Raw genomic sequence first — 55,855 nt, 5'->3', positions numbered from 1 at the left:
GCTCACCGGCCCGCAACAACCCATGGTCGACGAAGACACACGTCAGCCGGTCTCCGATGGCGCGCTGCACCAGCGCCGCGGCCACCGCGGAGTCCACCCCGCCGGACAGCCCGCAGATCGCATGGCCGTCGCCGATCTGGGCCCGCACCTGTTCGGTCAGCGCCTCGGCGATGTTGGCGGCGGTCCACTGCGCTCCGAGACCGGCGAAGTCGTGCAGGAACCGGCTGAGCACCTGCTGCCCGTGCGGGCTGTGCATCACCTCCGGGTGATACTGCACGCCGGCCAGCCGACGGGCTCGGTTCTCGAAGCCGGCGACCGCCGCACCGGAGCTGCTGGCCACCACGTCGAAACCCTCGGGCGCCGCCGTGACCGCGTCACCGTGGCTCATCCAGACCGGCTGCATCTCGGGCAGTCCCGAATGCAGTTCTCCGCCAAGCACTTTCAGCTCCGTGCGGCCGTACTCGCTGGTGCCGGTGTGGGCGACGGTCCCGCCCAGCGCCTGCGCCATCGCCTGAAATCCATAGCAGATGCCGAACACCGGCACACCGAGGTCGAACACCGCGGGATCCAGTTGCGGGGCGCCCTCGGCGTACACGCTGGCCGGTCCGCCGGAGAGCACCAGCGCCACCGGATCCTTGGCTTTGATCTCGTCGATCGAGGCGGTGTGCGGAATGACCTCCGAAAAGACCCGCGCTTCGCGTACGCGACGGGCGATCAACTGTGCATACTGCGCGCCGAAGTCGACCACCAATACGGGTCGGTCCGCGGGTCCGACCTTGAGGTCAGCAGGTTTCGCCACGGCCACGAGTCTAGTGGGGGCCAGCGGCGTGGATGACGGCGTCGACAACGCGACGGATTCGGACCGCGGCTTGATCAGGGTCGGGTTGGCCGGCGTCGAGCCAAGCGATGACGGCATCGACCGTCAGGGTCGGTAGCAATCGCGCCGCCCAGCTCCGCCATCGATCGTCGGAAATGCCGGCAAGGTGGCGGCGGGTGATCTCGGTCGAACTCTCGCTGAGCGTATCGATCATGTCGCGAAACTCCGGTTCGCGAACGGCATAACGGAACAGCAGCCGGAAAGCGTCCGGATCGGCCGCCGCTGCGCGGATGAGTGCGGGGATGCTGGCGTCGTCGAAATCGTCTGTGCCGGTGGCTTCCCGGAGGCGGGTGTGCCCGCTGTCGATGACGGCTCGGTAGAGGTCTGCTTTCGAAGCGAAATGCCGGTACAGAATCACCGGCGTGACACCTGCTTCCGTCGCGATGGCATCGAGCCCCGTGCCGGCAAACCCGCCGCGGGCGAACGCACGAGTGGCGGCATTCACGATCTGTTCACGCCGTTGGGCGCGGGGCATTCGCGGAGTCGACTCTGATCGGACAGCCGTCATCTCAACCTTTCCTTGTACATGTGACAGTGTACAAGTACCTTTGTATAAGTACTCCTATACTTAAGGTGTCGCCGATGCCATCCAAGATACGCACGCCGATCGGCCACGAGGCCTGGCTGGTCACCGACTATGCGCAGGTACGACACCTGCTCGACGACGATCGTCTCGGTCGCTCTCATCGCGAACCCGACACGGCGGCACGCACCGGGGAATCGGCACTGTTCGGTGGCCCGCTGGGCAACTTCGACACCGAAGACGCCGACCACGTCCGGACGCGAAAACTGCTGCAGCCCCATTTCTCACCCGGGCATCTGCGGGCGCTGAAGCCAAGGGTGGAAGCACTCACCACCGAGCTGTTGAACGACCTGGCAGCAGCGGGCCCCCCGGCTGATTTGCACGCGCAACTGGCGTTGCCGTTGCCGATCCTGGTGATCTGCGAACTACTCGGCGTGCCCTATTCCGACCGGGCCCAATTCCGCGCCTGGGCAGAGGATGCGGGCAATGTGCGCGATCACGCCCGCTCCGAGCGCGGGCTGGCCGACCTGTTCGAATACGGCCGCGGATTGGTCGCGCGCAAACGCGCGCATCCCGGCAACGATGTGATATCTCGGCTGTCTGCGACCGACGGCGTCTCCGACGAGGAGGCCGCCACGATGTCTATGTTCCTGCTGTTCGCCGGCCATGAGACCACGGTGGTCCACATCGGCCTCGGGGCATTGCTGTTGCTGACGAATCACGATCAATGGCAGGCGCTGCTGGACAAACCCGCGTTGATCCCCAACGCCGTCGAGGAGCTCCTGCGAGCGGCGACAACAGGGGGTGGCGTGGGTGGCGTTCCCCGCTATGCACGCACCGATTTCGTCATCGATGACACCACCATCCACGCCGGAGACCTGGTACTGCTGGACATCGGCTCGGCCAATCACGACCCCGCGGCGTTCACCCGCCCAGAGGCTATCGACATCGCCCGCAAGGAAGCCGCCCATGTTTCTTTCGGATACGGCGCACGCTACTGCGTCGGAGCCCCGTTGGCGCGTGTCGAGCTGAATACCGTTTTTGCCCAACTGATTCCGCGATTCCCAGCAATGCACCTGACGGTTGACCCCGCAGAACTGACCACGCGTCGCGACGTGCTGGCCGGCGGGCTGGTCGAGCTACCGGTGTCGTGGTGAGGTCGGCGCCGGCCCGCGCCTACAGCGCGAACGCCTCACGCAGCGCGCCGACGGCGCTCGGGTCGCCCGTCACGCCGATGCGCCGCATTGCCGCCTTGCGCTCGGCCGCACTGGAGCCCAAACGGGCGGTCACCAGATCCGCCGCGCGGGCGGTGATCGTCACCGCGGGTTCGCCGTGAGCACCGGCGAGGCGCCCTTGCGTGACCGCGAAGTCGAAACGGCGGCCGTCGATGTCGGCCCGGCACGTCGCCTCTAACCCGGCCGCCTTCCGCGAGTCGAAGCCCAGCAGGATGCCGGCCAGGAACCCGTTCAGCGGCGATACCGGGCCAACGTCGATCGGATCCAGCCGGTCCAGGCCGAACCACGCGAGGCTCTGCAGGATGGGCAGTACCCGCTGCCAGCCCAGGTCGCTGAGGGTGTAAACGGTGCGCCCGATCGGGGCGGGTAAGTCGGTGCGCTCCACCAAGCCGGCGTCGTGCAGCTCGTTGAGTCGCTCGGCGAGCAGATTGGTCGCGATGCCAGGCAGTTCACCGCGCAGGTCCGAATAGCGCCGGGGGCCGCCGACCAGCTCGCGCAGGATCAGCAACGTCCATCGCTCACCCAGGACATCGAGCCCGCGCGCGATCGGGCAGTTCTGGTTGTAGTTGCGAGTCCGCATCACCCCACCCTACCAGCGGCAGACATCTTTTTCTATCTACTACTTGATTTATTTGTCTGTTAGATTTACTGTCTTGTCCATGCGCACCAGCCCAGTGTTCCGAAATCACCCGCTCGCCGCGCTCGCCGTCATTTGCCTCGGCGTCTTCGTCATCAGCGTCGACGCCACCATCGTCAACGTCGCCCTGCCCACGCTGTCGCGCGAACTCGATGCCGACACCTCGCAGCTGCAATGGATCGTCGACGCGTACACCCTGGTCATGTCCGGACTACTGTTGTCGGCCGGCAGCTTCAGCGACCGATTCGGCAGACGAGGCTGGCTCAATGCCGGCCTCGCGCTGTTCGCGATCACGTCAGGCCTTGCAGCGCAGGCGAATTCCGCGGATCAGCTGATCGCGGGGCGGGCCGCTATGGGTGTGGGCGCGGCGGTGATCTTCCCGACCACACTGGGCCTGATCACCAACATTTTCACCGACCCAGTCCCCCGCGCCAAGGCGATCGGGCTGTGGGCGGCGATGGTCGGTGTCGGGGTGGCCGTGGGGCCGATCAGCGGTGGCTGGCTGCTCGAGCATTTCTGGTGGGGCGCCATCTTCATGGTAAACATTCCGATCGCGGTGGTGGCCATCATCGGCGGCGTCTTGTTCGTCCCAACCTCCCGCGACCCCGCCGCACCGCGCGTCGATGTTCCCGGGCTGCTGCTGTCGGCGGCCGGCGTCACCGCGTTGGTCTATACCGTCATCGAGGCGCCGTCGTGGGGTTGGACGAGCGCCCACGCCGCGGTCGGCTTCGCCTTGGCCGCTGCCCTTCTCGTCGGGTTCGCACTCTGGGAGCGGCGCAGCACCCACCCCATGCTCGACGTCACGGTGTTCTCGAACCCCCGGTTCTCCGGCGGCAGTCTCGCGGTGACCGCTGGTTTTCTGACCTTGTTCGGATTCATCTTCGTGATCACCCAGTACTTCCAGTTCATCAAGGACTACACCGCATTTCAGGCCGGCGTGCGATTGCTGCCGGTTGCCATATCCATCGCGGTGGCCAGCATCCTGGGGCCGCGGTTGGTGCAGCGGATCGGCACCACCGCCGTCGTCGCAGGGGGCCTGGCCGTGTTCGCCGCCGGCCTGGCGTGGGCGTCTACCGCCGAAGCCGCGACGAGCTACGTCGAGATCGCCACGCAGATGCTGTTGCTCGGTGGCGGCCTCGGACTGACGACGGCGCCGGCAACCGAATCGATCATGGGATCGCTGTCCGCCGACAAGGCCGGGATCGGCTCGGCCGTCAACGACACCACGCGCGAGCTCGGCGGCACCCTGGGTGTTGCAATCGTGGGCAGCGTCTTCGCCTCGGTCTACTCCGCGCACCTCGGCTCCGCGCCCGCCCTGGCCGCATTGCCGGCCGAGGTTACCTCGGCGATGCGCAGCTCAATGGCAGTGGCGCACAAGGTGATCGAACAGCTCCCCGCGGAGCGCGCCGGTCAGGTGCGCGACGCCGTCAACCACGCGTTCCTGGACGGCCTGCAGGTGGGTTCGCTGGTATGCGCGGGTATCGCACTGGCCGCGGCGATCGTCGTCGCGGGACTGCTGCCGGCCCAGGCGCAACCAAGCAACGCCTCCCAGCCCGACATCACCGACAAGGAAAGGCAGCTGAACCCATGAATACACCAGTAGCGGCAAGCGGAAGCACGTACGTTCTGGGCCACGAGGACGTGGAGGTGCGGCGGCTACTCCTGCAAGGACGGCTGTATAACGACCACACCGAACATGCGCTGCGAATCGCCGGGCTGCGACCGGGCATGCGAGTGCTCGATGTCGGCTGCGGCCCCGGTGACGTGTCATTCGTCGCCGCTCGGCTGGTCGGTCCAACCGGAACCGTACTGGGAGTAGACGCCGCACCCGAGATGATCGCTCTGGCCAGCGCCCGTGCCGCCGAACAAGGCTTTACGACAGTACATTTCAGGCAATCCGGCATTGACTCGCTCACCTTGGACGAACCGGTCGACGCGGTAATCGGCCGGTTGATCCTGATGCACTTGCCGGAGCCGGCCGCCACCCTTCGCCGGCTCAGCACGTTGGTGCGCCCCGGGGGCACGATCGCGTTTTCGGAGAACGACATCACCGCAACGCGCAGCATCCCCGATATCCCGCTGTTTCGGCGGACGGTGGCGGGAATCGTCAGCGCCTTCGAGGCCATGGGGCTCAGCGCAGAGTTCGGCACCACGCTGCACAACGTCTTCGCCGACGCCGGCCTGGGCTCACCGCACCTGACGCAAGGCACACCGATCGGCACCGCCGCCGACCACGACATCCTGGCCTATGCCGCGGAAGTCTGGCGGTTGGTATCCCCCGTCGCGCAACAGAACGGCTTCGCCGTCGATGAGCTCGCCGACATCGACGAGTTTGTCCCGCGGTTGCGCGAGGAGGCGCTGGCGGCCAACGCCGTCATCACCATGCCGCCGCTCATCACCGCATGGGTGCGGCTGCAGCCGGCTCGTGAATCGGAAAGGGAAATGGCATGACTGCGATCGAAACGCAGTATTCGACCGGGCTGTCGCGGCGCAACATCGAGCGGGCATTGCTCGCCGCCGGCAAGGACCTCGAGCACCTGGCCCCTGCCGACCTGGGCCTGCTGGAGGACTTCCACACCATGGGCCGCTTCGCCACGGCGGCGCTGCTGGACTTGGTCGACGTCACAACTGACAGTGCGGTGCTCGATGCCGGAAGTGGCATCGGCGGCACCGCACGATACGTCGCCGCCCGCTTTGGCTGCACGGTCACCGCCGTGGACCTCACCGACGAATACTGCGAAACCCACCGTTGGCTCAATCGGCTCGTCGGGCTGGACCAACGGATATCGGTTCATCAGGGCGATGTCACCGAACTCCCCTTCGCCGACGCCAGCTTCGACATCGTCATCAGCCAACATGTTCAGATGAACGTGGCCGACAAGGCGCGCCTCTACTCCGAAGCCCGCCGCGTGCTGGTCACAGGTGGCCGTCTCGCCATGTGGGACATCGTGGTTGGTGACAGTGGCCAACTCGAATTTCCACTGCCCTGGGCCGATCGGCCCGCACACAGCCATCTGGTCAGCTCCGATGACTTGCGCGCCGTCGTCGAGTCTTCCGGGTTCGCCATCGAACACTGGAATGATCTGTCCGACCAGGCGAGTGCGCTCATGCAAGCCCTGCTGGCTCAGTCCGCCAACCCGCTGGGCCTGCACGCCTTCGTGGCCGACTTCACCCGCAAAGCCGAAAACCTGACGGCCGAGTTGTCGGACGGGCGGCTGCGGGTCATTCAGGGAGTCGCTCGAGCGGCCGCGGAAGGTTAACACCATGCAACACAACGCTATTCCGGACCAGAGCTACACAAAGACATGGAGTGGCGCTCGCGGCGAGGTCAAGTTCCTACGCCGGTCCGATGGGTCCCGGCTGCGCTACTTCACTGCGGGCACGGGGCCACCGCTGGTGCTGCTCCACACGGTTCGCACCCAGCTGGACTACTTCCAGAGAGTCATACCCGGGCTGTGGGACCAATTCACGATCTATGCCCTGGATTTTCCCGGCATGGGATGGTCCGACATCGTCCCGGGCACCCGCTACGGAGAGTCTGAATTACACTGTGCTGTAGTCGAATTCGTCAAGATGCTTGACCTGCACGAGGTGACGCTGGCCGGCGAATCGATGGGGGGCGCGATCGCGCTGTTGGCCGGGGTCGAGCTGAAGGACCGGGTGAGCGGCGTGATCGCTTTCAACCCGTACGACTACCCGAGCGGGCTGGAACGCGGCAACTGGTTCGCCCGGCTGATCGGAACCGGCGTCCGCCTGCCCGGTTCGGGACCGGTCTTCGCCCGGATGGAGAATCGCATGATTCTGCGGGGCGTGCTGTGGGGCGGCCTGGCGAACCGCAAGAGCCTGCCGGAGGACTTCCTCCGCGAGCTACGGCGAAGCGGTCGCCGGCCCGGCTACCCCACGGTGAACCGGGCCATCATGGGCAGCCTCACCGGGTTCATCGACGCGAAAAGCCGCTACACGCAGGTGAAGACACCCGTCACGTTGGTCTACAGCGAACACGACTGGTCGCGTCCGGCGGAGCGGGAGCAGGTTGCTCGCCAACTACAGGTCGAGGCCATCACGCTGCCCGGCGTCGGCCACTTCTCCGCGCTGGAGAGCCCAACCGAGATGGTTCGGATCATCCGGCAAAGCAGCGGAGCATGAACCAAACCCCAACCAGCCGCGCGGCATCCTGGCTGCCGGTGATGATCCGGCTGACCGCGGTCGGCTATTTGCTCTTCTTCGTGCCCGACCTCGTTCTCACGACGACACACCACATCGACTCGCTGCCACCGTTTTTCGCCCGGCTGTTTGACTGGGGATCCGGCGGCGACGCGATCGCCATCATGTTCGCCACCGTCTATATCGTCTGGGCGCTCTTCCTGTTCGGATCGGCCAGGGACCCGCTCGCCAACCGGCTGTTCCTCGATTTCAACCTCACCGCGAACTCGACTCACTTCGCCGCCATGCTCGTCATGGCCGTCGCCATGCGCGACCAGCACCAGCACCTGCCGGGGGTGGTCGCGCTCGGATTGCTCACCACGGTCCCGTTGGCGGCATGCTGGCTGCCGGTCCGACGCCGCCGTCAAGGCGCCGGGCGGTAGTGGGATTCGGTACGCGATCACGCTGTCGCAGTGCTGGCGGCTAGGACGACAATCGCTGGTTCCACAGTCCGTCCGCGGATGCCGAGATCGTGCTTGGACCGAACCGATAGTGCGCTGGGTCAACGGACGGGGTGTGCTCGCTTTGCCACACGGCTGACTCGGCCGAATACCGGGGCTGGGCAGGCTGGGGATGCTGCTGGCGCCTGTCGAAGCGGTCGAGCCGGTGCGCCGGCACCAGCCCCGTCAGCATGAGCTTCCCAATCTCGCGCAGCATATTTCCCGCGGTTCGCCGGGTGTCCGCCGCTTTGACGTAGCGGCGGGCGATGGTGAGAAAGTCTTCGGGTTCGACGCCGGCGACATCACGCACATGAGTGGTCGGGCCGCCCACCTCCCAGCTTCCCAGCGCGGTCTCGGGCAGGTAATGGCGCAAGCCAGACTCGAAGAACATGTCGGCTCCGAGTTGCTTGGCGTTCACGCGCACCGCTCGCATGAACATCCACGGGGGAATTTCCATGAGGCGGACCCGCCGGCCCAACGCCTCACCCACCGCATCGGCGATGTCATTACCGGACAACAGCTTTGGCCCAGTCGGGCGGTAGGCACGGCCGTCATGGCGGTGCGGGTCGAGCAATGCGCCCACCGCGACCCGGGCGATGTCCTCATTGGACGGGGGCGCGTTGAGTCGTCCCCCTGTCCTCGGCGTCGGCAACACCCCGAGTTGGGCGGCAACCGGCAGCACCTGGAAATAGTTGTCCGCGAAGAATCCGGGATCGACCGCGACGTGGGCGGTGTCCGGCAGGAACTGAAACAGCTTGTCGGACAACCAATGCTGGCGCGTCATCAGGGACGGATGCTCCGGACTGGCCAGCCACTGGCCCAGCGCGACCACCGCCTCAACGCCGGCGCTGCGCGCGGCCACGGCAAAGGTGACCGCACTGTCAAGTGCGTGCGGGTGGTACGGGGGGTTGAAGAACAATCGATCCACGCCGTCGACCGCAGCCCGAACCTGTTGAATGTCAAGCATATCCGCCACAACGACCTCGGCCCCTGAGGCCCGCAAACGGGCACTGCGCCCATCGTCGCGACGTACCAATGCTCTCGTGGCCACGCCCTTTTCCAGTAATTGAGCCACCACCGCGCCGCCAATCCTTCCCGTCGCGCCGGTAACCAGCACACGTGTGTTTGTCATTGGAGTTCCCTTCCTTGTTTGGACCACAAAATGTGACCAGTGGTTACTTCCGCAGTATGCGACCATAATGTGACCGTTGTCAACATCTCTTGCGACGTGAGATCGTGATGGCATGAGTTCCGTCCGCGCCGGCCCCGCCGGCCCCGCCGGCCCCGCCGGCCCCGCCGGCCCCGCCGGCAAAAAGGGCTATCACCACGGTGCGTTGCACTCGGCCCTTATCAAGGCGAGCGTCGCGCTGGCCCGCGAGGGCGGACCCGATCGGGTGGTCCTGCGCGAGGCAGCCCGGGCCGCCGGAGTGTCGCACTCGGCCGCCTACCGCCACTTCGCCGACCGCGAGGCACTCCTGGCCGAGGTGTCGAGCTATGCGCGCAATGAGCTTGCCGCGCAAATGCGCCGACGCGTCGATCGCACCAACGACCCTCGAAAGAGGCTGCGCGCGGTCGGCACCGCCTACATCGACTTCGCGATCTCCGAGCCGGGACTGTTTCGCACCGCGTTCACCTCGCATCCCGCGACGTCCGACGGCGCAGAGCACGATCGAGCGACAACGGGCCAAGACCCGTTCGAGGTTCTTGGTCAAGTGCTCGACGAAGCCCAAGCCGCCGGTCTATTGGATGCTCGCCGCAGGCCGGGAGCCGAGGTTGCCGCCTGGTCAGCGGTGCACGGGCTGGCCAGCCTGCTCCTCGACGGACCGCTACCCAGGAGCCCCGCGGCCGTCAAATTCTCGCAAGCCCAAGTGTTCGACCTCATCGAGCGTGGCCTGCTAAACAACACCTAGCTCGGCGGCTCGAGCCGCGCACAGCCGCTGAATCGCTGGCGGCATACAGCCAAGCATGGTGGAGTGGTATCGCCCGACCACTCCTACAGTGAGGATCCTCTGTGCTGGGTCTGCCAGAGAAGGTGCGCGCCTGCTTGTTCGACCTCGACGGTGTGCTCACCGATACCGCGAGCGTGCATACCAAGGCCTGGAAGGCCACGTTCGACGCCTACCTGTCCCAGCGAGCCGAGCGCGACGGGGAGAAGTTCGTCCCCTTCGATGCCGCCACGGACTACCGGACATACGTAGACGGCAAGAAGCGGGAAGACGGGGTTCGGTCGTTTCTGGGGAGCCGGGGAATCGAGCTGCCCGACGGCCATCCCGACGACTCCGGTGCCGCCGAGACCGTTTACGGCCTGGGCAATCGCAAGAATGACATGTTCCAAAAGGTCCTCGAAAAGGACGGCGTCGAGGTGTTCGACGGGTCGCGGCGCTACCTGGAGGCGGTCTCGGCGGCGGGTCTGGGTATCGCCGTAGTGTCGGCCAGCGCCAATACCCCCGAGGTGCTCAAGATCACCGGTCTGGACCGGTTCATCCAGCAGCGGGTGGACGGCAACACGCTGCGCGAAGAGCACATCCCGGGCAAGCCCGCCCCCGACTCGTTCCTGCGGGGGGCACAGCTGCTCGATGTCGCCCCCGACGCGGCCGCCGTGTTCGAGGACGCGCTGTCGGGTGTGGCGGCCGGCCGTGCCGGTCACTTCGGCTACGTGGTTGGTGTCGACAGAGTGGGCCAGGCCGAAGATCTCCGCAAAAACGGCGCCGACGTCGTGGTGACCGACCTCGCAGAATTGTTGGAAGCATGATCACCCAGGAAGCCTTCCCCGTCGAACCGTGGGTGGTCCGCGAGACACGGCTCGATCTGAACCTGATCGCCCAGTCCGAATCGATATTCGCCTTGTCCAACGGGCACATTGGGCTACGCGGCAACCTCGACGAGGGCGAACCGTACGGCCTGCCGGGCACCTACCTGAACTCGTTCTACGAGATCCGGCCGCTGCCCTACGCCGAGGCAGGCTACGGCTACCCCGAGGCCGGCCAGACCGTCGTCGACGTGACCAACGGCAAGATCTTTCGCCTGTTCGTCGAGGACGAGCCGTTCGACGTCCGGTACGGCGAACTCATCTCCCACGAGCGTGTCCTCGACCTGAAGGCGGGGACGCTGACCCGCAACGCGCACTGGCGTTCGCCGGTAGGCAAGGAAGTCAAGGTGACCTCCACCCGGCTGGTGTCCCTGGCCCACCGCAGTGTCGCCGCCATCGAGTACTGCGTCGAGGCGGTCAACGAGTTTGTGCGCGTCACCGTGCAATCCGAGCTGGTCACCAACGAGGACCAGCCGACGACGTCGGCCGACCCGCGGGTGGCGGCCATTCTGGAAAACCCGCTGGAGGCCGTCGATCACGAGGAGACCGAGTGCGGCGCGCTGCTGATGCACCGCACCCGGGCGAGCCAGCTGATGATGGCCGCGGGGATGGATCACCTGGTTGAGGTTCCGGGGCGGGTCGAGGTCACCAACGACGCGCGCGCCGATCTGGCACGGACCACCGTGATCTGCGGACTGCGGCCCGGGCAGAAGCTGCGCATCGTCAAATACCTCGCGTACGGCTGGTCCAGCCAGCGCTCGCGGCCCGCGCTGCGTGACCAGGTCGCCGCCGCGCTGCACAGCGCGCGCTACAGCGGTTGGGACGGGCTGGTGAAGGCCCAGCGGGAGTTCCTCGACGACTTCTGGGACAACGCGGACGTGGAGGTCGAAGGCGACTCGGAATCCCAGCAAGCCGTGCGGTTCGGCCTGTTTCACCTGGTGCAGGCCAGCGCCCGGGCCGAGCGGCGCGCCATCCCCAGCAAGGGGCTGACCGGAACGGGATACGACGGCCACGCCTTCTGGGACACCGAGGGTTTCGTGCTCCCCGTGCTGACCTACACGTTGCCGCACGCCGTCGCCGATTCGCTGCGGTGGCGCGCGTCGACGATGGACATGGCCAGGGACCGGGCACACGAACTCGGCCTCGAGGGTGTGAGTTTCCCGTGGCGAACCATCCGCGGTCAGGAGTGTTCCGGCTATTGGCCGGCCGGCACCGCGGCCTTTCACATCAATGCCGACATCGCGATGGCCTTCGAGCGGTACCGCGTCGTCACCGGCGATCAGTCGCTGGAGGCGGACTGCGGCCTGAAGGTGCTGATCGAGACCGCCCGGCTGTGGATGTCGCTCGGGCATCATGACCGCCACGGTGTCTGGCACCTCGAGGGCGTCACCGGCCCCGACGAGTACACGGCGATCGTGCGCGACAACGTCTTCACCAATCTGATGGCCGCACACAACCTGGTCGTCGCCGCCGATGCCTGCAACCGCCACCCCGAGGCGGCCGAAGCGATGGGCATCACCAACGAGGAGACGGCCGCCTGGCGCGACGCGGCCGGCGCCGTCAACATTCCTTACGACGAGGAGCTGGGTGTCCACCAGCAGTGCGAAGGCTTCACCAAGTTCGCGGAGTGGGATTTCCAGAACAGGCACAAATACCCGCTGCTGCTGCACGAGCCTTATGTGCGGCTCTACCCGGCACAGGTGATCAAGCAGGCCGACCTGGTGCTGGCCATGCAGTGGCAGAGCCATGCGTTCACGCCCGAACAGAAGGCCCGCAACGTCGACTACTACGAGCGGCGCACGGTGCGCGACTCCTCGCTGTCGGCCTGCTGCCAGGCCGTGATGTGCGCGGAGGTCGGGCATCTGGAGCTGGCACACGACTATGCCTACGAGGCCGCGCTGATCGACCTGCGTGATCTGCACTCCAACACCCGCGACGGGTTGCACATGGCATCGCTGGCCGGCGCCTGGATGGCGATCGTTGCGGGCTTCGGCGGCCTGCGCGACGACGACGGCATCCTCGAGATCGATCCCGCCCTGCCCGACGGCATCACCCGGCTGCGGTTCCGGGTGCGGTGGCGCGACTTCCGGCTGATGGTCGACGCCAACCACGCCGACGTCACCTACACCCTGACCGACGGGTCCAGCGGTGAGCTGGCCATCCGGCACGCCGGTGAAGAGGTTGTGCTGAAGACGGAGTCGCCGACGACCTTCGCGGTGCGTCAGCGCAAGGCACTGCTGCCGCCGCCGCCGCAGCCGCCCGGGTGCGAGCCCACGCACCGGCGGACGCAGGCCCACCAGCTCGCGGGTAACTAAGCACGGGTCAGACGGCTGGTTGCCGAAACTGTAGCCATGCGACTACACTCGTGCTTAGTCAACTGACTACACCCGATGTTTTAGCAAGGACGACAGCCATGACAGACCAGATAACCGTCACCAAGCTGGGCAGCCGGATCGGCGCTCGGGTCGACGGGGTGCACCTCGGCGGCGACCTGGACCCAGCCGCCGTCGAGGAGATCCGCCGGGCGCTGCTGACCCAAAAGGTCATCTTCTTCCGCGGCCAGCACCACCTCGATGACCGGCAGCAGCTCGCATTCGGCGGCCTGCTGGGCACGCCCGTCGGGCACCCGGCGGCCGGTGCGCTCGCAGCCAAAGGCGCGCCCGTCATCACGCCGATCAACTCGGAATACGGCAAGGCCAATCGCTGGCACACCGACGTCACCTTCGCCGCGAACTACCCGGCAGCGTCGATCCTGCGGGCCATCACCCTGCCCAGCTACGGCGGATCTACGCTGTGGGCCTCGACGGCTGCGGCCTACGAAGACCTGCCCGAGCCGCTGCGGTGCCTCGTCGAGAATCTGTGGGCGCTGCACAGCAACCGCTACGACTATGTGACCACCGAAGCCGACCTGGCGTTGAGCGACGCGCAGCGGGCGTTCCGGCAGGCGTTCGAGAAGCAGGACTTCCAGACCGAGCACCCCGTGGTGCGCGTGCACCCGGAGACCGGTGAGCGCACGCTGATCGCGGGCAATTTCGTCCGCAACTTCGTCGGCCTCGACAGCCACGAGTCAAGCGCGCTGCTGGAACTGCTGCAACAGCGAATCACCAAGCCCGAGAACACTATTCGCTGGAACTGGGAAGCCGGAGACGTGGCCATCTGGGACAACCGGGCCACCCAGCACCGCGCGGTCGACGACTACGACGACCAGCCGCGGCTGATGCACCGTGTCACGCTGATGGGCGATGTGCCGGTCAACGTGCACGGCGAGCGCAGCCGGGTGGTCAAGGGCGCGCCGCTTGAGGTGATCGCGAGCTAACCCGCGTCGGCGGTGGTGCCGATCGGGTCGGTCGGCGACCAGCGCAGCGCGCCGGGCGCGTCCGCCGGCACCACCGGGTGCTTCGGCGCGATCGGCTCCAGCCGGCGGTAGGCATCACCCTGCAGCGGCCGCTGATCGATCTCGCCCTTGTTCGGCCACAGCGAGGCGGCCCGCTCGGCTTGCGCGGTGATCGACAGCGACGGGTTGACGCCCAGATTCGCCGAGATCGCGGCGCCGTCCACCACCAGCAGCGACGGATAGCCGTAGACGCGGTGATAGGGGTCGATGACGCCTCGGTCGGGGCTGTCGCCGATCACCGCACCGCCGAGGAAGTGCGCGGTCAGCGGAATGTTGAACAGCTCGCCCCAGGTACCGCCGGCGACACCGTCGATCTTTTCGGCGATGCGGCGGGTCACCTCGTTGCCGACCGGAATCCACGACGGGTTCGGCTCGCCGTGCCCCTGCTTGCTGGAGTACCAGCGGATGCCCAGCTTCCCGCGCTTGGTGAACGTGGTGATCGAGTTGTCCAGGTGCTGCATGACCAGCGCGATCACTGTTCGTTCGCTCCACTGGCGGGGATTGAGCAGCCGCAGCATCTTGCGCGGATCCTCGCCGGCGGTGTCGAGCAACTGCCGCCAGCGCGGCACATCCGTGCCTTGTGGGCCCGGGCCGTCGGTCATCAAGGTCTGCAGCAGGCCCATGGCGTTGGAGCCCTTGCCGTAACGGACGGGTTCGATGTGGGTATCCGCCGTCGGGTGAATCGACGACGTGATCGCCACCCCGTGCGTCAGGTCCAGATCCGGGGACACCTTCAACCGTCCGGCGCCGACGATCGATTCCGAGTTTGTTCGGGTCAAGACGCCCAAACGCGTTGAGAGACGGGGCAACCGACCCTTGTCCCGCATCTTGAACAGCAGATGCTGCGTCCCCCAGGTGCCCGCGGCCAGGATCACATGGCTCGCGGTGTACGTGCGCCGATCCCGGCGCAGCCAGCTTCCGGTGCGCACGGTGCGGACCTTCCACAATCCGTCGGAGCCCTGCTCGAAACTCTTCACGGTCGTCATCGGAATAACTTGGGCCCCAGCAGATTCCGCGAGTCCGAGGTAGTTCTTGAGTAGGGTGTTCTTGGCGCCGTAACGGCAGCCGGTCATGCAGCAGCCGCATTCCAGGCAGCCGGTGCGGTCGGGGCCCGCGCCGCCGAAGAAGGGATCTGGCACCGTCTTTCCGGGCGTCTTGGTTCCGTCGGGGCCGAAGAACACCCCGACCGGCGTCGGCACGAAGGTGTCTCCGCATCCCATGTCGTCGGCGACCTGCTTGACGATCCGGTCGGCGTCGGTGAACGTCGGGTTCTCGACCACGCCCAGCATCCGCTGCGCCTGCCGGTAGTGCGGCATCAGCTCGCCGCGCCAATCGGTGATGTGCGACCACTGCTGATCGTTGAAGAACGGATCCGGCGGCACGTACAACGTGTTGGCGTAGTTCAGCGACCCGCCGCCCACCCCGGCTCCGGCCAGAATCATCACGTTCTTCAGCGGGTGAATCCGCTGGATGCCGTAGCAGCCCAGCCTGGGCGCCCAGAGGAACTTGCGCAGATCCCACGACGTTTTCGCGAATTCCGCGTCGGAGTAGCGCCGGCCGGCCTCCAATACGCCTACGCGGTAACCCTTTTCGGTCAACCGCAGCGCACTGACACTGCCGCCGAAACCCGAACCAATGATCAGGACGTCGAAATCTGGCTTCATTCCCACCAGTATGAACTTACCGGCCAGTAACGATCCAGTCCCTAGATGCCGACCGTCAGCCCGACCTTCTGGAATTCCTTGAGGTCGCAGTAGCCGGCCTTGGCCATCGATCGGCGCAGGCCGCCGACCAGGTTGAGGCTGCCGAACGGATCGTCGGACGGCCCGTTGAGCACCTGCTCGAGCGGCGGCCGCTCACCGACGGCGATCTGCAGCAACGCCCCGCGCGGCAACGACGGGTGCGCCGCCGCGGACGGCCAGAACCAGCCGCCGCCGAGCGCCTCGTCGCTCTCAGCCAGCGGCGTGCCCAGCACCACCGCGTCGGCACCGCAGGCGATGGCCTTGGCGAGCTCGCCGGAGGTGTGAATGTCGCCGTCGGCCAGCACATGCACGTAGCGGCCGCCGGTCTCGTCGAGGTATTCGCGGCGCGCGGCCGCGGCGTCGGCGATCGCGGTGGCCATCGGCACGCTGATGCCCAGCACCTCGTCGCTGGTGGTCACGCCCCGGGTGGAGCCGTAGCCGACGATGACGCCGGCGGCACCGGTGCGCATCAGATGCAGCGCGGTGCGGTGATCGAGCACACCGCCGGCGACCACCGGAATGTCGAGCTCGGAGATGAAGGTCTTCAGGTTGAGCGGCTCGCCGTTGGAGGCGACGCGCTCGGCCGAGATGATGGAGCCCTGGATGACCAGCAGGTCGACGCCGGCCTGCAGCAACACCGGGGTCAGCGACTGCGCGTTCTGCGGGCTGATCCGTACCGCGGTGGTCACGCCGGCCTCGCGGATGCGGGCCACCGCTGCGCCCAGCAGGTCCGGGTTCAGCGGCGCCGCGTGCAGTTCCTGCAGCAGCCGGATCGACGCCGAGGGTTCCGGCTCCTTACTGGCGGCCTCGATCAGCTGCGCGATCTTGGCCTCCACGTCGGCGTGCCGGCCGATCAGCCCCTCGCCGTTGAGCACGCCCAGCCCGCCGAGCCGGCCCAGCTCGATCGCGAACTCCGGCGACACCAGCGCGTCCGTCGGGTGCGCCACCACGGGGATGTCGAACCGGTAGGCGTCCAGCTGCCAAGTCGTCGACACGTCCTGCGACGAGCGGGTGCGCCGAGACGGCACGATGCTGACTTCACTGAGCTCGTAGGTGCGACGGGCGACGCGGCCCATCCCGATCTCGACCATGTTCAGTTCGCTGCTCACCGCGCGTAGTAGTTCGGCGCTTCGACGGTCATGGTCACGTCGTGGGGATGGCTCTCCTTGAGACCGGCCGACGTGATCCGGACGAACTGCGCCTGCTGCAGTACCTCGATGGTCGGCGAGCCCGTGTAGCCCATCGCGGCGCGCAGGCCGCCGGTCAGCTGGTGGATCACCGACGCCAGCGGGCCGCGGAACGGCACCCGGCCCTCGATGCCCTCGGGCACCAGCTTGTCCTCGGAGAGCGCGTCGTCGGCGAAGTAGCGGTCCTTGGAGTACGACTTGCCGCCGCTGCGGCCCGCCATCGCGCCCAGCGACCCCATGCCGCGGTAGCTCTTGAACTGCTTGCCGTTGACGAAGATCAGCTCGCCGGGCGCCTCGGCGGTGCCGGCCAGCAGCGAGCCCAGCATGGCCGTCGACGCGCCGGCGGCCAGCGCCTTGGCGATGTCGCCGGAATACTGCAGTCCGCCGTCGGCGATGACCGGCACACCGTGCGGTCCGCAGGCCGCGACGGCTTCCAGGATCGCCGTGATTTGAGGTGCGCCGACCCCGGCCACCACGCGGGTGGTGCAGATCGAACCCGGTCCCACGCCGACCTTCACGGCGTCGGCGCCGGCCTCGACGAGCGCCAAGGCGGCCGAGCGGGTGGCGACGTTGCCGCCGATCACCTCGACCTTCTCGCCGACCTCGGCCTTGAGTTTGCCGACCATGTCGAGCACCAGGCGGTTGTGCGCGTGCGCGGTGTCCACGATCAGCACGTCGACCCCGGCGTCGACCAGCATCATCGCGCGCACCCAGGCGTCACCGCCGACACCGACGGCGGCGCCCACCAGCAGTCGGCCGTCGCTGTCCTTGGTGGCCAGCGGGTGTTGTTCGGTCTTGACGAAGTCTTTGACGGTGATCAGCCCGGTCAGCCGGCCGTGGCCGTCGACGATGGGCAGTTTCTCGATCTTGTTGCGGCGCAACAGGCCCAGCGCCGCGTCGGCGCTGACGCCCTCGCGGGCGGTGATCAGCGGCGCTTTGGTCATCACCTCGGAAACGGGCCTGGTCTGGTCGACCTCGAAGCGCATGTCGCGGTTGGTGATGATCCCGACGAGCGCGCCGGAGTCGTCGACGACGGGCAGGCCGGAGATCCGGAACCGGGCGCACAGCGCGTCGACCTGGGCAAGTGTGTTGTCCGGACGGCAGGTGACCGGGTCGGTGACCATGCCGGCCTCGGACCGCTTGACCATCTCCACCTGGCCGGCCTGTTCGGCGACCGGCAGGTTGCGGTGCAGCACACCCATGCCGCCGGCGCGGGCCATCGCGATGGCCATCCGCGACTCGGTGACGGTGTCCATCGCCGAGCTCACCAGCGGCACTCGCAGCCGGATCTTCTTCGTTAGCTGGCTGGAGGTGTCAGCAGTGGCGGGAACCACATCGGAGGCCGCGGGCAGCAGCAGCACATCGTCGTAGGTCAGGCCCAGCATCGCCACCTTGTTCGGGTTGTCTCCTCCGGTCGGCACCCCCTCGTCGGCCAGACCGCCGACGCGCAGGTAGGGACTTGCGACCAGGTCGGAGCTGTCTTCGAGATGGGACGTGCCACGGGACATCGGTGAAACCCTCCATGCGCGCGCGGAGCGAGAAACCCATCCTATCGGTCCCGGCCGTCGGGGAGTTGCACCTGTTGGCGCGCCGCCCGCCCCAATCGGAGCGCCGGCGACGCACATCTGCCTGCTGGCGTTACCACGGCCCGCTTGCGTAGGCTATGGGGCGTGCGTGACCACCTCCCCCCGGGTTTGCCACCCGACCCGTTCGCGGACGACCCGTGCGACCCGTCGGCGGCGCTGGACGCCGTCGAGCCTGGACAGCCTCTGGATCAGCAAGAGCGGATGGCGGTCGAGGCGGACCTGGCCGATCTGGCCGTTTACGAAGCCCTGTTGGCGCACAAGGGAATTCGCGGACTTGTCGTGTGCTGCGACGAGTGTCAGCAAGACCACTATCACGACTGGGACATGTTGCGGGCCAACCTGCTGCAACTGCTGATCGACGGCACCGTCCGCCCGCACGAGCCTGCTTACGACCCGGAGCCCGACGCCTACGTCACGTGGGATTACTGCCGGGGGTACGCCGACGCCTCGCTCAACGAAGCGACGTCGGACGCCGACGGATTTCACCGGCGCCACTGATTGTTGAGCGGCCCGCTTTCTAGGGCGTACTGCTCGGCTCGACCGATGAGTGGGGCCGGTGACGGCCCGCAGCGGGACTCGGGGGCGTCGCTGGGCTCGGAATCGACGAGATTTGGGACTGCGGAGCCGGCAGCACCGCGGAACTTGGTGGCGGCGCGGCCGGTGGGAGCGTCGCATTCGGGTCGCGCGAATCAACTCTCGCGTTCAACAGATCGATCTCGTCCAGCAATTCTTTTCGGCCGGCGCTGTCGTTCATCGACTGCACGGTGCTGCTGACCTCCGCCAGCTGGTTCTCGGCCTTGGTCCACTGCCCCTTGTCGATCAGTTGCTGGACCTTCGCCAGATCGGCCTTGGCGCTCAACATGATCTGGTTCTGGTTGGCTCGCGGCTCGTCAAAGAACATCGAGTGCAGGCCGTACAGCGTCCCCCCGGGACGGGCCTCGACCACCATCGCGCCGAATCCGCTGAGGGCCAACAATGTCGCCGCCACCGAGCCGATCGCCACCAGACCGCGCCGGCCACGACGCTGCTCGGCCATTCCGGCGCGCAGCGCGCCGACGGCTTCCTCCGGCGAAACCAGGGCGCTGGCCGGTGGCCACCGCAAGTCGTCGCGCCAATCCCCCAGCAGGGTGGCCAACGCATCGTCGTTGGGATCGTCGACGTCGATCGGCTGGCGTTCGGCCAGCGCGTCGAGCAGCAGATCGCTCCGGCTCAACTCGTCTAGCCCCGGCCGGTCTGAGAAACCAAATTCAGGCATAGTCACCTGCTGCAACCATCTCGGATTTGAGCCGCGACAAAGCTCGGTGCTGAGCTACCCGGACGGCCCCTGGCGTTGCGCCGACGGCGGCGGCGGTCTCTTCGGCAGACAAGCCGACGACGACGCGAAGGATCAGAATCTCACGCTGCTTGGCGGGAAGGATGTCGAGTAATTCGTTCATCCGGCTGACCGAATCGGCTTCGAGGGCCCGCTGTTCGGGGCCCGCTTCGGACGACCAGCGCTCGGGAACGGAATCGGAGGGGTAGGCGAGGTCGCGGCCTGCGGCCCGATGGGCGTCGGCCACCTTGTGTGCCGCAATGCCGTACAGGAAGGCCAGAAAGGGGCGTCCTCGATCCCGGTAACGCGGCAGTGCTGTCAATGTCGCCAAGCACACCTCCTGAGCCACATCGTCGGCTGTCAGGCCCCCCCGCTCGACTGTGCCGACTCGCGCCCGGCAATATCGCACCACAATCGGACGGATGGTCTCCAGCACCTCCCGTAGGGCGTTTCCATCTCCCGCCACGGCTTCTGCAACCACAGCGTCGAGACGTTCACCTTGAATTGTCATCGACGGCGGTATCTCCAACGTTACAAACCGGACACATCGCGGGCTAACTCTCGCAATGACCATAACGGCCGCAAGCCGTTTCAAGCGGAAAGCCAGGTTCCACCGGCGCGCCGCACCTGGCCTGCGCAGACATCCCGGATTTCGATCAGCTTTTGTGCCGAAAATGTGACGCTTCGGATATCGATCAGCAAGCAAGCCACCGCCCATCGCAGCGGTATCAGTCCCGAGCGGCCGGTGGCGTCCAGCGCGGCCTCCGCCACCACGCGGGCGCGCTCAGTGTCGCCGGCGCTGCACAGCGCGGCGGCAAGCACCACCTCGCTCTTGACCCGGTGCCGCTCGGAGGCTTGTCCCATGGCCTGCGCGAGCTCGACGGCCTCCTCGGCACGACGGACCGCGACCGCGCCGTCGCCGCTGGCCATCGCCAACTCGGCACCCACCCATCGCCGGCGCACCGGCAGCCGGTCCGGCACCGCTCCCGTGATCGCACAGGCCGCCAACGCCGAGTCCGCGCGTGCCAACAGGGCCGCCGCGGCAGCGAAGCGGCCGACGCCCAACGCGTCGGCCGCCAATCCGATCAGTGCGTCGCCGCGGGCTTCGGGATCGGCGCCGGCGAGAGCCAGGGCACGACCGTCCCAGCCCCGGGCCCGCGCGTGCCATCCGAGTTGGCGCAGAAACGATCCCTGCGTGCTGTGGGCCAACGAAACCAACGGGGTGACGAGCCGGCCGGACGCCGCGCCGCGGCGCAGCACCGCCAGGTCGCGGTAGGCACTGCCGTAGCGGCCCTGCCCGCCGGCCGCGACGGCGCGCAACCAGAGTTGGTTCGGTGTCCTCGCCGTCGGCAGGGGCCAGTGTGCCGGCTGGTCGCCGAACGCGGCAGCGGCCAGCGTCGGCTCAATCATCGAAGTGTGACGAGTTTCAATCACGGTGATAGTAGTAAACAGTTCGTGCTGTTGGTGTTACCGAAATGTTAATCACGATCATCTCTGTACTAAATGGCACTTACCGGCTCTTGGGCTCTGAGCTGGGAAATCTCAGTTTGGTCAAGTACCTGGTAGCACCGTTCTCCTACGCCAAATACGTGGCAGATGAACGCAGAGTTAATTCTGTTCCAACCTCTATATACTTTGTCACACTAAGCGCCTATTGACGGAAATTCATCGACGCCCCTAAGTTCTAGCAATGACGGGTAGTCATCGGTGACGCCACCCTTAAATCAGTTGCACACTCACTTGCGAACCTAACCTCACTAGGCCGCGCCGTGCAGGAGGGAACTAACCATGCCACAGCCGGAGCAGCTACCCGGGCCCAACGCGGACATCTGGAACTGGCAACTGCAGGGACTGTGCCGCGGCGTTGATTCATCGATGTTCTTCCACCCCGACGGCGAGCGTGGCCGTGCCCGCATGCAGCGTGAGCAGCGCGCCAAGGAGATGTGCCGGCAGTGCCCGGTGATCCAGCAGTGCCGGTCGCACGCACTCGACGTCGGTGAGCCCTACGGAGTGTGGGGCGGCCTGTCCGAATCGGAGCGCGACATGCTGCTGAAGGGCGATATCGGCCGCAACCGCGGCATTCGCCGCTCGGCCTAGTCAGCTACGCGCGAAAGACCCCACCGCGACGTATCCGAGCGCCAGGGCGAGAACGGCGAACTTGGTAAGAGCGGCGATTCGCGCACGCCGCGAATACACGCCGACGCGGGTGCCGTCGAGTACCTTCAGCAGCGAGACGCCCTCGAGCGCGTCGCCGGCCACGGCAACAATCACGACGGCGGGCAAGCCGGCTGGGTGGCCACGGCGTCGCCGCACGCGTTCCACGAGCAGGGCCAGGAGGCTGCCATAGGTTGTCATGTAGCCGAAATCCAGCCACATGGATAACCGCGCGGCGCGCTGACCGTCGCTGCCCCAGCGGGCCATGATTGCCTCGGCTCGGGAAGCGTTGCCGGCGAGCTCAAATGGGATGATCCCCGCACCGCCGGCCTGACGCATGCGCCGTTCCAGCACCAGCATCACCGCGGTGTAGGCAACGAAGGCCATCATCGATACCCCGAGCCGGTGGGCTCCTATGCGATTCGTCATCATGCTCGCCTTTGGGTTTTCGCAGGGCAACAGCCGAAAACTGAACAGCAGGTTCTCAGCCGGAGATTCGGTCGAAGTCGATCACGAGATGGGCGGGGCCGCGGAAGATTTGGCTGCGGCGGTACGGCGGCGGGTCGATGACCAGGCGTGGATTCTCGACGCGTCGCAGGAAGGTCTCCAGCGCGACGTTGACCTCCAACCGGGCGAGTGGGCCGCCCATGCAGACGTGTATGCCGCTGCCCCAACCGAGATGCTCATTGTCGGGGCGTTCGGGGTCGAACTGGTTCGGGTTCGTGAATCGTGCCGGGTCGCGGTTTGCCGCGCTGTACATCAGATGCACCGCAGCGCCCTTCGGGATGACGGTCCCGGCGATCTCGATATCGGCCGCTGCGCTGTAGCTGGGAAAGAACTGCACCGCCGACTGCAGGCGCTGCACTTCCTCGATGGCGCCGGGAATCAGCTCCGGCCGGTCACGCAGCCGCTCTAGGGCTCCCGGGTTGCGCAGGAATGTCATCACGCAGTTGGCGATGGTGTTGACCGTCGAGTCATGCCCGGCGACCAGGAGCAGAATCCCGTTGGCGACAGCCTCTTTCGGCGACATCGCCCCGTCGGGACCGTCGCTGTCGTTCACCAGTTTGGACAGCAGGCCTTCGCCCGGTTCTTCCAGGAAGCGGTGGATCAGGTCGGACATGTACTGCGTGAGCGCCGCCGTGCCGTCGGCGCCCTTGCGGGCACGAACCTGACCTTCCGCGGTCGCCGCATCCGGGCCTAAATCCGTGCCCGCCATGAAATCGTGAATCCAGGCGTGGAAGGTCGGTTCATCCTCGAGTGGAACACCCAAAATCTTGCAGATGACTGCCACCGGAACCGGGTACGCATACTCGTCGACAACATCGAACCTGTTCTCGCCCTTAGCTTTAACCGCGTCGAGCAGCCCGGTGCAGAGACGTTGGATCTCAGGCTCCATGTTCGGAATGACATCCGGAGCATGCGGCGGTCCGAAATGCCGCATCAGTTGGCGGCGGGCCCTGTCGTGGTCGGGTGGGTCGGACACGATGATGCTGGCGTCGTGGCCGTAGCCGTCAGGGTCCGCGGTTCCAGGCTGGGCCTCCGCCCCTTGTCCACCGATGGGGCTGCGAGTCAGATCCGAACTGATCCGAGGATCGTGGGCCAACGCCAGCAGTTCCCGGTAACCCGTCACGACATAGGTGTTCTCGGCCACCCGTACCACCGGTGTTTCGCGCAACTGGTCGAAGAACGGGTATGGGTCGTGGCGGTTCTCGTACTTCATCGCCTCCGCCCAGGCGATTTCCGCTCGTGTCATCGTGGCTCCTCGTCCGGCATTGGGTCAACGGTGTCGGGAGATGACTTCCGCGCCGCGCGACGTCGGATCATGGCCGGTCAAGACGACGTCGGGAAATGCGGTCGGCTCCCGCGGGTCTGGGAACCGGGCCGGGCTCGGCTTGCTGTCCGTGGGCCGGTCGAAGCCCGGCGGCGGAGGCGGGAACGGCGCGGATTGCTCGATCAGAGATCCGTAGTACTCCAACCACTTGCCGTGATTGAACGTGACCGCACCCACGATGCGGCCCCGGTACCCGTATGCCGCGGCGAAGCGGCGGTCCGCGACGGAGCCCTGGGTGAACACGATCTGGTCACCGAAGGAACACACGCCGACACCTTTGATGTTCACCCCGAACTGGGCCGACCAGAACGACGGCAGTGGCAGGTGCGGGCACCGGTCTATTTCCAGGCTGATCATGTTTTTCGCCGCGACCTGCGCGCCCGAAACGGCGTTGTCCCAGTGCTCCAGCGAGAGGAACTCGTACCCGTAGAGCACATGGGGCGCACGGGCGACGTCGCCCGCGACGAAGATGGTGTCGGTTACCACGCCGTTGAAGTCGAATGCCCGGCAGCCGGCGTCGCAGGCAACCCCCCAAAATCCGGTGGCGAGTTGGGCACCTTCCAGCCATTCGACGTTGCGGATCGACCCCAACGACGCCACCACGACATCGACGTCGAGGGTGGTCCCGTCAGAGAGGCGGGCTCGCCGCACCCGCCCGTCGGTGTCGCCTTCGAGGGCCTGGACCGCGACGCCGGTGCGCAGGTCGACGCCGGCGTCGCGCTGCATCTCGGCGGCGATCTCAGCGATCACCCCGCCCAGTGCCCCCACCAGCGGGCCGCCACCCCGTTCGGCAACCGTCACCGGCAGGCCGAGTTCGCAACAGACAGAGGCCATTTCGGAGCCGATGAAACCCGAGCCGACGATCAGCACGCGCCGCGGACCCGCGCGCAGGGCCGCCTGCAGCCGGGCGGCGTCATCGCTGGTGCGCAGCGTGAAGACGCCGTCCAGCTTGGCCTCCTCGGCGTTGAACCACGGGCGTGCCCGGGTGCCGGTCGCGATCAGCAGACGGTCGTAGGGGACCCTATCGCCATTGGCCAACAACACTTCCCGGCTGGCGCGGTCCAGGCCCGTGGCGGGCACCCCAAGTCGCCAGTCGGCGTCGATCGCGCGCATCCGGGGCAGCTTGGTGTGATCCGCGGCCACCCATCCCTTCAATACCTGTTTGGACAGGGGCGGGCGGTCGTAGGGTTCGTGCGGCTCGTCCCCGATGAGGGTCAGGGAGCCGGTGAAGCCTTCATCGCGCAACGCCTCGGCGGCGCGTAGCCCGGCCAGCGACGCCCCGACAATGACGATGCGGCCCTGCGCCTTGAATGCCGCGACCAGCTCGGTGACCAATGATGCCGCGGAAGTCATGGTGCCGTGCGGTCCGCGGGTGGGTCGACCTCAAGCTGGATGGCCTGCACCGGACACGACGCCACGGCCCGCAACACCCGTTGGCGCTGGGAATCGTCGGGATTAGGGTCGTAGGCCAGCGCCTCCTCGCCATGCATTTTGAGGACATCCGGAGCCAGCGGGACGCATTGCGCGTATCCCTGGCAGCGATTGAGGTCCACCACAATTCGCATGTTCTGGCACCTTCCGGCAGCCGACGGTGCAGGCTGTCAACGCTGCGGCCGTGGATCAACATCCCGGCAGCGAGAGCAACAGTACGCAGGCGCGCGGGTCAAGCGCCAGATGCTTACGCCGTCGAGCGCTCCAGGACATGCACGCCGCACGCGGAACCGAGTCCGATCACGTGGGCCAGGCCCACTTTGGCGTCGGCGATCTGGCGGTCTCCAGCCTCGCCGCGCAGATGGTGACAGATCTCCCATACGTTGGCGATGCCGGTGGCGGCGATGGGATGGCCCTTGGACTCCAGGCCACCCGACACGTTCACCGGCGTCGAGCCGTCACGCCAGGTGGCACCCGAGTTGAAGAAGTCCGCGGCGCCGCCCTCCTCACACAGCATCAAGTTGTCGTAGTGCACCAACTCGGCGGTGGCGAAGCAATCGTGCAATTCGACGAGATCGAGGTCGGCGGGCCCGATGCCCGCCTGCTCGTAAGCGATGGTTGCGGCCTTTCGGGTGAGGGTGTTGACGTTCGGCAACACCTGGCAACCTTCTTCGTACGGGTCGGTGGTCAGCACCGACGCCGACACCTTCACCGCGCGCCTGCGCTGCTGCAGCGACAACGACTTCAGCGTCTCGCCACTGCATACGACGGCGGCCGCGGCGCCATCGCAGTTCGCCGAGCACATCGGGCGCGTGTTCGGGTACGCGATCATGACGTCGTTCATGATCTGCTCGAGGGTGAACCGCTTTTGGTATGACGCAAGCGGATTCAGGGTGGAGTGGGCGTGGTTCTTCTCGCTGATCTTCGCGAACAACTCGAAGCTGGCGCCACCGTACTTGTGGCCGTACTCGACGCCGATCTGTGCGAAGACGCCCGGCATCGTCTCCGTGCCGATCCTGCCGTCGATTGCCGCCACCGCCCCGTAGCGGCCCGCCGGTGTCCAGGTGTCCGCGTCTTTCTTCTTAGCCCCGCCCGCCAGCAGACCGGCGCCCGCGAGCTTCTCGACACCTACCGCCAGGCCGTAGTCCACCTCGCCGGCCTTGACGGCCATGATCGCGGTGCGCAATGCGGTAGCACCCGTCGCGCAGGCATTCGCGACGTTGTACACCGGGATGCCGGTCTGGCCGATCTGCTTCTGCAGCTGTTGGCCGATCCCGGCACTCGCGTTCATCAGGTTGCCCGCGGCAATCACGCCGATGTCCGCCATCGTGACGCCGGCGTCCGAAAGCGCGCCCATGGCTGCTTCGGCCGCGAGGTCGACGGTGTCGAGTTCGGGGTGCTTGCCGAACTTGGTCATCTGGATGCCGAGGATCCAGACCTCATCGCTTGCGCTCATCCCGACTCCTTCGTCAAATACGTTGCGGATCTTCTGAAGCCGTTCACGAGACGGGCGCGAAGCCGAAGCCGACCGCCTCGGTGCCCGCGGAGTCGGTGCCGATCGATTGGGTGGCGAGGCGCACTTTCATACCGTCGAAAACGTGCTCGGGATCGGGTTCGACGTTGATGAGGTTGGCGCGCACCTGTGTTCCGCCGCAATCGACCACCGCTGCCACGAACGGGGTTGGAATCCCGGGTGCCGCGAACGCGACGATGGTGAACGCGCGCACCGTGCCCTCGGTCGCGATCGGGGCGGTCGTGAATTCGGTGGCAAAGCACTTGGCACACGCGTTGCGTCGGTCGAAGAATCTGGCACCGCAGTTGACGCATTCCTGCGCGACCAGATGCGGATCGCCGTCGTCCAGCACCAGGTAGTCGACCAGCGGGATCTGCCCGGCCATGCGCACCTCCATCGTTGGTGTGTTCGACGGTATCGCTTGGCGGCCGACCTACGTCGGCGGGGTGACTACGCGCCGACGAGCGGCTTGAGCGCGTCGCCCACCTTCGTGATGACACCGGGCGTGTAACCGTGTGTCGGGAGGTTGACGATCACGCCGTCGACGCCGACATCGAGGACCCGGCGTTTGATCTCGTCGGCTACTTGCTCGGGCGTGCCGGCGACAGCCCGGCCACCACGCGCCTCGCCGATGTCGCGGGGCGCATCGTCCAGGATGACAGTCAGCAAGGTGCTGGTCTCCAAAGTTGTTGGGTCCCGGTTGATTTCGTCGCAGCGTTGCCGCAGCACATCCAGCTTGCCGGGCAGCGCGTCGATGTCGGCGATCAGGTTGAGGTGGTCGGCGTACCGAGCGGCCAATCGGAACGTCTTCTTCTCACCGCTGCCGCCGAGCATGATCGGGATGTGGTCCCGATAGCGGGGCTCGTTGATCGCGCTCTCGGTGTGATACCACTTGCCGGAGAAGCTGGGGCGCTCGCCGTGGAACATTCCGACGACGATCTGCAACGCTTCCTCGAGCTTTTCGAACCGTTCGGTGAACGTGTCGAAGTCGAAGCCCAGTTGCCGGTGCTCCAGCTCGAACCAGCCCGCCCCGATACCGAGGATTGCCCGACCCGCGCTGACGACGTCCAACGTCGTCACCGCCTTGGCCAGCAGGGTCGGGTTGCGATAGGTGTTACCGGTCACCAACGTCGACAGCTGCACGCGCTCGGTGGCCGTGGCCAAAGCGCCCAGCGCGGTGTAGGCCTCCAGCATGGGTTCGTCGGGTTCACCTAGCCCCGGCAGTTGATAGAAGTGGTCCATCAGCAGCACCGTGTCGAATCCGGCGGCCTCGGCCTCCTGGGCCTGGGCCTTGACGGCGGGAAACAGCTCGGCGACCGGCGTGCCGTAGGAGAAGTTGGGAATCTGCAATCCGAGTCGAATGGTCACGCTCTAGCGTAACCACGCGAAACGCCGATCACATTCCCGGCCGTGGCCGCGGGGAGCCATGCCGTGCGGGCTACGGTGGACTAGACGGTGTGGACGTTGGGCGTACGCACATGTTCGGGGCGGAAGCCCCGCCCGACGAAAATCGGCGGAATCGCTTGCAGCGGGCCAAAACCCACGATCTTCGGGACAGGGATCGGAGATAGGTCACCGCTGAGATTGGGTGCGATCGCTCTGTCCTGCATCACGACCTGGAAGGCCTGGACTATCCGGGTGGGCAGCTCGCGGCGCCGCTGCACCTTCGCGAGGTCCGCGTCGGTCAGCCGGCCTTCGCGCAGCGGGGCGCACAGGATGTTGGCAGCGGCCACCGCATCGGCGACCGCGAGGTTGATGCCGACCCCGCCGGCCGGCGACATGGCATGCGCGGCATCGCCGATGCACAGCAGGCCCGTACGCCACCAAGTCTTGAGCCGGTCCACCCGCACGTCGAGCTCGCTGGTGTCGTCCCAGGAGGTCAAGTCGTCGACGTGTTCACGCAGCCGCGGTTGCGCGGCGACCATGCGCTCCTTGAACGCCTCCAGCGATCCTTCCCGGGGGTGTGACCCCTTGGGCACCAGGCTCGCGACCTGCCAGTAGTCGCCGCGGTAAATCATGGCCATCATCAGGCCTTTGCGCAGCACCGCGAACAGTTCCTCGGGGTCGCCGGGGCGCCATTTCAGCCGGAACCACAGCACGTCCATCGGGGAATGCGCCGCAGCGATCGGCAGCCCCGCCGCGGCGCGTACCGCGGACTTGCGCCCGTCCGCGCCTATCACCAGCTCGGTGCGCACCTCCAGTTCCGGGGTGCGCACCCCGGCCACCCGAGGGCCATCGAAGATCAGGTCGGTGACCTCCGCATTGCGGATCAGGGTGAATTCCGGGTAGGCAGAAGCTTTTTCGGCAAGGAAGTCGAGGAAGTCCCACTGTGGCATCAACGCGATATAGGGCTGGTTGAAGCCGAGCCGTTTGAGCACGCTGAAGTTGCCGAGGGTGCGAAGTGAGCCGTCGGTGTCGAAGGCGACACGGTCGATCTTGGTGTGCGGTAGACGCAGGAACTCGTCGATGAACCCCAGCTCGTCCATGATCCGCAGGGTGCTCGGATGCACGGTGTCGCCGCGGAAGTCGCGCAGGAAGTCGTTGTGCTTTTCCAGGACGACAACCGGGATCCCGGCACGGGCCAGCAGCAGGGCGTGAACGAGGCCCGCGGGCCCGCCACCGGCAACACAGACCTGGGTCTGCAGAACTCGCGTCATGGCCTGACACTCCCTACGACCGTGGAATCAGCGGACCAGCGTCGTGCATGGAATACAATTGCAGCCTACCTAAAGGAACGTATCACAGCTGTGTAGGAGGCGGTAATGACTGAACCGGTCTTGTCTCCCGAATTGGTGAACGCAGCGCTACGCGCCGCCAAAAAGCTGGGCAAGGATGTCGCCAACGTTCCTGTCGCAACGATCGCGGGTGAGGCTGGCATCTCGAGGAGCACCCTGTTGCGTCGCCTTGGCGGCTCACGCGCCGCCTTGGACGACGCGGTCCGCGCCGCCGGAGTGGACCCCGGCGGCCTACCGCCTGTCCGCGTCCGTGCCGTCGACGCCGCCGCAGCACTGATCAGCGAATCCGGCCTGTCCGCCGGAACACTGGAAGCCGTTGCCGCACGGGCGAATTGCTCCGTCTACAGTCTGCATGCGGTTTTCGGCGGGCGTGACGAGTTGATGCGGGCGGTGTTCGAGCGGCACAGCCCCGTCCTCGATATCGAGGAATACCTCGCGCGCCCCGGCGGCGACCTGACCGACATGGTGCGAGGTTTGTACCGAACCGTCGCGACCGCGCTGGGCCGCGAACCCCGGGTTGCCCCGGCGATTTTCGCCGAGGCCTTCGCACGGCCAACCAGTCCCGCCGTGCAATCCCTGGTGGCCTACAGCGCGCCGCGCATGTTCGGGGTGCTCGGTCGCTGGTTCGACGCCGAGATTCGTGCCGGACGCATCCGCGACCTGCCCTTGCCGCTGCTGGCCCAAGAACTGTTGGGGCCCATCATCTTCCATATGTTCCTGCGGCCGGTTGCACCCAATGTCCCCGCGGTCCGGATGCCCGACGTTGACACCGCCTGCGACGTCTTCGCCGACGCGTTCGTACGCGCCGTCGCGGCGCCGAGTCGCTGACGACCCGGGCAGCGTGGTCTAACGGCACCACGGGAGACGCTCGATGGGGCCCACTATCGCCGGCGGGGGCGGATCAATGCTCTGAGGGGCGGGAGGATTGGGTACGGCGAACACACCACAGCCGTCGCCCTCGTCAGTGCGGGCGTCCGCGTCAAGAAATGGAAGCTTGTCGAACGACCCGACGAATCCGGAGGTGGCCAGCAAGTCGCGTGACACACCGATCGGCAGGTCGTGACGACGACTGACGCAAGACGATGGCCAGCCTGCGATCGAACTTATCCGTTTGTTTCGGTTGTGCTGCTCTGGGCTGTACGTGCGAGTAGTGCCAGTGTCTTGGTGATGGCGGGTTTGTTTCTTCGGGGCCAGCCCAGAGCAACCAGCAGGAGGCGGCCGGCGGGGGGCCAATAGCTGTAGTCGAAGGTTTCGGTGACTCGGGTGCCGGATTCGGTGGGCACCAGTTCGAAGCGCCAGTGCTGCGGTTCGAAGTGGCGCCAGGCGATCAGGCGGTTCTCCTCGAACTCGACGACTCGGTTGCGCACCCGGTAGGGAAAACTCCATAAACGCATCGACATGACGAACTCCGACCCGAGGCCCAAGCGGGCGGGCCCGTCAAGGCAGCGCCGGAGCATGTGCGAACCGTCGATTTCGACGTGTCGCCGCGGAGCGGCGAGGATGTCGAAGATCCGGGACGCGGGTGCGGCGATCTGGATCGACTCGGACACCACCGGTTGGCCAACCATCATGACGCGTCACTCCTGACGTTCGGCCACCAGGACGCCGACGGGAACGCCCCGCGCGGTCACGGCGGTGTCGGTGTGGACCACCCAATACTCGGGGTCCAGTAGGTCCGCCAGCACCACGGGACGACATCCGCCGAGCAGGGCGGGGGCACGTTGCGCGACGATGCTCCAGGCCGAGGAGAAGGCGCGACTGGCCCTTGTGGTGCCCTGGACCAGGCTTGCCAGGCACAACAGGCCTCCGGGCGCGAGGATCCGGTGCGTATCGGCCAGCAGCTGCCGGGCGTACTCAGTGGGTAGCAGATCCAGGACGAACGCTGCAACGACGCGATCAGCACAGGCCGTGGGCAAGGCAAGCGGGAGGGTACCGTCGACGCGCATGACTCGGGCCCGAGCAGACCACCTCGACAGCCTTTTGCTTGCGATCCGGCACATCCGCTGGCTCACGTCGAGACCGTCATAGCGGCACTCTGGACCACACACGTTCGTCAGCAGGTCATGCGCGAACCCGCCCGTCCCGCAACCGACCTCGACTACACGGCGAGCTTCGGAGAGTCGACCATCGGCGGTCAGCCGCGCCAACGCCGGCGCCTCGAAGACCCGCTGGGTGTCTTGAAGTCGGCCGATGCGGTCATAGACGCGGGCCGCCAGATGGGGGGCCAAGCCCTCGGTTCGCGGACCGGGTCCGCCCCGCTGGCTCTCACTCACCGCGCGCCTCTGGGGCTTGGTGAACCGATGCCAGCGAGAGCTGCCCGCGATGGTGACGATAGTGCCTGGGCGCCCACCGCAGCAGGTCAGCGCGGTCCATCCACGGTGTGAAGTAGGGGTCCCAGGACGAGGCGACAGTCATTCCGCGGTGAAGGGCCTGCGCATCTGCATGGTCATACCAGTTCAGGATGCTGCGGGTGACCCGGTCCATCTGCCGCCGCATCGACCCAACACTGTTGATGCGTCCGCCGACGACACCACCAAACCAGTTGAGCTCGTCATAGGGGCGGGTGAACGCAGCCATGGCACGGCTCCAGCGCTTCGACGCTCCGGGTGGGAGGCGGGAGAAGCCGCCCATAACCACAATGACCAAACGTGTGATGCGCTGACCCAGGAGCATGTGAAACAACAGCTGTCTGTTGGTCCAACGAGTTCCCACACTCGGGGCATCCAGCTCATCCGCCTGGGCGGAACCCAGCAGAGCAGCGAAATCGGTGGCGACCCACGCCAAGTCGTCCCTTACCGCGTCCGTCGAGTCGTTCATCGGACCACCTGATCTTTCTAGCCCAGACACACCCAACGTATACGCGCGACGTCGATCAGCGCCAAGCACACTTGCCTCGCAGAGCGCGACTCGAGGGAATCTCGGCCCGGGCGACGGGTGCACCCAGACGTACCAGACCCAGACCAAAGCCGCCAACTAACCGTCGACGAACGTGACCGTCTCGTCGAGCGGGGCGCGGCCCGTCCGGGCATAACTCACCTTGGGGTCCTCGTACCCAATCGACATGCCGCAGAACAGGATCAGCCCGTCCGGGGGTGACAGGACATCGGCAACCGTTTTCCGAACCTGCGACCACGCCATCTGCGGGCAACTGTGCAGCCCTTCGGCTCGCGACAACAGCATGACGGTCTGCAAATACATCCCGACATCGGCCCATTGGGCCATGCCCAGGTCGCGGTCGATGTAGCAGAACAGCGCGGCAGGCGCACCGAAACAGTTCCAGTTCGCGATGGCCGCCCGCTGGCGCGCCTCCCAGTCCTCGCGCGCGATGCCGAGTGCGCTGTAACGCTCCTTGCCGAAGGCGGATCGGCGCTCGTGGTATGGAGACTTCAGTTCGGGCGGGTACATCTCGTACTGCCGTTCGTCCCACGGGTCACCGTGGGCCACGCGCTCGACGGCGCGCGTCTTGAGCTCGGTCAGCAGCGCGCCGGTCACCACATAGGTGTTCCACGGCTGAAGGTTCGATCCGGACGGCGACCACGCCGCGGCGGACAGCACGCGCTCCAGCACCTCCCGTGGCACAGGCTGGTCGGTGAATCCGCGCACCGCCCGTCGAGTTGTGACTGCCTCGTATACGTCCACGATCCCCACCTACAGTCCAAGTCAGCTCCGCGCACAGCATAGGCACTGACCAGTAAAATGGAACAGTCTCGCTTAGTGGTGGTGGTGGTGGCCGTGGCCGCAACTCGGCGTACTACTCGTCACCGATGATCCAATGCCGGGCCTGCTCGACCTGACCGCCGGGGAAGGGGCGGATGTCCGCCGCGATGAAGTGCGAGGCCAGATGCTCGGCGACATCGCCGAGGTGTGAGTCGGTGACGACCGCGATCTTTTTGACATGCTTGTGGTGATCGCGCACGAACCGTAGGTGAGTCACCAACGCCCCGAAGCTGTCCCACCCCGGAAAGCGCGGCGCGTCGATGATGAGTCCGGCGAGGGCGCCGCCCGTCTCGATCTCGGGGTCAACGACTTTGGCAAGTTCAGCGAAATCGCTTTTGTCGAGCGATGATTCCGGCCGAATGCGCAGGATCGAGTGGGCTTTGTCGAATTCGTAGTCGATCATGTCTGCTCCTGGAAGGTGGACGTATCACCATCCTCGGGCCGGCGCGAGCCGGTCGCAGCGGGACAAAGTCAACACATGCAAGGTCTTTGGTCAGCACTCCCGGCGCACACAGCTGAATACCCCTACTGTTCTGGCGTGCAGACGGTGCTGTTCACGCTTGGGTTGGCCCTATTTCTGCTCGGCCTGCTCACCGGTTTCGCCGCACCCGCACTGAACAATCCGCGCATGGCGCTGTCGAGCGTGGTCGGCGTGGGGATCGTCATCATCGGACTCTGACGAAACCGGTGCATGACCCGCCGCATGCTCGCCCCAAACGCAAGTGCCCCCGGCGTTTTAACCGGGGGCACTTGTTGTGATCGCCTAGTGGTGATGGTGACCGTGGCCGTGGCCGTGGTCGTCTGCCTCTTCCGCGGGCTTCTCGACGATCGCCGTCTCGGTGGTCAGCACCATGCGGGCCACCGACGCGGCGTTCAGCACCGCCGAGCGGGTGACCTTGACCGGGTCGATGACGCCCTGGGCAACCAAGTCGCCATAGTCCAGCGTGGCCGCGTTCAATCCGTGCCCTGCCGGCAGCTCACGGACCTTGTTGATGGCGACCGCACCGTCCAGCCCGGCGTTGGAAGCAATCCAGTACAGCGGCGCGGTGAGAGCGTCGGCGAACACATCGACACCCGTGGCCTCGTCGCCTTTCAGCGACTTACGCAGCTTCTCCAACACCTTGCCGGCCTGGATGAGCGCCGATCCGCCGCCGGTGACGATGCCCTCCTCGACGGCCGCCTTGGCGGCCGCGACGGCATCCTCAACGCTTTCCTTGCGCTCCTTGAGCGCGGTCTCGGTGGCGGCCCCGACCTTGATGACGGCCACGCCGCCGGCCAGCTTGGCCACTCGCTCCTGCAGCTTTTCGCGATCCCATTCCGAGTCGCTGTTCTCGATCTCGGCATGCAGTTGCTTGACGCGCTTTTCCACCGCATCTGCCGCGCCGCCGCCCTCGACGATGATGGTGTCGTCCTTGCTGACCACCACGCGCCGGGCCGAGCCCAGCACATCGATGCCCACCTCACGCAACAACAGACCAGCATCGGGGTTGACCACCTGGCCACCGGTCACGATCGCCAGGTCTTCCAGGAAGGCCTTGCGCCGGTCACCGAAGAACGGCGCCTTGACCGCGACCGCCTTGAGCGTCTTGCGGATGGAGTTCACCACCAGCGTCGCCAGCGCCTCGCCATCGATGTCCTCGGCGATGATCAACAGCGGCTTGCCCGATTCGGCGACCTTTTCGAGCATGGGCAGCAGGTCGGGCAGCGAGCTGATCTTGTCCTGGTGCAGCAGGATCAGCGGATCATCGAGCACGGCCTCTTGCGAGTCGAAGTCGGTCACGAAATACGCCGACAGGAAACCCTTGTCGAAACCGACACCCTCGGTGAACTCCAGCTCTGTGTTCATCGTCGACGATTCTTCGACGCTGACCACGCCGTCGGTGCCGACCTTGGACATCGCTTCGCCGACCAGCTCACCGATCTGCTCGTCGCGCGAGGAGACGGTGGCCACCTGCGCGATGCCCTCCTTGCCGGAGACCGGGATGGCCGCCGCCAGCAGCGCCTCGGACACCGCGTCGGCGGCCTGGCTGATGCCGGTGCCGAGCGAGATCGGGTTGGCACCCGCGGCCACCTGACGCAAGCCGGCCTTGATCAGCGCTTGCGCCAGCACGGTCGCGGTGGTGGTGCCGTCGCCGGCAACATCGTTGGTCTTGGTGGCCACCGACTTCACCAACTGGGCACCCAGGTTCTCGAACGGGTCTTGCAGGTCGATCTCCCGCGCGACGGTCACGCCGTCGTTGGTGACGGTGGGTCCGCCGAACGCCTTGGCCAGCACCACATGCCGACCGCGCGGTCCCAGCGTTACGCGCACCGCGTCGGCGAGCTTGTTCACGCCCGCCTCGATACCGCGACGTGCGGTTTCGTCGTACTCAATCAGCTTGCTCATCAGATTCCTTTAAGAGGCTAAGAGGCGGGATAACGCATGCCGCCCCGGAAATCACCCGTGCTTGCACACGGGGATCGCCGGGGCGGAACACGGTTCGTTACTTGGATACGACGGCCAGCACGTCGCGTGCCGACAGGATCAGGTATTCCTCGCCGTTGTACTTGATCTCGGTGCCGCCGTACTTGCTGTAGATGACGGTGTCACCTTCCGACACGTCCAGCGGGATCCGCTTGTCGCCGTCCTCGTCCCACCGGCCGGGGCCGACTGCGACGACGGTGCCTTCTTGCGGCTTCTCCTTGGCAGTGTCAGGAATAACCAGACCGGATGCGGTCGTGGTCTCGGCCTCGTTGGCCTGCACGAGAATCTTGTCCTCGAGTGGCTTGATCTTCACCTTCGCCACGATTGGAGCCCTCCACTATTTGGATCGGGTCCGGGACGCTCGCCCGGACTGGAGTTGGCGGTCGATCCAGGGGTTGCCCGAACCGTCCAATTACCAGATGATTCGGCATTCGGCCGTGCCCTTGGGCCGTCGTCGCGGGAGCCGACACAGGGGATCGTCCGATTGCCACCTAGCACTCTATACACGAGAGTGCTAGCACTCAAGGCCGCCCTGCTGCTTCCCGGGTAATTACGCTCTGAGCTCAGCTCACCTGGCCTTTTACCACCGGCAGCCCCGGGTCGCTGGGCACGTCCAGCGGCGACGGCGCCGCACCCGCGGCAACCAGGTGCGCGGCGAAGGACGCGATCATCGCCCCATTGTCGGTGCAAAGCCGTGGCCTGGGGATACGCAGCGTCAGGCCCGCCTCGGCGCAGCGCTGCGTCGCCAGCTCCCGCAGCCGGGAGTTGGCGGCCACGCCCCCGGCGATCAGCAGGGTCTGCACGCCGAGACCGGTGGCCGCGCGCACTGCCTTGCGGGTCAGCACGTCGGCGACGGCTTCCTGGAATCCGGCGGCGATGTCGGGTGTCGCGGCGTCCGGGTTGCTCTCCACATACCGCGCGACGGCGGTCTTGAGCCCGGAGAAGCTGAACGTGAAGGGGTCATCCCTCGGGCCGGTCATGCCGCGCGGGAACGCGATGGCGTCGCGGTCGCCGGTGCGGGCCAGGTCGTCGAGCACCTTGCCGCCCGGATATCCCAGACCCAGCAGCCGCGCCACCTTGTCGTAGGCCTCGCCCGCGGCGTCGTCGACGGTGCTGCCCAGCTCGATGATCGGCTCGCCGAGCGAACGCACGTGCAGCAGGTGCGTGTGTCCGCCGGACACCAGCAGCGCCACCGACTCGGGTAGCGGCCCGTGCTCGTACACATCGGCCGCCAGGTGCCCGCCCAGATGGTTCACCGCGTAGAACGGCACGCCCCATGCGGCCGAATACGCTTTGGCCGCAGCCACTCCCACCAACAAGGCGCCGGCCAGCCCGGGCCCGATGGTGGCCGCGACGATATCCGGGCGCGCCACGCCGGCGGTCGACAGCGCGCGACGCATGGCCGGACCGAGCGCCTCCAGGTGTGCGCGGGAGGCGATTTCGGGGACCACGCCGCCGAACCGGACGTGCTCGTCGACGCTGGATGCCACCTCGTCGGCCAGCAGTGTGACGGTGCCGTCGGCGTCGAGCCGCGCGATGCCGACTCCTGTTTCGTCGCAAGAGGTTTCAATGGCCAGTATGTTGGTCACAAGCGAGCCTCCCTGCGCATCGTGTACGCGTCCGCGCCGCTGACCCGGTAGTAGCGCTTGCGCAGGCCGATCTGCTCGAAACCCACGCTGCAGTACAGCGCGAGGGCCGCCTCGTTGTCGGTGCGGACTTCCAGGTAGACGACGCCGCCGTCGGCGAACTCCAGCAGCTCGCCGAGCAGCCGGCGGCCGATGCCCTGGCCCTGGTAGGCCGGGTCGACGCCGATGGTGTGCACCTCGTACTCGAACGGCGGTTTGCGGCCCAGCCTGGAAATGCCCGCGTAGCCGACCAGCATGCTCGCGGTACGCGCCCCGACGTAATGGTTGTGGGCACTGGCCAATTCGCGGCAGAACGCCTCCGCGGGCCACGGGTCGTCGCCGTCGAACAGCTGAGCTTCCAGCTGCGCGCACCGCTGCGCGTCGGCACGTGTCAGGGCGCCGATCGTCAGGGGCTCGCCGCAGGCGGTCATTGGTGGGCCGCCAGGGGTTTGGCGTCAGGCCGGCGCAGATAAAGCGCCACCAGCGGCGCGGGTTCAGCCGACCAATCGGACACCGCGGATACCAGGCCGGCCGGTGTCGGATGTACGGGCTCACGGCGCGGCAGGCCGAACAGCGCAGCATGCTCGGGTGAGCCGGCGACCGCTTCGGCCGCACCGCGGTCGACGTCGGCGGGGGCGTTGACGGCCGGGCCGTCGGTGCGGACTCCGTCGCGGTAGCGGGCCCAGTAGACCTCGCGGCGGCGGGCATCGGTGACCACCAGCACGTCGCCGGTGGTCAGCACGCCGATGGCGTCCAGGCTGCACACGCCGTACACGGGGATGCCCAGCGCATGGCCGTACGCGGCGGCGGTGGCCATCCCGGCCCGCAGACCCGTGAAAGGGCCGGGGCCGCAGCCCACCACGACGGCGTCGAGATCGGCCATCGTCAGTGCGGCATCGGCCAGCGCGGCCAGCGCGTTGGGAGTGAGCCGTTCGGCGTGCGCGCGGGCGTCGACGGTGACCTGCTGGGCCAGCACCGTGCAGGTCGCGCCCTCGCGACGGACCACGCCGGCGGTCACCGCCGGGGTGGCGGTGTCCAGGGCTAGAACCAGGCTCACGAGCGACCCCACTCCCAGGTCGCGATCCGCACGTCGGAGTGGCTGACCCGCTCCAGCCGGATGTCGAGATGATGTTCGGAGAGGCGTTCGGCAAGGCCCTCGCCCCACTCCACCACGACGACGGCGTCCTCGAGATCGGTGTCGAGGTCCAGTGAGTCGAGTTCGCCGAGCAGGTCGGTGCCCGGGTGGTCCAGCAGCCGGTACACGTCGACGTGAATCATCGACGGTGCACCTGCCCGTCGCGGCGGGTGCACCCGGGCCAGCACATAGGTCGGTGAGGTAACCGGGCCGTCGACATCCATCGCCGCGGCAATTCCCTTGGCCAGCACTGTCTTTCCCGCTCCAAGCGGGCCGGAGAGCACCACGACGTCGCCGGCGCGCAGCTGCTGTCCCAACCGCGACCCGAGTGCGATGGTGTCCTCGACGCGCTCGCAGGTGGCCGTGCCGAATCTCTGCGGCGATCGCGAGCGCGGCGCAGCCGGGTGCAGCGGGTCGCCGCCATCCAATCTCTGCTCAGCCACGGCGCCGCAACCGTGCTCGAGCCCGCCGGTACCACAGGGTCATTCTGCCCGGAACAGCCCGGTGGACGAGCCGGACCAGCCCGTCATTGATGGCCTCGGGCTTGTCCAGCAGGGCCAGGTGGCTGGCCCCGCTGACGATGACCAGCTCCGATTGCGGCAGCGAGGCCGCCATCTTCCGCGAGTACTCGTCCGGCGTGATCAGATCGTGGTCGCCGCAAGCGATCAGCGTCGGGATCCTCAGCAGGGTCCACAGCCCGGCGGTTTCGTCGTGCACTTCCAGCGCGCCCAGGAACCCCACCAACGTCGGGATCGGGGTGCCGTTCATCATCCGCTGAGAGAACGCGTCCAGGCTGCGGCTGACGTGCAGATCGCTGTAGGACGCCGCCCGCAAAACCGGCCCGATCAGCGACCGTGACACATTGCGGCCGCGGTGCATCAGCTTAGGGGCCGACCGTGCGGTAAACCGAAGTGCTTCCACCGCAGGGTTTTTCAGTATCTCACCCAGCGGCGAGCGGGTAACCCCTTCGGCGGCAGAGGAAATCAGCGCCGCGCCGACGATGCGGCCGCCGTACTGGTCCGGGTACTGCCGGGCGTGCGACAACACCGTCATGCCGCCCATCGAGTGGCCGACCAACACGATCGCACCGCGCGGCGCGACCGCGGTCAGGACGCTTTCCAGGTCCTGGCCCAGCTGGGTCAGCGTGTAGCTCTCGGGCGACGCTTCGCCGGACCGCCCGTGCCCGCGCTGGTCGTAGAAGACCATGCGCACTCGCGGTCCCCACTTCTCGGCCAGCCGCTTGCGCTGGAAATAGAACGAGCCCATCCGCAGACAGAATCCATGGACGAAAACCATGGTAAGCGGTGCGTCCAGGGGCCCGACTTCACGGACCGCCAACGTCACCCCGTCGGGCGTGGTCACCACATAGCTGCGGTCGGTGTTCAACCGCTCGAAATCCTCGTCGGCGTACGGGTCTTCGACGAGGGTCACGCGTTGCATCATCGAACGGCGGACCGACGCGCCGACGATGGTGGCGACCGCGGTCAGCCCCGCGCCTCCCGCAAGCCAGGCTCTTCCCCGCTGGCGTCTGCGAGTTTTCTTATCGCTCAACGGTTTCGGCCTCGCGGTAGGTCCTGGTGATCCGACCCCGTGGACTGGTGACCACTTCGTAGTGGATGGTGCCGAGCAGATCGGCCCAATCCTGAGCGGTGGGTTCACCACTGGCGCCGGGACCGAACAGGATCGCCTCGTCGCCCTCCGCCACGTCAACGGGCCCGGGACCGAGGTCGACCAGGAATTGGTCCATGCAGATCCGCCCGACGCCGGGGCGCCGTCTGCCGTTGATCAGCACGTCGAGGCGCCCACCAAGGGATCGGAAGACACCGTCGGCGTATCCGACCGGCATCAGCGCCACGGTGGTGTCGCGCTCCGCGATCCAGGTGTGTGCGTAAGACACGCCTTCGCCGGCGCGAACCGATTTCACCAGCGCGACAGCACATTTCACCGTCATCGCCGGTATCAGCCCCATGTCGCCCAGCTCGGGAACGGGGCTCAGGCCGTACACCGCGATCCCGGGCCGCACCATGTCGAAGGCCAGGTCGGGACGAGACATCGTGGCCGACGAATTCGACAGGTGGGCAATCTCGAACCGCACACCCTGGTCGCGCGCCTGGGCCAGCATCTCGGCGAACCGTTGAGCCTGAACATCATTGATGGGGTTGTCGGGCTGGTCAGCGAACACCATGTGCGACATCAGCCCCCGCAGCCGGATGGCATCGTCGGCGACGGCCTGGCGCACCGCGGTCAGCATCGATGCGTATTGGCCCGGCGCCACACCATTGCGATTCAGCCCGGTGTCGACCTTGATGCTCACCGTGGCCGTGCTACCGGTTCGGCGCACGGCATCCAGCAGCTCGTCGAATTGGCGGACCGAGGACACGGCGATCTCCACGTTGGCTTGCAGCGCGGGCCCGAAGTCGATGCCGGGCGGATGCAGCCAGGCCAGCACCGGCGCGGTGATTCCGTCGGCGCGCAGCGCCAAGGCTTCGTCGACGGTGGCCACACCCAGTTCGGCCGCACCGGCGGCCAATGCGGTGTGCGCAACCCGGATGGCGCCGTGGCCATAGCCGTCGGCCTTGACGACCGCCATCACCTGCGCGGAGCCGGCGTGCTCGCGCAGCACCCGCACGTTGTGCGCGATTGCGCCCAGGTCCACCACGGCCTCAGCGAGGACGCCCGGCGTCAGGGATATCGGCGTAACTGCCACGGCCGCCATTGTCCCAGAGCCGCCCCACGCGTCGTCGAGCGTCGACTTTTCGCCGAGATTTCGGCCCGATTCGCCCGATAAGTCGACGTTCGGCGCCAACAGGTCAGTGCGCGAAGTGCTCGGCCTTGTAGTGCCCGCGTGGCTTCAGCTTGTCCAACGAGGTCAGCGCGGTGCGGGCGTCGTCGTGCAGAGCCCTGGCCAGGTCGGCGGAAAGGCCCTCGCGAACCACGATGCGCAGCACGGAGACGTTGGTGGCGTTGTCGGGCATGGTGTAAGCGGGCACCTGCCAGCCGTAGCCGCGCAGCTCGTGAGAGAGGTCGAACTCGGTGTACCCGCGGTTCTTGGCGAGCCGGAAGGCGACCACCGGAATCGCCGAACCGTCCGAGATCAGCTCGGCGTGGTCGCCGACGCGCAGCTGCTCCCCCAGCCACCGCGCGGTCGACGACAGCGACTGCATGACCTGGGTGTAGCCCTCGCGGCCCAGCCGCAGGAAGTTGTAATACTGGCCCACCACCTGGTTGCCGGCGCGGGAGAAATTCAGCGTGAAGGTCGGCATGTCGCCGCCCAGATAGTTGACCCGAAACACCAGATCCTCGGGCAGATACTCCTGGCTGCGCCAGACGACGAACCCGATGCCGGGATAGGTCAGCCCGTACTTGTGGCCGCTGACGTTGATCGACACCACCCGCGGCAGCCGGAAGTCCCACTTCAGCTCGGGGTGCAGGAAGGGCACCACGAATCCCCCGCTGGCCGCGTCGACGTGCACCGGGACGTCAACGCCGCCGCCGGATGCCAGTTTGTCCAGCGCGGCGCAGATCTCGGCGACGGGTTCCAGCTCACCGGTATAGGTGGTGCCCAGGATGGCCACCACGCCGATGGTGTCCTCGTCGACGGCGTCGAGGACCTGCTCGGGGGTGATGACGTAGCGCCCTTCCTCCATCGGCAGGTAGCGCGGCTCGACGTCGAAGTAGCGGCAGAACTTCTCCCACACCACCTGGACGTTGGAGCCCATCACCAGGTTCGGGGTGCGGCCCTTCCAGTCTTTGCCCACCTTTGCGCGCCAGCGCCATTTCATCGCCAGGCCGCCCAGCATGACCGCCTCACTGGAGCCGATGGTCGACACCCCGATAGCGCTGGATGGATCGTCGTCGCGCAGGTCGTCGGCGTGGAACAGGTCGGCCACCATACACACGCAGCGCTGCTCGATGGCCGCGGTCGCCGGGTACTCGTCCTTGTCGATCATGTTCTTGTCGAACGTCTCGGCCATCAGTTTCCCGGCCTCGGGATCCATCCAGGTGGTGACGAAGGTGGCCAGGTTCAGCCGAGAACTGCCGTCGAGCATCAGCTCGTCGTGGATGAAGCGGTAAGCGGCCTCGGGATCCATCGACTCCTCGGGCAGCCTTAGCGCCGGCACCGGGGTGGTGAACATGCGGCCGGTATAGGCGGGTGCGATGGAGTGTGCGGGGACGGACGGGTGGCTGAGCGTCACGACGGATCCTTTCGTTGGCAGTGCTACAGGGCGGCCAGGGCAGCCCGGATGTGCGGGACGATCCGTGAAGACGACGTCGGCGCCTCACCGGGCCCCGGGTCTGCGGCCGACAGCGCCGCGGCGCGCGCGTGCACGAATGCGCCGGCGGCGGCGGCCTCGGCCGGCGGCAGTCCCGCGGCCAGCAGCGCGCCGATCATCCCGGACAGCACGTCGCCCGACCCGGCGGTGGCCGCCCAGGACTGGCCCGCCGGGTTGAGGTAGACCGCGCCACCGGGGTCGGCGATGACGGTGACATTTCCCTTGAGCAGGACGGTGGCGCCGAACGCGTCGGCCAGCTTCCGGCAGGCCGAGATCCGGTCGTCCCCGGGTGCGCCGCCGGCCAATCGGGCGAACTCCCCCGCGTGCGGGGTCAGCACCGTCGGCGCGCGGCGGTTGGCCACCAGCTCGGGGTGGGCGGCCAAGATGGTCAGCCCGTCCGCGTCCACCAGCACCGGCAGGTCGGTCTCCAGTGCGAACCACAACGCGGCGGCGCCGACGTCGTCGGTGCCCAAACCGGGTCCGACGACCCACGCCTGCACCCGCCCGGCCGCCGCGGGGGTGGGCGTGGCGATGACTTCGGGCCAGACCGCGAGCACCTGGCTGTGCGCGCTACCCGCGTAGCGGACCATGCCCGAGGTGGCCGCGACCGCGGCGCCGGTGCACAGCACGGCCGCGCCCGGATACGTCGACGAGCCGGCCAGAATCCCGGTCACTCCCTGCGTGTACTTGTCGTCGTGCGCACCCGGCACCGGCCAGCGGGCCGCGACGTCGCCGGCCTCGAACCCCAGCACATCGGTTTCGGCGAGATCGAGCCCGATGTTGATCAGCGTGACGGCGCCGCAGTCGGCGAGTGCGTGCACGGGCTTGAGGCCGCCGAAGGTGACGGTCGACGCGGCGTGCACGGCGGGGCCGGTGATCGCACCGGCCGCCACGTCGATGCCGCTGGGGGTGTCGACGGCGACCACCGGAATCTCCTGGGCATCGACAGCGGCGAACACCTCGGCCGCCGCCGGCCGCAGCGGACCGGAGCCGGAGATGCCGACCACACCGTCGATGACGAGATCGGTTGTCGCCGAGACACTATCCACGATGCGGCCGCCGGCCTTCCGGAATGCCGCCAGCCCCTTACGGTGAGTGTGGTCCGGGCTGAGCAAAACCGCGTCCGCGGCCGTGCCGCGGCGGAGCAGGAACGTCGCCGCCCACAGCGCGTCACCGCCGTTGTCGCCCGAGCCGACGACCGCGCACACCCGACGGCCGGCGACGCCGCCGGTGCGGGCCCTCAGCTCGCCGATGATCGCGGTGGCCAGCCCGAAGGCCGCACGCTTCATCAGGGCGCCATCGGGCAGGCTGGCCAGCAGCGGCGCTTCGGCGTCGCGGATCGCATCTACGCAGTAGTAATGCCGCATCGAATTCAGCATTCCATGCTTGGCCGCCTTTGCGCACAGCACTCGTTAAGGAGGCGTCCGTACATTCGGTTGTAGCGGCGAATGGAGGGGCGATGGCGCGGACGGATGACGACACCTGGGACCTGGCAAATGGCGTGGGAGCCACGGCAACCGGCGTCGCGGTGGGACGCGCGCTGGCCAGCCGTGCGCCCAACCCACTGATCAACGACCCATTTGCCGAGCCGTTGGTGCGCGCGGTCGGCGTGGACTTCTTCACCCGCCTCGCCGGCGGCGAGCTGGATCCCGCCACGGTCGACGACAACGGAGACTTCGGGATGGTGGGCATGGGCGCCGTGATGGGCCTGCGCACCCGGTTCTTCGACGACTTCTTCGTGACTGCGGCCGCGGCGGGGGTTCGCCAGGCGGTGATCTTGGCCTCGGGTCTGGACGCCCGCGCCTACCGGCTGCCCTGGCCGGGCGGAACCACGGTGTTCGAGATCGACCAATCGCAGGTGATCGAGTTCAAGAGCGCGACCCTGGCCGAGCTGGGCGCCACCCCGACGGCCGATCGCCGGGCGGTACCCGTCGACCTGCGCCATGACTGGCCCGCGGCGCTCGTCGCCGCGGGACTCGACCCCAGCAAGCCGACCGCGTGGAGCGCCGAGGGTCTGATGCCATTCCTGCCGCCGGACGCCCAGGATCGGCTGCTGGACAACATCACTGAGCTCAGCGCGCCGGGAAGTCAGTTGGCCACCGAAAATCTGCAGGGCGCCAGCGATGCCGTAGAGACGATGGCCGACCGGATGCGTGAAGTCACCGACCAGTGGCGAGAACACGGCTTCGACATCGAGATGACGGATCTCTGGTATGCGGGCGACCGCAACGACGTGGTCGAGTACCTGAACACCTACGGCTGGGCAACAGCCGCCAGCACGGTGGCGGAATTGGCTGCAAATTACGGTCTTTCGCTGCCGCCCAGGCCGGCTGGCTCCGTCGACAAGGAGGAGACGCTGTCGGCGATGCAATACGTCACCGCCACGCGAAGCTAAACGTTGCCCGCTTCGCCCACAATTCGAAGCGGTTCCGAACCGGTGGTGGCCGCGAAGGCCCTGATCATCCATTCACTCATCGCTGCGGCCAACGTAGCGCGGTTCTCGCGCTTGATGATGCCGTGTCCGTCATTGCCGAATAACAGGTAGCGCACATCGCGACCGATCTGGCGCAGCGCGTCGACGATCTGTTCCGATTCGCTGACCGGCACATTGGTGTCATGGGCCCCGTGCACCACCAACAACGGCGCTACCAACGCATCGGCGCGCCCCAGCGGTGACAACTGGTCGAGTAATTCGCGGTCGCCGATCGGGTGGCCGTACTCGGGATACGCGGAGTCGGCGATCCACGGCTCGGTGTTGCGATAGAACGTGTTCAGGTCACTCATCCCGCAGATGCTGATTCCCGCCGCAAACAGGTCGGGATGAAACGTGAGCGCCGCCAGCGTCAGGTAGCCCCCGTACGACCAGCCCGCGCAGGCGATGCGGTCCGGGTCGGCCAGGCCGTTGTCCACCAGGAAGCGCGCGCAGTCGGCGACGTCATCGATGGCCGCGAACCGTTTTTCCTTATCGTCGGCGTGCACGAATGTCTTCCCAAAACCACCGGAGCCGCGGACATTCGGCGTCAGCACGACGATCCCGTCGTTGACCAGTTGCGAGAAGATGTCGTTGTAACCGGGCCGGGCCTGGCCTTCGGGACCACCGTGCAGGAAGATGACCGCGCCGGCCGAAGCGCTGGCTTTCATCGGCCGGTATAGCCAAGCGTTCAGGCTCAGTCCGTCGCGCGCCGTGATCGTCTGCGGCTCGGCGAAGATGCCGGGGATCACCGCGCCGCGGTCACGTTGGGTGTCGATGGGTTCCCATTCGCGCGAACGCGGGTCCACCAACTCGACGGTTCGGGGCATGGCCGGCCCTTCAACCGTCATCGCGACCATCGAGCCACCCGCACTGATCGATAGCTCGCTTGCGACCGGGCCCGGCAGCGACACCGGCTCGGCCAGCGTGTAATCGGTGTATTCGAGAATCTGTAATTCGCTGCAGCCCTGCAGGTTCCACAGCAGCGCGACGGTGGACAGGTCGTCGCTGACGACGAACTCGGCGAGATCACAGCCCGGCCGCTCGGCCACCACGAAATAACTGACGCCGTCCAGCGTGACGGTCACTTCGAGCAGGCGGGCATGGTCACAGCCATTGTCGCTGCGGATCAGCGCCCGTACATATCCGTCAGCGCCGGTGCCCGGGTAGTACAGCTTCGTCTGCTCGCCGCTCAGTCCGTGCCGGACGCGACGGGGTTGGTGGTCGTCCAGAATGATCCCGTCAGCGGTCGTGGAGCCGGGATCGGAAGGCAGCAAGGCGATTTCGGTCTGCCCGAACAGCATGATCATTTCGTGGTAACCGCGCGGCCCCACCCGAATCAGTGATGCCCCTGCCCAGGCGTCGACCAGCCGGCCGCCGGATCGACTGTCCAGCACGGTGTGACGACCGTCGGCCGGATCGATCAGGCAAGACCGCCCAACCCCGTCCTCGCCGGTCAGGATCGCCGCCACCAGGTTGCCGTCCCACGCGATCAGCTCGGCGGTCCCGGCCTCTTGGTCGTCGATGCGCCGGGCCATTCGATCATCGGGATCGGTAGTGACGACCCAGATTTGGCTGCGAGATCCGCTTCCGTCGAGCGTTACCTCACATGCCAGCCACTGGCCGTCCGCGGAGTGGATGACGCGAGAGACCGGACCCTCGACCGGAAGCTCCACATTCCGCGATGAGCTGGCCCGCCAACCGCGCAAAAAGCGTTGCACCGCGTGGGGATAGCCGCCGTCGTCGACGATGTGGGCGAACGCGGTTGCGTCCGGGGACAGTGACGCGCCGTAGACCTCACGCACCTGCCCCATCGTTTCAGCCTTCCATACTTTTCAACCACGCCTCGGGCACCGTCACTTGGCGCAGCGCGTTGAAGCCGAGCATGGTCCGCGTCGAGGATTATCACCCGTAACGGTATCGCCGGAACGCGGCCCGCACCCGCGCTGGGCTCCATGGCTTATCCTGCTTCGCCCGGGCCATCGGATAGAAGCAGAGCCCGATCAGGATCGACGTGAAGTGACCTATCGCGGTGAAGTTCACTCCGTGGCGACTCATCGTGATCAGCGGGAAGCCGAAGATGACGAGTAGCACGCCGAGATAGAGCCACCGCCATGGTCGCACGATGCGATAAGTCAGCACCGCCATGATCCCGACCAGGAAGTAGCTGACCCCGATGTCGCGCGAGTGCACCAGCCGTTCGGATGCGTCGTGTTCCTCGATCGCGAAGTACAGGATGCCTTCGCTGATATACGTCGAAAGGATGTGCGTGGTCAATCCCACCGTGAGCCAATGCAGGTGGCCGAGCCAGTGTTCGACCGGGGCGAGAAAAAGGGTGAACAGCAGCAGATAGGGCTCCAGGCTTTTGCCGTCGATCCACAGCAGGCTGGAAAACAGCACTGCGAGCGGATCGGTTCCCAACTCGTGAATGTTGGTGGAGCGGTGCAGCAGCACCGAGTGTAATTGCCGCCCCGAGAGGTGGCTTTGCACGATCGTCGTAACCATCAGGACCAGCAGCCAGCCGTAGGTTAACGGCGCACCGCTGACGAAATGCCAGACCGCGAGCGCCAGGCTCCGTAGTCGCGCCCCCACCGATCCATCCGCCACGGCGTCAACCTTCGCATGCCCGGCGGCTTCGGCAAACTTTACGCAGCTTTTTCAGGTTCGGGTTTCAGATGCCGCCACCAGCAATAGACATAGAACAGCATCGACATCACCAAGGTGACGATGACCCAAAGCGTGATAGTGACGTCAACCCAGGATCCGATCGGGGGCGCATCGGGCAGCGCATTCCGCAGCGGAATCACCGCGAAGAGCATCGCCGCATACCACGTTGTCATCGGCGGCTGGAATTTTCGACGGTCGCGCGTCGTCTGAATGGCGACGAAGGCGGCGACTGCGGCAAGCGCGAGCATCACCACGAGGATGACCGCCGCGAACGCCGCGATGCTCGGCGACCGCGTCAGTGAGACCCGGGAGGGAGAGTTCGGATGGCCGCTGCCCACAACGGAAAGCTTCCAGCCGGAAACCCGGTCGACGAATTTCACCGGCACCTGTTCGGGCATCGGCTCGGAGCCGTAAATGAGGTCGACCGTGATGGGCCCCGAATGATAAGTATCGAAGGGCCATTCGGAGGGGTCGCCACCGATGGTCAACGGGACGGGGTACTCGCCCGGCAGCATTCCCTTGGTCCAGGTGCGCTTGCTCGGAGTCACCGCGGAGTGGACCACAACGGCCAAGTCCGAGTTGAGGCCGCGGGTTACCGGATCCAGCAGCCCGGCGCCGGGCGTGACGGTGACGTTGGCATTGAGCGCACCCTTCATCGACTGCAGCTCGAGGAAGTCGATGGTCACCGTGGTCCCGTCGGCCGCCGTCGCGCCTTGGGTCAATTGCACCGGGCAGCCACAGCCGGATCTGGCGTAGAGCGCAAGAGTGGTGAGGTAGGCGGCAACGAAAAAGGCCACCAGCCCCACCACGGAAAATCTCATGAAGCGCTTGCTTCTCGCGTAACCGTTCGACGACAAGATTGCCTCCCCGTTGACTTGCCGGTCCAAGATGCGTGCCCGGCCAAAGATAGTAAACCGGCCGCGTGCGCCACGATCAGAAGCTAAGTCGGTTCCGGCCGCAGATGCCGCCACCAACAAGAGATGTAGAGCCCCATCGAGATTCCCAGCACGATGATCACCCACAGCACGATCGTGACGTCGATCCAGCTTCCGAACGGAGGCGCGTCGGGCAGCGCATTCCGCAGCGGCATCACCGCAAAGAGCATCGCCGCATACCACGTCGTCATCGGCGGCTGGAACTTTCGCCGGTCGCGCGCCGTCTGGACGGCGACGAACAGGCCCAGACCGGCGAGCCCGATGAGGACACAGAGGATGGCGACACCGAATGCCACGGTGCTCGGCGATCGGGACAGAGCCACTCGGTACGGGCCGGTGGGATCGGCCTCGTTGACGCGAGTCACGTCGACCTTCCAGCCGAGCAGACGGTCGATCAAGGTCACCGTCGCGGGCACCGGTGTGTGCTCGGACCCGGACGACAGTTGAGCGACGACGGGCCCCGAGTGATATTCGTCGAGCGGCCAATCCGCGACTTCGCCGTTCAGGACCAGCGACACCCGAAACACGCTGGGCAGCGTGCCTTTCGGCCATGTCTGCCTGCTGGCCGTCACCGTGGAGGCGGCGACGATGTTGAGGTCGTCCTTGAGTGCGTGGGTACGTGGGTCCAGCAGTCCGGGTCCGGGCACCACGCTGATGTTGGCAACCAGGACGCTGTTGTCCGATTGAATCTCCTCGACATCGGTGGTCATCACGGTTCCATCGCCAGCCGACGGGTCTTGCACCACTAGGTGGGGATGGCCCATACCGCTGTTGACGTACAGCACAATTGAGCCGATATAGGCGGCGATCAAGAGCACGACACCGAGGACGCCGAACCTCAGGCGCCGGTTATTCCACGGTGACTGACTTCGCCAGGTTGCGCGGTTTGTCAACGTCGTAGCCTCGGGCCTGGGCAACCGACGCGGCGAACACCTGAAGCGGGATGGTCGACAGCAGCGGCTGCAAAAGGGTTGATACCGATGGGATTTCGATCAAGTGATCGGCATAAGGCCGCACGGTGTCGTCGCCCTCTTCGGCGATGACGATGGTCACCGCGCCCCGGGTCTGAATCTCGCGGATGTTGGACATCATCTTGGCGTGCAGCGTGGCCGATCCCTTGGGTGAGGGCATGACGACGATGACCGGCAGGTTGTCTTCGATCAGGGCGATCGGGCCGTGCTTGAGCTCGCCGGCGGCGAAACCCTCGGCGTGCATGTACGCCAGCTCTTTGAGTTTCAGCGCGCCTTCAAGCGCCACCGGGTAGCCGACATGGCGACCCAGGAACAGCACGGTCGAGGATTGGGCGAACCGATGAGCCAGCGCGGATACCGGTCCGATCGTCGCGAGCACCCGCGACACCAAATCCGGCATCGCTTCCAGCTCACGGTATTCGCGCTCGACCTCGTCCGGATACTTGGTGCCGCGGGCCTGCGCCAGCGCGAGGCCGACCAGATAGTTCGCGGTGATCTGGGCTAAAAAGGTCTTCGTCGAGGCCACGCCGATTTCCGGCCCGGCTCGGGTGTAGAGCACGGCATCGCACTCGCGCGGGATCTGCGAGCCGTTGGTGTTGCAGATCGCCAGCACCTTGGCCTTCTGCGCCTTGGCGTGCCGAACCGCTTCCAACGTGTCGGCCGTTTCGCCGGACTGCGAGATGGCCACCACCAGGGTGCTGCGGTCCAAAACCGGGTCCCGGTACCGGAATTCGCTGGCTAGCTCGACTTCGACCGGCAGACGGGTCCAGTGCTCGATCGCATATTTCGCCAGCAGCCCGGAGTGATAGGCGGTGCCGCAGGCGACCACGAATACCTTGTCGACCTCGCGCAGCTCCTGATCGGACAGCCGTTGTTCATCGAGCACGATGCGGCCATCCACGAAATGGCCGAGCAGAGTGTCGGCCACCGCCGTCGGTTGCTCGGCGATCTCCTTGAGCATGAAGTACTCGTAGCCACCCTTTTCGGCGGCGGCCAAGTCCCAATCAATATGGAACTCGCGATATTCGACGTCTTCGTTGCCATCGAAGTCGGTGATCCGGTAGCCGTCGGCGGTGAGCACCACGCATTGGTCCTGGCCGAGTTCGACTGCGTGGCGGGTGTGCGGAATGAACGCGGCCACGTCGGAGCCGACGAACATCTCGCCGTCGCCGACACCTACCACCAACGGTGTCGACCGTCGGGCCGCCACGATGGTGCCCGGCTCGTCGGCGTTGGCGAACACCAGAGTGAAGTGGCCCTCGAGTCGGCGCAGCACCGTCAGCACCGAAGCGGCGAAGTCGCCGGCCGTCTCACCCTCGCGATACGCCCGGGCGACCATGTGCACGGTGACCTCGGTGTCGGTGTCGCTGGCGAACTCGACGCCGACCGACTCCAGCTCCTCACGCAGGATCGCGAAGTTCTCGATGATGCCGTTGTGGACGACGGCGATCTTGCCGGCGGCGTCGCGGTGCGGGTGGGCGTTGCGATCGGTCGGGCGGCCGTGGGTGGCCCAGCGGGTGTGGCCCAGGCCGGTGGTGCCGCCCAGCTCCTCCGGCGACATTTCGGCCACCGCTTTGTCCAGGTTTTCCAGCCGGCCGGCGCGACGGCGCACGGTCAGTTTGCCTTCGCCGTCCACGAGTGCGATGCCCGACGAGTCGTAGCCGCGGTACTCCATGCGGCGCAGTGCGTCCATGACGACTTGGCAGGCAGGCGCCTGCCCCACGTAGCCGACAATTCCGCACATCATGACCAGGGTAATGCAGTCGTGCGCCCGGGCCAGCCCGCAGCGTGGACCGGCGGCGTGCTCAAACCCGCGTCTAACCTGCTCAAACCCGCGTTGAGTGTGCGCTGAAACCCGAGTCGCGCCTGCTCAAACCCGCGTCGAGTGTGCTCAAAGCCGCGTCGCACCTGCTCAAACCCGCATCGCACCTGCTCAAACCCGCGTCGAGTGTGGGCTGAGGGCGGCTTTTGGCCCGAATTGTCGCCCTGAGCTCACACTCGACGCCGTAGCGTCACACTCGCCGGCCTGACGGTATCGTTGGGCCGCCCACCTGCGCGAAAGGCCTGTTTTGACCGACCCGTACCGCCGCTTCTCTGTCAGGCTCTACGAGCACACCGGCGCGGTCATCTTGTGGCACCAGCGCACCCTCACCTTCACCGGCACGCTCGAGCAGTGCGAAAGGGCATACCGCAACGCGCAGACCCACTGTCTGCTGGCCGGCTGGTGGAGCGTGGTGTCGCTTCTCGTCATGAACTGGGTGGCGCTGATCTCCAACTACAACGCGATACGGCAGGTGCGCGCCCTGGCCGGGCAAGCCCCGGTGTCCTATGCCGAGAACCCCTACGCCCCGCCCGGCCAGGCCGGTCCCGTCGCCCCGGCGCATCCGGCCGGCCCACCCCGTCCCCTCGGCCCGCCGCCGGGCTGGTACCCCAACCCGGGTGGACCGGGGCAGCGGTACTTCGACGGTGTCACGTGGACTCACTGGACCCATCCCCGCTAACGTCAACGGGTGGCCCGCATCCGCAAGCTCGTCGCCGCCCTCAGCCGCCGTGGCCCCCACAAGGTTTTGCGTGGTGACCTGGCTTTTGCCGGATTGCCAGGCGTCGTCTACACCCCCGAGTCGGGGCTGAATCTCCCCGGCATCGCCTTCGGTCATGACTGGCTCACCGGCACCGCCCGCTACTCGGGTCTGCTCGAGCATCTCGCGTCGTGGGGCATCGTGGCCGGAGCTCCCGACACCGAGCGGGGTCTAGCACCTTCGGTGCTCAATTTGGCTTCCGATCTCGGCACCGCCCTCGACATCGTGGCCGGTGTGCGTCTTGGGCCGGGCAACATCAGCGTGCACCCCGCCAAGCTCGGGGTGGTGGGCCATGGTTTCGGGGCCTCGGCCGCGATATTTGCGGCAGCTGGAATGCCGGCCACACTGGCGGCGGTGGCCGCGGTGTTCCCCACCGTCACGGCTCCTCCCGCCGAGCAGCCGGCGGCATCGCTGAAGGTCCCCGGCTTGATCCTCACCGCGCCGGGAGATCGAAAGACGTTGACCGCCAACGCGCTAGCACTTTCCGGCGCGTGGCATACCGCCACGCTGCGCATGGTCAACAAAGCCGAACCCGGCGGGTTGAGCGAGGGACGACGGCTGGCCTCGGTGGTCGGGCTGCCCGGCCCCAACCGCCGAACCCAGCGATCGGTTCGAGCCCTGCTGACCGGGTATCTGCTCGCTACGCTGGCCGGCGACAAAACCTATCGCGACTTCGCCGATCCAGATGTGGTGCTGCCCAAGACAACTCCGGTCGACCCCGAGGAGCCAGCGGTCGCCCTCGAAGAGAAGATCGTCGCGCTGCTGAAATAGGCGGCGAACTCTGCTGAAAGCACCGCGTCGTGACCCGCCATGTCCGGCGTGATTAAGTGTCGTTCATGCGAATCGGTATCGCTCTGGATTATTCGGGCGGCTTCCACGAAGCCGTCGACCGCATCGTCGAACTCGAGAAGGCCGGCATCGATATCGCCGTGGTGGCCGAGGCGTATTCGTTCGACGCCGTCAGCCAGCTCGGGTATCTGGCCGCCAAGACCAACACCGTCGAATTGGCCTCGGGGGTGTTTCCCATCTACATCCGCACGCCATCGCTGTTGGCGATGACGGCCGCGGGTCTGGACTTCGTGTCCGACGGCCGATTCCACCTGGGCATCGGCACGTCCGGGCCCCAAGTGATGGAGGGCTTCCACGGCGTCGAGTTCGACGCTCCGATCGGCCGCACCCGCGAAATCGTGGAGATCTGCCGGAAGGTGTGGCGCCGCGAGCGGGTCCAATACGACGGCAAGTACTACCAGCTGCCGCTGCCCGCGGACCGCGGGACGGGTTTGGGAAAACCGCTGCAGCTCATCAATCACCCTGTGCGCGAACGTATTCCGATAACAATCGCAGCGCTCGGCCCGAAGAACGTCGAGCTCACGGCCGAGATCGCCGAGGGCTGGCAGCCGGTCTTCTACCTTCCGGAAAAGGCGGACACCGTCTGGGGCGAGGCGCTGGCCGCCGGCAACGCCAAACGGGATCCGGCATTGGGGCCGCTGGACATCATGGTGCACGCGTCGCTGGCCATCGGCGAAAACGTCGAGGAGCGGCTGGCCTGGGTCAAGCCGCAGCTCGCCCTCTACATCGGCGGAATGGGCGCCAAGGGCCGCAATTTCTATCACAACCTGGCGACGCGCTACGGCTACGGAGAAGTCGCGGACAAGATCCAGGAGCTGTACCTGTCCGGCCGCAAGAGTGAGGCCGTCGACTTGGTGCCCGACGAGCTGGTGCGTGGGATGTCGCTGATCGGCCCACGCGGTTTCATCGCCGAACGCATCGCCGCTTTCGCCGAGTCCGGCGTGACGACGCTGTTGGTCAGCCCGGCCGCGACCGACCCGAAGGAATCCGTGCGCTTCGTCGAAGATGTGCTTGCGCTGCGCGGCGCCTAAGGCGTCACTGTCCCGCCTGCGGAACCTGGTCTGCAGCAATCTCACACGGCGTTGACCCCTCGGTGGGGGGCGCCGGCGCGGCCGCGGGAGCAGGCGTGACCGCCGGGCCAGCCGCCTGCGCGGGCGGCGCCTCGTCGACCGGTAGCGGCGGCGTGTCAGCAGGCGGAGCACCACTGACTGGTTGAGCCTCGTCGGCTTCCTTTGGCTCATCAGCCTTTTCAGCGTCGGCGTCGTCACGCTGTTTGTTCGGGTCGTCATGCTTGTCGTCGGGGTGGAACGGATCCTGCGCGGAGGTGTCCTCGTCGAGCGGGTCCTTGCCCGCCGGATCGTCAAGCCCGGCCGAATCGCCAAGCCCGTCCGTCACCGAACCCAGCAGACCACTCATCGCATCGACAATCTGGCTGGCCAGCCCGCCGAGTCCGCCCAGCCCGCCGGCTCCCCCACCCAGATCGCCAAGCCCGCCGAGGCCGCTGGCTCCCGCCGGCAGGCCCGAAGCGTCTGCCAAGTCCGATAGCGGTGACGCAGGGGGCGTCGACGTCGCAGCCGGGAGGGAAGCCGGCGGCGCGGGCGCCGGATCGGCCGGGACGCCGGGAAGCACAGCGGCAGGCGCTGTCACCGCAGGTCCACTCGGCGGTGACCAAGCCACCGGCGGGGGCGGGGGCGGGGGCGGGGCCGGCTGAGGTGGGGAAGGTTGCCAACCCGGCCCGAGGTCGCCCGGCATCTCGAAGTACGCCGCGGCAGCGGCAGCCATTCGCTCATTCACCATGTCGTAGGCAGTTCCGAACGCCGCGAGCGAGGAACGCATGGCGGTCAACCAGTCGTTGCGAATGTCGTTGTCCACGTACGGTTTTATCTGCTGCTCGACGGCCTGTTGAGCCGTCGAGCGCTCTCCCGCGCTGGCCGTCACCACCGCGGCGGCGGCCAACCACGCCGACCGCTGCTCCTGGCTGCGATCGTCGATGGCGATGGCAGTGCCCACCTTGGAGTCGAGCAGATACCACAGGTTGTCGCGTAGCGATTCGCATCGCTGCGCGGCCGCGCGCGCTTCGGTGGCGACCAGGTTGGCGGCATCGCAATGGCGTTGCAAGAACGCAACCGCGGCGTCGCTGCCGACGCCCGTCCACGCCGCGGTCAGATCGGCAACCTGGGCATGCTGAATCCGCAAGCCTTCGGCGGCCGCGGCGCCGGCCGCCCGTAGCTGCGCACAGTCGCGGTCGAGGACATGAAGGTCCAGGCCGTCTTCACTGTCGAACCAGTCGCGGATCTGGGACGGGTGCGACGTAAGGTCCGGATGCTCGTATCCCATTGCCTGGCAGGCCCGTACGTAGGCCTGGGTGTGCTCGACGGCGACCCTGCCCTCGGCGAGGCGCTCGGCGACGTCCAACCGGTCGGCCACGGTCAGGCGATTCGCGCCGCGGCGTACAGTTCGGCGTCGGCATAACGTTCGGCGCCGGACCGCAGCGCAACGGCGATCGCGACCGAGGCGCGCGACCACTGCGACAGCTGTGCCGTCAATCGCTCCAGCTCGG

General features: G+C 66.7%; 56 protein-coding genes and 2 pseudogenes (2 of these 58 cut by a window edge). 18 read left to right on the top strand and 40 right to left on the bottom strand.

Annotated features, from left to right (window positions below; translation table 11 throughout):
- On the bottom strand, positions 1-799 hold the 5' portion of the coding sequence (gene guaA / locus ACZY0B_RS12545) for a glutamine-hydrolyzing GMP synthase (protein WP_463764428.1). It extends 782 nt beyond the left edge of the window; only the first 799 of its 1,581 coding nucleotides appear in the window; its start codon is at positions 797-799; the stop codon falls past the left edge of the window.
- Positions 800-809: 10 nt separating this feature from the next.
- Complete coding sequence (locus ACZY0B_RS12540) at positions 810-1,352, bottom strand: TetR/AcrR family transcriptional regulator (RefSeq protein ID WP_463764427.1); 543 nt, start codon at positions 1,350-1,352, stop codon at positions 810-812.
- Positions 1,353-1,459: 107 nt separating this feature from the next.
- Between ACZY0B_RS12540 and ACZY0B_RS12535 the strand changes: the two genes are divergently transcribed.
- Complete coding sequence (locus tag ACZY0B_RS12535; RefSeq protein ID WP_463764426.1) at positions 1,460-2,557, top strand: cytochrome P450; 1,098 nt, start codon at positions 1,460-1,462, stop codon at positions 2,555-2,557.
- Positions 2,558-2,576: 19 nt separating this feature from the next.
- Here ACZY0B_RS12535 and ACZY0B_RS12530 read toward each other — a convergent pair whose 3' ends face one another.
- Positions 2,577-3,215, bottom strand: coding sequence for a winged helix-turn-helix transcriptional regulator (locus tag ACZY0B_RS12530; RefSeq protein WP_463764425.1), 639 nt, complete (start codon positions 3,213-3,215; stop codon positions 2,577-2,579).
- Between the two features lie 79 nt (positions 3,216-3,294).
- Between ACZY0B_RS12530 and ACZY0B_RS12525 the strand changes: the two genes are divergently transcribed.
- The 5 genes from ACZY0B_RS12525 to ACZY0B_RS12505 are packed head-to-tail and all read left to right on the top strand — an operon-like array spanning position 3,295 to position 7,858.
- Positions 3,295-4,863, top strand: a complete 1,569-nt coding sequence (locus tag ACZY0B_RS12525) for an MFS transporter (protein WP_463764424.1) — start codon at positions 3,295-3,297, stop codon at positions 4,861-4,863.
- Positions 4,860-5,723, top strand: coding sequence for a class I SAM-dependent methyltransferase (locus tag ACZY0B_RS12520; protein WP_463764423.1), 864 nt, complete (start codon positions 4,860-4,862; stop codon positions 5,721-5,723). Before ACZY0B_RS12525 ends, ACZY0B_RS12520 begins: the two co-directional genes overlap by 4 nt.
- Entirely contained in the window at positions 5,720-6,532 is an 813-nt protein-coding gene (locus ACZY0B_RS12515) for a class I SAM-dependent methyltransferase (RefSeq protein WP_463764422.1), read from the top strand. Before ACZY0B_RS12520 ends, ACZY0B_RS12515 begins: the two co-directional genes overlap by 4 nt.
- Positions 6,533-6,536: 4 nt before the next feature.
- A complete protein-coding gene (locus ACZY0B_RS12510; protein WP_463764420.1) occupies positions 6,537-7,418 on the top strand; it encodes an alpha/beta fold hydrolase in 882 nt (293 codons plus the stop codon).
- Entirely contained in the window at positions 7,415-7,858 is a 444-nt protein-coding gene (locus tag ACZY0B_RS12505; protein WP_463764419.1) for a hypothetical protein, read from the top strand. The genes ACZY0B_RS12510 and ACZY0B_RS12505 overlap by 4 nt, the downstream gene beginning before the upstream one ends.
- 40 nt (positions 7,859-7,898) lie before the next feature.
- Here ACZY0B_RS12505 and ACZY0B_RS12500 read toward each other — a convergent pair whose 3' ends face one another.
- Positions 7,899-9,047 (bottom strand): NmrA family NAD(P)-binding protein, encoded by a 1,149-nt coding sequence (locus tag ACZY0B_RS12500; RefSeq protein WP_463764418.1) that lies wholly within the window; start codon positions 9,045-9,047, stop codon positions 7,899-7,901.
- A gap of 112 nt (positions 9,048-9,159) precedes the next feature.
- Between ACZY0B_RS12500 and ACZY0B_RS12495 the strand changes: the two genes are divergently transcribed.
- The 4 genes and pseudogenes from ACZY0B_RS12495 (at position 9,160) to ACZY0B_RS12480 (ending at position 14,040) form a co-directional block, all read left to right on the top strand.
- The gene (locus ACZY0B_RS12495) at positions 9,160-9,825 is read left to right on the top strand and encodes a TetR/AcrR family transcriptional regulator (protein WP_463764417.1); all 666 of its coding nucleotides are present in this window, start codon (positions 9,160-9,162) and stop codon (positions 9,823-9,825) included.
- A 55-nt stretch (positions 9,826-9,880) separates the two neighbouring features.
- Positions 9,881-10,667, top strand: a pseudogene (locus ACZY0B_RS12490) (beta-phosphoglucomutase family hydrolase).
- On the top strand, positions 10,664-13,039 hold the full coding sequence (locus ACZY0B_RS12485) for a glycoside hydrolase family 65 protein (RefSeq protein WP_463764416.1): 2,376 nt from the start codon (positions 10,664-10,666) through the stop codon (positions 13,037-13,039). The pseudogene ACZY0B_RS12490 and the gene ACZY0B_RS12485 overlap by 4 nt, the downstream one beginning before the upstream one ends.
- A gap of 98 nt (positions 13,040-13,137) precedes the next feature.
- Positions 13,138-14,040, top strand: a complete 903-nt coding sequence (locus tag ACZY0B_RS12480; protein ID WP_463764415.1) for a TauD/TfdA dioxygenase family protein — start codon at positions 13,138-13,140, stop codon at positions 14,038-14,040.
- Here ACZY0B_RS12480 and ACZY0B_RS12475 read toward each other — a convergent pair.
- From ACZY0B_RS12475 to guaB, 3 genes are read right to left on the bottom strand one after another with little or no spacing between them, the layout of a single operon-like run.
- Positions 14,037-15,782: a GMC oxidoreductase gene (locus tag ACZY0B_RS12475; protein ID WP_463764414.1), complete on the bottom strand. Its 1,746-nt coding sequence runs from the start codon at positions 15,780-15,782 to the stop codon at positions 14,037-14,039. The genes ACZY0B_RS12480 and ACZY0B_RS12475 overlap by 4 nt on opposite strands.
- A gap of 41 nt (positions 15,783-15,823) precedes the next feature.
- The gene (locus ACZY0B_RS12470; RefSeq protein WP_463764463.1) at positions 15,824-16,951 is read right to left on the bottom strand and encodes a GuaB3 family IMP dehydrogenase-related protein; all 1,128 of its coding nucleotides are present in this window, start codon (positions 16,949-16,951) and stop codon (positions 15,824-15,826) included.
- A 14-nt stretch (positions 16,952-16,965) separates the two neighbouring features.
- A complete protein-coding gene (gene guaB, locus ACZY0B_RS12465) occupies positions 16,966-18,555 on the bottom strand; it encodes an IMP dehydrogenase (protein WP_463764413.1) in 1,590 nt (529 codons plus the stop codon).
- Between the two features lie 162 nt (positions 18,556-18,717).
- Between guaB and ACZY0B_RS12460 the strand changes: the two genes are divergently transcribed.
- A complete protein-coding gene (locus ACZY0B_RS12460) occupies positions 18,718-19,131 on the top strand; it encodes a DUF5319 domain-containing protein (RefSeq protein WP_003879523.1) in 414 nt (137 codons plus the stop codon).
- Positions 19,132-19,150: 19 nt separating this feature from the next.
- On the opposite strand, the gene ACZY0B_RS12455 is transcribed toward ACZY0B_RS12460, so the two are convergent.
- The 3 genes from ACZY0B_RS12455 to ACZY0B_RS12445 form a co-directional block, all read right to left on the bottom strand.
- Entirely contained in the window at positions 19,151-19,888 is a 738-nt protein-coding gene (locus ACZY0B_RS12455) for an anti-sigma-D factor RsdA (RefSeq protein ID WP_463764412.1), read from the bottom strand.
- On the bottom strand, positions 19,881-20,456 hold the full coding sequence (locus tag ACZY0B_RS12450) for a sigma-70 family RNA polymerase sigma factor (RefSeq protein ID WP_201263433.1): 576 nt from the start codon (positions 20,454-20,456) through the stop codon (positions 19,881-19,883). The genes ACZY0B_RS12455 and ACZY0B_RS12450 overlap by 8 nt, the downstream gene beginning before the upstream one ends.
- A gap of 80 nt (positions 20,457-20,536) precedes the next feature.
- Entirely contained in the window at positions 20,537-21,379 is an 843-nt protein-coding gene (locus tag ACZY0B_RS12445; protein WP_463764411.1) for a hypothetical protein, read from the bottom strand.
- 354 nt (positions 21,380-21,733) lie between these two features.
- On the opposite strand from ACZY0B_RS12445, the gene ACZY0B_RS12440 reads away from it, so the two are divergent.
- On the top strand, positions 21,734-22,042 hold the full coding sequence (locus tag ACZY0B_RS12440; RefSeq protein WP_313862207.1) for a WhiB family transcriptional regulator: 309 nt from the start codon (positions 21,734-21,736) through the stop codon (positions 22,040-22,042).
- Here ACZY0B_RS12440 and ACZY0B_RS12435 read toward each other — a convergent pair whose 3' ends face one another.
- The 8 genes from ACZY0B_RS12435 to ACZY0B_RS12400 form a co-directional block, all read right to left on the bottom strand.
- Positions 22,043-22,528: a hypothetical protein gene (locus tag ACZY0B_RS12435; protein WP_463764410.1), complete on the bottom strand. Its 486-nt coding sequence runs from the start codon at positions 22,526-22,528 to the stop codon at positions 22,043-22,045. It lies immediately after the preceding gene.
- A gap of 55 nt (positions 22,529-22,583) precedes the next feature.
- Positions 22,584-23,852, bottom strand: coding sequence for a cytochrome P450 (locus ACZY0B_RS12430; RefSeq protein ID WP_463764409.1), 1,269 nt, complete (start codon positions 23,850-23,852; stop codon positions 22,584-22,586).
- Positions 23,853-23,876: 24 nt separating this feature from the next.
- Positions 23,877-25,283, bottom strand: coding sequence for an NAD(P)/FAD-dependent oxidoreductase (locus ACZY0B_RS12425; RefSeq protein WP_463764408.1), 1,407 nt, complete (start codon positions 25,281-25,283; stop codon positions 23,877-23,879).
- The gene (locus ACZY0B_RS12420; protein WP_463764407.1) at positions 25,280-25,495 is read right to left on the bottom strand and encodes a ferredoxin; all 216 of its coding nucleotides are present in this window, start codon (positions 25,493-25,495) and stop codon (positions 25,280-25,282) included. Before ACZY0B_RS12420 ends, ACZY0B_RS12425 begins: the two co-directional genes overlap by 4 nt.
- A 113-nt stretch (positions 25,496-25,608) precedes the next feature.
- Entirely contained in the window at positions 25,609-26,817 is a 1,209-nt protein-coding gene (locus ACZY0B_RS12415) for a thiolase family protein (RefSeq protein WP_463764406.1), read from the bottom strand.
- A gap of 43 nt (positions 26,818-26,860) precedes the next feature.
- On the bottom strand, positions 26,861-27,259 hold the full coding sequence (locus tag ACZY0B_RS12410; protein ID WP_463764405.1) for a Zn-ribbon domain-containing OB-fold protein: 399 nt from the start codon (positions 27,257-27,259) through the stop codon (positions 26,861-26,863).
- A 65-nt stretch (positions 27,260-27,324) separates the two neighbouring features.
- Complete coding sequence (locus ACZY0B_RS12405) at positions 27,325-28,242, bottom strand: LLM class F420-dependent oxidoreductase (protein ID WP_463764404.1); 918 nt, start codon at positions 28,240-28,242, stop codon at positions 27,325-27,327.
- Between the two features lie 80 nt (positions 28,243-28,322).
- On the bottom strand, positions 28,323-29,531 hold the full coding sequence (locus tag ACZY0B_RS12400; RefSeq protein ID WP_463764403.1) for an FAD-dependent oxidoreductase: 1,209 nt from the start codon (positions 29,529-29,531) through the stop codon (positions 28,323-28,325).
- 120 nt (positions 29,532-29,651) lie between these two features.
- Here ACZY0B_RS12400 and ACZY0B_RS12395 point away from each other — a divergent pair, with 120 nt between their 5' ends.
- On the top strand, positions 29,652-30,437 hold the full coding sequence (locus ACZY0B_RS12395) for a TetR/AcrR family transcriptional regulator (RefSeq protein ID WP_463764462.1): 786 nt from the start codon (positions 29,652-29,654) through the stop codon (positions 30,435-30,437).
- A gap of 275 nt (positions 30,438-30,712) precedes the next feature.
- On the opposite strand, the gene ACZY0B_RS12390 is transcribed toward ACZY0B_RS12395, so the two are convergent.
- The 5 genes from ACZY0B_RS12390 to ACZY0B_RS12370 all read right to left on the bottom strand — a co-directional run bounded on the left by ACZY0B_RS12390 (position 30,713) and on the right by ACZY0B_RS12370 (position 33,729).
- On the bottom strand, positions 30,713-31,180 hold the full coding sequence (locus ACZY0B_RS12390) for an SRPBCC family protein (RefSeq protein ID WP_463764402.1): 468 nt from the start codon (positions 31,178-31,180) through the stop codon (positions 30,713-30,715).
- A 6-nt stretch (positions 31,181-31,186) separates the two neighbouring features.
- Positions 31,187-31,882 carry a class I SAM-dependent methyltransferase gene (locus ACZY0B_RS12385; RefSeq protein ID WP_463764400.1) on the bottom strand — a complete coding sequence of 232 codons (696 nt, stop codon included), beginning with the start codon at positions 31,880-31,882 and terminating at the stop codon, positions 31,187-31,189.
- Positions 31,875-32,426, bottom strand: a complete 552-nt coding sequence (locus ACZY0B_RS12380) for a DinB family protein (RefSeq protein ID WP_463764399.1) — start codon at positions 32,424-32,426, stop codon at positions 31,875-31,877. The genes ACZY0B_RS12385 and ACZY0B_RS12380 overlap by 8 nt, the downstream gene beginning before the upstream one ends.
- 156 nt (positions 32,427-32,582) lie before the next feature.
- Positions 32,583-33,248, bottom strand: a complete 666-nt coding sequence (locus ACZY0B_RS12375; RefSeq protein ID WP_463764398.1) for a nitroreductase — start codon at positions 33,246-33,248, stop codon at positions 32,583-32,585.
- A 112-nt stretch (positions 33,249-33,360) separates the two neighbouring features.
- On the bottom strand, positions 33,361-33,729 hold the full coding sequence (locus ACZY0B_RS12370) for a SpoIIAA family protein (RefSeq protein WP_463764397.1): 369 nt from the start codon (positions 33,727-33,729) through the stop codon (positions 33,361-33,363).
- Positions 33,730-33,864: 135 nt separating this feature from the next.
- Between ACZY0B_RS12370 and ACZY0B_RS12365 the strand changes: the two are divergent.
- Positions 33,865-34,002: pseudogene (locus ACZY0B_RS12365) on the top strand (hydrogenase); the annotation flags it as partial.
- Between the two features lie 87 nt (positions 34,003-34,089).
- Here ACZY0B_RS12365 and groL read toward each other — a convergent pair.
- From groL to ACZY0B_RS12315, 10 genes are all read right to left on the bottom strand, one after another.
- Positions 34,090-35,712 carry a chaperonin GroEL gene (gene groL / locus ACZY0B_RS12360; protein ID WP_463764396.1) on the bottom strand — a complete coding sequence of 541 codons (1,623 nt, stop codon included), beginning with the start codon at positions 35,710-35,712 and terminating at the stop codon, positions 34,090-34,092.
- Between the two features lie 97 nt (positions 35,713-35,809).
- Positions 35,810-36,112, bottom strand: coding sequence for a co-chaperone GroES (gene groES / locus ACZY0B_RS12355; protein ID WP_036466886.1), 303 nt, complete (start codon positions 36,110-36,112; stop codon positions 35,810-35,812).
- Positions 36,113-36,353: 241 nt separating this feature from the next.
- Positions 36,354-37,379 carry a tRNA (adenosine(37)-N6)-threonylcarbamoyltransferase complex transferase subunit TsaD gene (gene tsaD / locus ACZY0B_RS12350; RefSeq protein WP_463764395.1) on the bottom strand — a complete coding sequence of 342 codons (1,026 nt, stop codon included), beginning with the start codon at positions 37,377-37,379 and terminating at the stop codon, positions 36,354-36,356.
- A complete protein-coding gene (rimI, locus tag ACZY0B_RS12345) occupies positions 37,376-37,846 on the bottom strand; it encodes a ribosomal protein S18-alanine N-acetyltransferase (protein ID WP_463764394.1) in 471 nt (156 codons plus the stop codon). The genes tsaD and rimI overlap by 4 nt, the downstream gene beginning before the upstream one ends.
- Positions 37,843-38,472: a tRNA (adenosine(37)-N6)-threonylcarbamoyltransferase complex dimerization subunit type 1 TsaB gene (gene tsaB, locus ACZY0B_RS12340; protein ID WP_463764393.1), complete on the bottom strand. Its 630-nt coding sequence runs from the start codon at positions 38,470-38,472 to the stop codon at positions 37,843-37,845. Before tsaB ends, rimI begins: the two co-directional genes overlap by 4 nt.
- Positions 38,469-38,960, bottom strand: coding sequence for a tRNA (adenosine(37)-N6)-threonylcarbamoyltransferase complex ATPase subunit type 1 TsaE (gene tsaE / locus ACZY0B_RS12335; RefSeq protein ID WP_463764461.1), 492 nt, complete (start codon positions 38,958-38,960; stop codon positions 38,469-38,471). The genes tsaB and tsaE overlap by 4 nt, the downstream gene beginning before the upstream one ends.
- 25 nt (positions 38,961-38,985) lie before the next feature.
- Positions 38,986-40,101, bottom strand: a complete 1,116-nt coding sequence (locus tag ACZY0B_RS12330; protein WP_463764392.1) for an alpha/beta fold hydrolase — start codon at positions 40,099-40,101, stop codon at positions 38,986-38,988.
- Entirely contained in the window at positions 40,091-41,257 is a 1,167-nt protein-coding gene (alr, locus tag ACZY0B_RS12325; protein WP_463764391.1) for an alanine racemase, read from the bottom strand. Before alr ends, ACZY0B_RS12330 begins: the two co-directional genes overlap by 11 nt.
- A gap of 103 nt (positions 41,258-41,360) precedes the next feature.
- A complete protein-coding gene (locus ACZY0B_RS12320) occupies positions 41,361-42,746 on the bottom strand; it encodes a glutamate decarboxylase (protein ID WP_463764390.1) in 1,386 nt (461 codons plus the stop codon).
- Between the two features lie 23 nt (positions 42,747-42,769).
- Positions 42,770-44,191 carry an NAD(P)H-hydrate dehydratase gene (locus tag ACZY0B_RS12315; protein ID WP_463764460.1) on the bottom strand — a complete coding sequence of 474 codons (1,422 nt, stop codon included), beginning with the start codon at positions 44,189-44,191 and terminating at the stop codon, positions 42,770-42,772.
- 92 nt (positions 44,192-44,283) lie between these two features.
- On the opposite strand from ACZY0B_RS12315, the gene ACZY0B_RS12310 reads away from it, so the two are divergent.
- Positions 44,284-45,219: a class I SAM-dependent methyltransferase gene (locus ACZY0B_RS12310; RefSeq protein ID WP_463764389.1), complete on the top strand. Its 936-nt coding sequence runs from the start codon at positions 44,284-44,286 to the stop codon at positions 45,217-45,219.
- Here ACZY0B_RS12310 and ACZY0B_RS12305 read toward each other — a convergent pair.
- The 5 genes from ACZY0B_RS12305 to glmS all read right to left on the bottom strand — a co-directional run bounded on the left by ACZY0B_RS12305 (position 45,216) and on the right by glmS (position 51,611).
- Positions 45,216-47,108, bottom strand: coding sequence for an alpha/beta hydrolase family protein (locus ACZY0B_RS12305; RefSeq protein ID WP_463764388.1), 1,893 nt, complete (start codon positions 47,106-47,108; stop codon positions 45,216-45,218). The two genes, ACZY0B_RS12310 and ACZY0B_RS12305, sit on opposite strands and share 4 nt — an antisense overlap.
- Positions 47,109-47,199: 91 nt before the next feature.
- Complete coding sequence (locus ACZY0B_RS12300; protein ID WP_463764387.1) at positions 47,200-47,901, bottom strand: rhomboid-like protein; 702 nt, start codon at positions 47,899-47,901, stop codon at positions 47,200-47,202.
- A gap of 38 nt (positions 47,902-47,939) precedes the next feature.
- Complete coding sequence (locus ACZY0B_RS12295; protein WP_463764386.1) at positions 47,940-48,782, bottom strand: DUF4436 domain-containing protein; 843 nt, start codon at positions 48,780-48,782, stop codon at positions 47,940-47,942.
- Between the two features lie 119 nt (positions 48,783-48,901).
- Entirely contained in the window at positions 48,902-49,738 is an 837-nt protein-coding gene (locus ACZY0B_RS12290; RefSeq protein ID WP_463764459.1) for a DUF4436 domain-containing protein, read from the bottom strand.
- 7 nt (positions 49,739-49,745) lie between these two features.
- A complete protein-coding gene (glmS, locus tag ACZY0B_RS12285; protein WP_463764384.1) occupies positions 49,746-51,611 on the bottom strand; it encodes a glutamine--fructose-6-phosphate transaminase (isomerizing) in 1,866 nt (621 codons plus the stop codon).
- Positions 51,612-51,936: 325 nt separating this feature from the next.
- Here glmS and ACZY0B_RS12280 point away from each other — a divergent pair, with 325 nt between their 5' ends.
- From ACZY0B_RS12280 to ACZY0B_RS12270, 3 genes are all read left to right on the top strand, one after another.
- Positions 51,937-52,368: a DUF2510 domain-containing protein gene (locus tag ACZY0B_RS12280; RefSeq protein WP_463764382.1), complete on the top strand. Its 432-nt coding sequence runs from the start codon at positions 51,937-51,939 to the stop codon at positions 52,366-52,368.
- Positions 52,369-52,377: 9 nt separating this feature from the next.
- A complete protein-coding gene (locus ACZY0B_RS12275) occupies positions 52,378-53,217 on the top strand; it encodes a dienelactone hydrolase family protein (protein ID WP_463764381.1) in 840 nt (279 codons plus the stop codon).
- A 65-nt stretch (positions 53,218-53,282) separates the two neighbouring features.
- The gene (locus ACZY0B_RS12270; RefSeq protein ID WP_463764380.1) at positions 53,283-54,326 is read left to right on the top strand and encodes an LLM class F420-dependent oxidoreductase; all 1,044 of its coding nucleotides are present in this window, start codon (positions 53,283-53,285) and stop codon (positions 54,324-54,326) included.
- Positions 54,327-54,330: 4 nt separating this feature from the next.
- On the opposite strand, the gene ACZY0B_RS12265 is transcribed toward ACZY0B_RS12270, so the two are convergent.
- On the bottom strand, positions 54,331-55,722 hold the full coding sequence (locus ACZY0B_RS12265; protein WP_463764379.1) for a hypothetical protein: 1,392 nt from the start codon (positions 55,720-55,722) through the stop codon (positions 54,331-54,333).
- A 2-nt stretch (positions 55,723-55,724) separates the two neighbouring features.
- Positions 55,725-55,855, bottom strand: the end of a protein-coding gene (locus ACZY0B_RS12260) for a type VII secretion target (protein ID WP_463764378.1). It continues 187 nt past the right edge of the window; the window shows 131 of its 318 coding nt (coding positions 188-318); its start codon lies off the right edge, out of view — the gene reads right to left on this strand; the stop codon is at positions 55,725-55,727.

Source organism: Mycobacterium sp. IDUB_19, assembly GCF_055419445.1.
Note: the sequence above shows the minus strand (reverse complement) of the source record. Positions and strands in the feature narration are given on the sequence as shown.

What these genes read in the sequence shown, in the direction of transcription:
- ACZY0B_RS12540 (WP_463764427.1), bottom strand. Translation starts at nt 1,352, where the DNA reads ATGCCCCGCGCCCAACGGCGTGAACAGATCGTGAATGCCGCCACTCGT.
- ACZY0B_RS12535 (WP_463764426.1), top strand. Translation starts at nt 1,460, where the DNA reads ATGCCATCCAAGATACGCACGCCGATCGGCCACGAGGCCTGGCTGGTC.
- ACZY0B_RS12530 (WP_463764425.1), bottom strand. Translation starts at nt 3,215, where the DNA reads ATGCGGACTCGCAACTACAACCAGAACTGCCCGATCGCGCGCGGGCTC.
- ACZY0B_RS12525 (WP_463764424.1), top strand. Translation starts at nt 3,295, where the DNA reads ATGCGCACCAGCCCAGTGTTCCGAAATCACCCGCTCGCCGCGCTCGCC.
- ACZY0B_RS12520 (WP_463764423.1), top strand. Translation starts at nt 4,860, where the DNA reads ATGAATACACCAGTAGCGGCAAGCGGAAGCACGTACGTTCTGGGCCAC.
- ACZY0B_RS12515 (WP_463764422.1), top strand. Translation starts at nt 5,720, where the DNA reads ATGACTGCGATCGAAACGCAGTATTCGACCGGGCTGTCGCGGCGCAAC.
- ACZY0B_RS12510 (WP_463764420.1), top strand. Translation starts at nt 6,537, where the DNA reads ATGCAACACAACGCTATTCCGGACCAGAGCTACACAAAGACATGGAGT.
- ACZY0B_RS12505 (WP_463764419.1), top strand. Translation starts at nt 7,415, where the DNA reads ATGAACCAAACCCCAACCAGCCGCGCGGCATCCTGGCTGCCGGTGATG.
- ACZY0B_RS12500 (WP_463764418.1), bottom strand. Translation starts at nt 9,047, where the DNA reads ATGACAAACACACGTGTGCTGGTTACCGGCGCGACGGGAAGGATTGGC.
- ACZY0B_RS12495 (WP_463764417.1), top strand. Translation starts at nt 9,160, where the DNA reads ATGAGTTCCGTCCGCGCCGGCCCCGCCGGCCCCGCCGGCCCCGCCGGC.
- ACZY0B_RS12485 (WP_463764416.1), top strand. Translation starts at nt 10,664, where the DNA reads ATGATCACCCAGGAAGCCTTCCCCGTCGAACCGTGGGTGGTCCGCGAG.
- ACZY0B_RS12480 (WP_463764415.1), top strand. Translation starts at nt 13,138, where the DNA reads ATGACAGACCAGATAACCGTCACCAAGCTGGGCAGCCGGATCGGCGCT.
- ACZY0B_RS12475 (WP_463764414.1), bottom strand. Translation starts at nt 15,782, where the DNA reads ATGAAGCCAGATTTCGACGTCCTGATCATTGGTTCGGGTTTCGGCGGC.
- ACZY0B_RS12470 (WP_463764463.1), bottom strand. Translation starts at nt 16,951, where the DNA reads ATGGTCGAGATCGGGATGGGCCGCGTCGCCCGTCGCACCTACGAGCTC.
- guaB (WP_463764413.1), bottom strand. Translation starts at nt 18,555, where the DNA reads ATGTCCCGTGGCACGTCCCATCTCGAAGACAGCTCCGACCTGGTCGCA.
- ACZY0B_RS12455 (WP_463764412.1), bottom strand. Translation starts at nt 19,888, where the DNA reads ATGCCTGAATTTGGTTTCTCAGACCGGCCGGGGCTAGACGAGTTGAGC.
- ACZY0B_RS12450 (WP_201263433.1), bottom strand. Translation starts at nt 20,456, where the DNA reads ATGACAATTCAAGGTGAACGTCTCGACGCTGTGGTTGCAGAAGCCGTG.
- ACZY0B_RS12440 (WP_313862207.1), top strand. Translation starts at nt 21,734, where the DNA reads ATGCCACAGCCGGAGCAGCTACCCGGGCCCAACGCGGACATCTGGAAC.
- ACZY0B_RS12435 (WP_463764410.1), bottom strand. Translation starts at nt 22,528, where the DNA reads ATGACGAATCGCATAGGAGCCCACCGGCTCGGGGTATCGATGATGGCC.
- ACZY0B_RS12430 (WP_463764409.1), bottom strand. Translation starts at nt 23,852, where the DNA reads ATGACACGAGCGGAAATCGCCTGGGCGGAGGCGATGAAGTACGAGAAC.
- ACZY0B_RS12425 (WP_463764408.1), bottom strand. Translation starts at nt 25,283, where the DNA reads ATGACTTCCGCGGCATCATTGGTCACCGAGCTGGTCGCGGCATTCAAG.
- ACZY0B_RS12420 (WP_463764407.1), bottom strand. Translation starts at nt 25,495, where the DNA reads ATGCGAATTGTGGTGGACCTCAATCGCTGCCAGGGATACGCGCAATGC.
- ACZY0B_RS12415 (WP_463764406.1), bottom strand. Translation starts at nt 26,817, where the DNA reads ATGAGCGCAAGCGATGAGGTCTGGATCCTCGGCATCCAGATGACCAAG.
- ACZY0B_RS12410 (WP_463764405.1), bottom strand. Translation starts at nt 27,259, where the DNA reads ATGGCCGGGCAGATCCCGCTGGTCGACTACCTGGTGCTGGACGACGGC.
- ACZY0B_RS12400 (WP_463764403.1), bottom strand. Translation starts at nt 29,531, where the DNA reads ATGACGCGAGTTCTGCAGACCCAGGTCTGTGTTGCCGGTGGCGGGCCC.
- ACZY0B_RS12390 (WP_463764402.1), bottom strand. Translation starts at nt 31,180, where the DNA reads ATGATGGTTGGCCAACCGGTGGTGTCCGAGTCGATCCAGATCGCCGCA.
- ACZY0B_RS12380 (WP_463764399.1), bottom strand. Translation starts at nt 32,426, where the DNA reads ATGAACGACTCGACGGACGCGGTAAGGGACGACTTGGCGTGGGTCGCC.
- ACZY0B_RS12370 (WP_463764397.1), bottom strand. Translation starts at nt 33,729, where the DNA reads ATGATCGACTACGAATTCGACAAAGCCCACTCGATCCTGCGCATTCGG.
- groL (WP_463764396.1), bottom strand. Translation starts at nt 35,712, where the DNA reads ATGAGCAAGCTGATTGAGTACGACGAAACCGCACGTCGCGGTATCGAG.
- rimI (WP_463764394.1), bottom strand. Translation starts at nt 37,846, where the DNA reads ATGACCGCCTGCGGCGAGCCCCTGACGATCGGCGCCCTGACACGTGCC.
- ACZY0B_RS12315 (WP_463764460.1), bottom strand. Translation starts at nt 44,191, where the DNA reads ATGCGGCATTACTACTGCGTAGATGCGATCCGCGACGCCGAAGCGCCG.
- ACZY0B_RS12310 (WP_463764389.1), top strand. Translation starts at nt 44,284, where the DNA reads ATGGCGCGGACGGATGACGACACCTGGGACCTGGCAAATGGCGTGGGA.
- ACZY0B_RS12305 (WP_463764388.1), bottom strand. Translation starts at nt 47,108, where the DNA reads ATGGGGCAGGTGCGTGAGGTCTACGGCGCGTCACTGTCCCCGGACGCA.
- ACZY0B_RS12295 (WP_463764386.1), bottom strand. Translation starts at nt 48,782, where the DNA reads ATGAGATTTTCCGTGGTGGGGCTGGTGGCCTTTTTCGTTGCCGCCTAC.
- glmS (WP_463764384.1), bottom strand. Translation starts at nt 51,611, where the DNA reads ATGTGCGGAATTGTCGGCTACGTGGGGCAGGCGCCTGCCTGCCAAGTC.
- ACZY0B_RS12270 (WP_463764380.1), top strand. Translation starts at nt 53,283, where the DNA reads ATGCGAATCGGTATCGCTCTGGATTATTCGGGCGGCTTCCACGAAGCC.